This window comes from Fibrobacter sp. UWH9 (genome assembly GCF_900129715.1).
GTDB lineage: Bacteria > Fibrobacterota > Fibrobacteria > Fibrobacterales > Fibrobacteraceae > Fibrobacter.
Window position 1 is genome coordinate 1 of record NZ_FQWP01000023.1, and the last position, 44246, is coordinate 44246.

46 protein-coding genes and 2 tRNA genes are annotated in these 44246 nt (G+C 48.3%); 19 read left to right on the plus strand and 29 right to left on the minus strand.

What is annotated here, in order from left to right:
- Positions 1-204 (plus strand): transposase (locus tag BUB94_RS13805; RefSeq protein ID WP_139258420.1); only part of this gene is annotated, 204 nt, incomplete at its 5' end.
- Here BUB94_RS13805 and BUB94_RS16915 read toward each other — a convergent pair.
- The gene (locus BUB94_RS16915) at positions 184-360 is read right to left on the minus strand and encodes a hypothetical protein (protein ID WP_175549735.1); all 177 of its coding nucleotides are present in this window, start codon (positions 358-360) and stop codon (positions 184-186) included. The genes BUB94_RS13805 and BUB94_RS16915 overlap by 21 nt on opposite strands.
- 101 nt (positions 361-461) lie before the next feature.
- On the opposite strand from BUB94_RS16915, the gene pepT reads away from it, so the two are divergent.
- Positions 462-1766, plus strand: a complete 1305-nt coding sequence (gene pepT, locus BUB94_RS13810) for a peptidase T (RefSeq protein ID WP_073238064.1) — start codon at positions 462-464, stop codon at positions 1764-1766.
- 70 nt (positions 1767-1836) lie between these two features.
- The gene (locus BUB94_RS13815; protein ID WP_139260251.1) at positions 1837-2967 is read left to right on the plus strand and encodes an FISUMP domain-containing protein; all 1131 of its coding nucleotides are present in this window, start codon (positions 1837-1839) and stop codon (positions 2965-2967) included.
- 60 nt (positions 2968-3027) lie between these two features.
- Here the strand turns inward: BUB94_RS13815 and BUB94_RS13820 are convergent, their stop codons facing one another.
- Complete coding sequence (locus tag BUB94_RS13820; RefSeq protein ID WP_073238143.1) at positions 3028-3408, minus strand: GNAT family N-acetyltransferase; 381 nt, start codon at positions 3406-3408, stop codon at positions 3028-3030.
- Here BUB94_RS13820 and BUB94_RS13825 point away from each other — a divergent pair.
- Positions 3407-4060, plus strand: coding sequence for an efflux RND transporter permease subunit (locus BUB94_RS13825; protein WP_175547682.1), 654 nt, complete (start codon positions 3407-3409; stop codon positions 4058-4060). The genes BUB94_RS13820 and BUB94_RS13825 overlap by 2 nt on opposite strands.
- Positions 4057-4803: a hypothetical protein gene (locus BUB94_RS13830; RefSeq protein ID WP_139260253.1), complete on the plus strand. Its 747-nt coding sequence runs from the start codon at positions 4057-4059 to the stop codon at positions 4801-4803. Before BUB94_RS13825 ends, BUB94_RS13830 begins: the two co-directional genes overlap by 4 nt.
- 86 nt (positions 4804-4889) lie before the next feature.
- On the opposite strand, the gene BUB94_RS13835 is transcribed toward BUB94_RS13830, so the two are convergent.
- Together BUB94_RS13835 and BUB94_RS13840 are read right to left on the minus strand one after the other, a co-directional pair.
- Positions 4890-5270, minus strand: coding sequence for a PIN domain-containing protein (locus BUB94_RS13835; RefSeq protein WP_371586006.1), 381 nt, complete (start codon positions 5268-5270; stop codon positions 4890-4892).
- Positions 5271-5310: 40 nt separating this feature from the next.
- Complete coding sequence (locus BUB94_RS13840) at positions 5311-5613, minus strand: type II toxin-antitoxin system RelB/DinJ family antitoxin (RefSeq protein ID WP_073160766.1); 303 nt, start codon at positions 5611-5613, stop codon at positions 5311-5313.
- 251 nt (positions 5614-5864) lie between these two features.
- Here BUB94_RS13840 and BUB94_RS13845 point away from each other — a divergent pair, with 251 nt between their 5' ends.
- The gene (locus tag BUB94_RS13845; protein ID WP_073238146.1) at positions 5865-6473 is read left to right on the plus strand and encodes an alpha/beta fold hydrolase; all 609 of its coding nucleotides are present in this window, start codon (positions 5865-5867) and stop codon (positions 6471-6473) included.
- Positions 6474-6517: 44 nt separating this feature from the next.
- On the opposite strand, the gene BUB94_RS13850 is transcribed toward BUB94_RS13845, so the two are convergent.
- On the minus strand, positions 6518-7564 hold the full coding sequence (locus tag BUB94_RS13850; RefSeq protein ID WP_083538313.1) for a PDDEXK nuclease domain-containing protein: 1047 nt from the start codon (positions 7562-7564) through the stop codon (positions 6518-6520).
- A 282-nt stretch (positions 7565-7846) separates the two neighbouring features.
- Here BUB94_RS13850 and BUB94_RS13855 point away from each other — a divergent pair, with 282 nt between their 5' ends.
- Entirely contained in the window at positions 7847-9343 is a 1497-nt protein-coding gene (locus BUB94_RS13855) for a toxin-antitoxin system YwqK family antitoxin (RefSeq protein ID WP_073238072.1), read from the plus strand.
- A gap of 112 nt (positions 9344-9455) precedes the next feature.
- On the opposite strand, the gene BUB94_RS13860 is transcribed toward BUB94_RS13855, so the two are convergent.
- Entirely contained in the window at positions 9456-10169 is a 714-nt protein-coding gene (locus tag BUB94_RS13860; RefSeq protein ID WP_073238075.1) for a GNAT family N-acetyltransferase, read from the minus strand.
- Positions 10170-10412: 243 nt separating this feature from the next.
- Between BUB94_RS13860 and BUB94_RS13865 the strand changes: the two genes are divergently transcribed.
- Positions 10413-10658 carry a TIGR03905 family TSCPD domain-containing protein gene (locus BUB94_RS13865; RefSeq protein WP_073160774.1) on the plus strand — a complete coding sequence of 82 codons (246 nt, stop codon included), beginning with the start codon at positions 10413-10415 and terminating at the stop codon, positions 10656-10658.
- A gap of 27 nt (positions 10659-10685) precedes the next feature.
- Positions 10686-10765: transfer RNA gene (locus BUB94_RS13870), tRNA-Leu, on the plus strand.
- Between the two features lie 60 nt (positions 10766-10825).
- Here the strand turns inward: BUB94_RS13870 and BUB94_RS13875 are convergent.
- Together BUB94_RS13875 and BUB94_RS13880 are read right to left on the minus strand one after the other, a co-directional pair.
- The gene (locus BUB94_RS13875) at positions 10826-12169 is read right to left on the minus strand and encodes a glycosyl hydrolase family 8 (protein ID WP_254793747.1); all 1344 of its coding nucleotides are present in this window, start codon (positions 12167-12169) and stop codon (positions 10826-10828) included.
- 61 nt (positions 12170-12230) lie between these two features.
- Positions 12231-13886 (minus strand): endo-1,4-beta-xylanase, encoded by a 1656-nt coding sequence (locus tag BUB94_RS13880; RefSeq protein WP_073238078.1) that lies wholly within the window; start codon positions 13884-13886, stop codon positions 12231-12233.
- A 201-nt stretch (positions 13887-14087) separates the two neighbouring features.
- Here BUB94_RS13880 and BUB94_RS13885 point away from each other — a divergent pair, with 201 nt between their 5' ends.
- Entirely contained in the window at positions 14088-15014 is a 927-nt protein-coding gene (locus tag BUB94_RS13885) for a DMT family transporter (protein ID WP_073238081.1), read from the plus strand.
- A 355-nt stretch (positions 15015-15369) separates the two neighbouring features.
- Here the strand turns inward: BUB94_RS13885 and tmk are convergent, their stop codons facing one another.
- The 3 genes from tmk to BUB94_RS13900 form a co-directional block, all read right to left on the minus strand.
- Positions 15370-15999, minus strand: coding sequence for a dTMP kinase (gene tmk, locus BUB94_RS13890; RefSeq protein ID WP_073238084.1), 630 nt, complete (start codon positions 15997-15999; stop codon positions 15370-15372).
- A gap of 155 nt (positions 16000-16154) precedes the next feature.
- Positions 16155-19118, minus strand: coding sequence for a preprotein translocase subunit SecA (gene secA / locus BUB94_RS13895; RefSeq protein ID WP_073160782.1), 2964 nt, complete (start codon positions 19116-19118; stop codon positions 16155-16157).
- Positions 19119-19311: 193 nt separating this feature from the next.
- Positions 19312-20235, minus strand: a complete 924-nt coding sequence (locus BUB94_RS13900) for a DUF4421 family protein (protein ID WP_083538317.1) — start codon at positions 20233-20235, stop codon at positions 19312-19314.
- A gap of 57 nt (positions 20236-20292) precedes the next feature.
- Between BUB94_RS13900 and BUB94_RS13905 the strand changes: the two genes are divergently transcribed.
- Entirely contained in the window at positions 20293-21840 is a 1548-nt protein-coding gene (locus tag BUB94_RS13905; protein WP_254793748.1) for a histidine-type phosphatase, read from the plus strand.
- 63 nt (positions 21841-21903) lie between these two features.
- Here the strand turns inward: BUB94_RS13905 and BUB94_RS13910 are convergent, their stop codons facing one another.
- From BUB94_RS13910 to BUB94_RS13950, 9 genes are all read right to left on the minus strand, one after another.
- Positions 21904-23505 (minus strand): DUF3943 domain-containing protein, encoded by a 1602-nt coding sequence (locus tag BUB94_RS13910; protein WP_073238092.1) that lies wholly within the window; start codon positions 23503-23505, stop codon positions 21904-21906.
- A gap of 29 nt (positions 23506-23534) precedes the next feature.
- Positions 23535-24020: a hypothetical protein gene (locus BUB94_RS13915; protein ID WP_249269405.1), complete on the minus strand. Its 486-nt coding sequence runs from the start codon at positions 24018-24020 to the stop codon at positions 23535-23537.
- Positions 24021-24081: 61 nt separating this feature from the next.
- Positions 24082-24154, minus strand: a tRNA-Met gene (locus BUB94_RS13920).
- 47 nt (positions 24155-24201) lie between these two features.
- Complete coding sequence (locus tag BUB94_RS13925; protein WP_073238095.1) at positions 24202-24945, minus strand: metallophosphoesterase family protein; 744 nt, start codon at positions 24943-24945, stop codon at positions 24202-24204.
- Between the two features lie 355 nt (positions 24946-25300).
- Complete coding sequence (locus tag BUB94_RS13930) at positions 25301-25678, minus strand: bactofilin family protein (RefSeq protein ID WP_073238097.1); 378 nt, start codon at positions 25676-25678, stop codon at positions 25301-25303.
- A 51-nt stretch (positions 25679-25729) separates the two neighbouring features.
- Positions 25730-26524: a M23 family metallopeptidase gene (locus tag BUB94_RS13935; protein ID WP_073160792.1), complete on the minus strand. Its 795-nt coding sequence runs from the start codon at positions 26522-26524 to the stop codon at positions 25730-25732.
- Positions 26525-26552: 28 nt separating this feature from the next.
- Entirely contained in the window at positions 26553-27569 is a 1017-nt protein-coding gene (locus BUB94_RS13940; RefSeq protein ID WP_073238099.1) for a ParB/RepB/Spo0J family partition protein, read from the minus strand.
- A 43-nt stretch (positions 27570-27612) separates the two neighbouring features.
- On the minus strand, positions 27613-28398 hold the full coding sequence (locus BUB94_RS13945) for a ParA family protein (RefSeq protein ID WP_073160796.1): 786 nt from the start codon (positions 28396-28398) through the stop codon (positions 27613-27615).
- Positions 28395-29093 carry a 16S rRNA (guanine(527)-N(7))-methyltransferase RsmG gene (locus BUB94_RS13950; protein WP_073238101.1) on the minus strand — a complete coding sequence of 233 codons (699 nt, stop codon included), beginning with the start codon at positions 29091-29093 and terminating at the stop codon, positions 28395-28397. The genes BUB94_RS13945 and BUB94_RS13950 overlap by 4 nt, the downstream gene beginning before the upstream one ends.
- 496 nt (positions 29094-29589) lie before the next feature.
- Here BUB94_RS13950 and BUB94_RS13955 point away from each other — a divergent pair, with 496 nt between their 5' ends.
- Both BUB94_RS13955 and BUB94_RS13960 read left to right on the plus strand, forming a co-directional pair.
- The gene (locus BUB94_RS13955; protein WP_073238103.1) at positions 29590-30084 is read left to right on the plus strand and encodes an O-acetyl-ADP-ribose deacetylase; all 495 of its coding nucleotides are present in this window, start codon (positions 29590-29592) and stop codon (positions 30082-30084) included.
- Positions 30085-30140: 56 nt separating this feature from the next.
- A complete protein-coding gene (locus BUB94_RS13960; RefSeq protein ID WP_073238105.1) occupies positions 30141-30848 on the plus strand; it encodes a YkgJ family cysteine cluster protein in 708 nt (235 codons plus the stop codon).
- A gap of 44 nt (positions 30849-30892) precedes the next feature.
- Here the strand turns inward: BUB94_RS13960 and BUB94_RS13965 are convergent, their stop codons facing one another.
- The 7 genes from BUB94_RS13965 to BUB94_RS13995 form a co-directional block, all read right to left on the minus strand.
- Positions 30893-31684: a hypothetical protein gene (locus tag BUB94_RS13965; RefSeq protein ID WP_073238107.1), complete on the minus strand. Its 792-nt coding sequence runs from the start codon at positions 31682-31684 to the stop codon at positions 30893-30895.
- 227 nt (positions 31685-31911) lie between these two features.
- The gene (locus BUB94_RS13970) at positions 31912-32700 is read right to left on the minus strand and encodes a PhzF family phenazine biosynthesis protein (protein ID WP_073238110.1); all 789 of its coding nucleotides are present in this window, start codon (positions 32698-32700) and stop codon (positions 31912-31914) included.
- 297 nt (positions 32701-32997) lie between these two features.
- Positions 32998-33378: a VOC family protein gene (locus BUB94_RS13975; protein WP_073238113.1), complete on the minus strand. Its 381-nt coding sequence runs from the start codon at positions 33376-33378 to the stop codon at positions 32998-33000.
- A gap of 37 nt (positions 33379-33415) precedes the next feature.
- Positions 33416-34087: a 7-carboxy-7-deazaguanine synthase QueE gene (locus BUB94_RS13980; protein ID WP_073238116.1), complete on the minus strand. Its 672-nt coding sequence runs from the start codon at positions 34085-34087 to the stop codon at positions 33416-33418.
- Positions 34088-34263: 176 nt separating this feature from the next.
- Positions 34264-34596, minus strand: coding sequence for a 6-carboxytetrahydropterin synthase QueD (gene queD, locus BUB94_RS13985; protein ID WP_073160811.1), 333 nt, complete (start codon positions 34594-34596; stop codon positions 34264-34266).
- A gap of 323 nt (positions 34597-34919) precedes the next feature.
- Complete coding sequence (locus BUB94_RS13990) at positions 34920-35744, minus strand: MerR family transcriptional regulator (protein WP_073238119.1); 825 nt, start codon at positions 35742-35744, stop codon at positions 34920-34922.
- A 127-nt stretch (positions 35745-35871) separates the two neighbouring features.
- Positions 35872-36384, minus strand: a complete 513-nt coding sequence (locus tag BUB94_RS13995; protein ID WP_073238121.1) for a GNAT family N-acetyltransferase — start codon at positions 36382-36384, stop codon at positions 35872-35874.
- Positions 36385-36773: 389 nt separating this feature from the next.
- On the opposite strand from BUB94_RS13995, the gene BUB94_RS14000 reads away from it, so the two are divergent.
- The 3 genes from BUB94_RS14000 to BUB94_RS14010 all read left to right on the plus strand — a co-directional run bounded on the left by BUB94_RS14000 (position 36774) and on the right by BUB94_RS14010 (position 40005).
- Positions 36774-37172 (plus strand): pyridoxamine 5'-phosphate oxidase family protein, encoded by a 399-nt coding sequence (locus BUB94_RS14000; protein WP_073160817.1) that lies wholly within the window; start codon positions 36774-36776, stop codon positions 37170-37172.
- A gap of 504 nt (positions 37173-37676) precedes the next feature.
- A complete protein-coding gene (locus tag BUB94_RS14005; protein WP_073160819.1) occupies positions 37677-38420 on the plus strand; it encodes a hypothetical protein in 744 nt (247 codons plus the stop codon).
- 67 nt (positions 38421-38487) lie between these two features.
- The gene (locus BUB94_RS14010) at positions 38488-40005 is read left to right on the plus strand and encodes a FecR family protein (RefSeq protein ID WP_073238124.1); all 1518 of its coding nucleotides are present in this window, start codon (positions 38488-38490) and stop codon (positions 40003-40005) included.
- A gap of 129 nt (positions 40006-40134) precedes the next feature.
- Here the strand turns inward: BUB94_RS14010 and BUB94_RS14015 are convergent, their stop codons facing one another.
- Complete coding sequence (locus BUB94_RS14015) at positions 40135-41154, minus strand: lysophospholipid acyltransferase family protein (protein WP_073238127.1); 1020 nt, start codon at positions 41152-41154, stop codon at positions 40135-40137.
- Positions 41155-41417: 263 nt separating this feature from the next.
- Positions 41418-42044: a ribonuclease domain-containing protein gene (locus tag BUB94_RS14025; RefSeq protein WP_073238130.1), complete on the minus strand. Its 627-nt coding sequence runs from the start codon at positions 42042-42044 to the stop codon at positions 41418-41420.
- 55 nt (positions 42045-42099) lie between these two features.
- Between BUB94_RS14025 and BUB94_RS14030 the strand changes: the two genes are divergently transcribed.
- From BUB94_RS14030 to BUB94_RS14040, 3 genes are all read left to right on the plus strand, one after another.
- Positions 42100-42465, plus strand: a complete 366-nt coding sequence (locus BUB94_RS14030; protein WP_073238133.1) for a hypothetical protein — start codon at positions 42100-42102, stop codon at positions 42463-42465.
- 67 nt (positions 42466-42532) lie between these two features.
- A complete protein-coding gene (locus BUB94_RS14035) occupies positions 42533-42781 on the plus strand; it encodes a hypothetical protein (RefSeq protein WP_073238136.1) in 249 nt (82 codons plus the stop codon).
- 411 nt (positions 42782-43192) lie between these two features.
- Complete coding sequence (locus BUB94_RS14040; protein WP_073238140.1) at positions 43193-43954, plus strand: hypothetical protein; 762 nt, start codon at positions 43193-43195, stop codon at positions 43952-43954.
- The last annotated feature ends 292 nt before the right edge of the window (positions 43955-44246 follow it).

Consider the following 44246-nt stretch of genomic DNA (forward strand, 5'->3'; position numbering starts at 1 on the left):
CTCAACACAATCAGGCTGGGCGTGTCAAACGCAAGGATCGAGGCGACGAACAACAAGATAAAGCTACTGATACGGACTGCCTATGGCTTCAGGAATATGAACAACATGCTGTCGCTGATAATGTTGAGCTGTTCCTATGTAGATGTAAAGATAGCCTACGAATGGGAATCGGAATCGAGAGAATCATCTAGCAAGGCTGCCTAAATGCTTCCACACATGTTGATGATGCCTCAAAAAGAACTGGGCCACTAACGGCCAGGTCTCGGGATCATCCAGGCGCACGTGAGAAAAACGGCTGCGTTTTACCGTAACCAGTTTCAGCGGAACTTGATCTGTAGACTTTCCCTTTTCTGCTGTCATACCCTAAAGATAAACTTTTAATGACCCGACTCCCCCATTTTATTTACCAAACATTCTAGTTTTTAAGTCAGAAAATCAAGCGCTAACTTTATGGGTTCATTATGAAGGTACAGGAACGTTTTTTAAAGTACGTCAGCTTCCATACCACTTCCGATGAGAACTGCGAAAATTGTCCCAGTTCGGAACGTCAGCTTGCATTGGGCAGGTACTTGGCCCAAGAGCTGAACGACATCGGCTTGCAGCAGGTAAAGATGGACGAACACGGCTATGTGTACGGCTTGCTGCCCGCTACCGCCGGCCACGAAGATGACGACGCCATCGCCTTCATTAGCCACATGGATACCTCGCCGGACTTTAGCGGCGAAAATGTGAAGCCCCAGATTATCGAAAATTACGACGGCGTCGATGTTGTGCTGAAAGGTTCCGGCGCCGTGTTGAAAGTGGCCGACTTCCCCACCCTTAAAACTCTGAAGGGCCGCACCCTGATTACCACCGACGGCACCACATTGCTAGGCGCCGACGACAAGGCGGGCATTGCAGAAATCGTCACCGCCATGGAAGAGCTGGTGGCTACCGACCGCCACGCCGAAAGTCGCGGCTACGAGAATCTCTCTGGTCACGGAGACATCTGGGTTTGCTTTACGCCCGACGAAGAAATCGGTCGCGGTGCGGATCTGGTTGACTTGAATTACATGAAGGCCAAGTACGGCTACACCGTTGACGGCGGCTACGAAGGGGACATCGCCTACGAGAACTTCAATGCGGCTAGCGCAAAGTTCATTGTCCACGGCAAGAGCGTTCATCCCGGTGAAGCAAAGGACATCATGAAGAACGCAAGCCTCATAGCTGCGGAAATCGCCATGGCACTCCCCGCCGACGAAACGCCCGCCATGACCGAAGGCCACCAGGGTTTCTATCACCTGACAGATATGCAAGGCGACGTCAGCGAAGCCACCCTCTGCTACATCGTCCGCGATCATGACAAGAAGCGCTTCGAGGAACGTCAGGAATTTTTACGCCAAGTTGCCGCGAAGTACAATGCAAAATTCGGCGGTACCGAAAGCGCGCCCGTTGTAGAACTGCAGCTGAAACATTCCTACAGCAACATGCTGGAAGTCATCGAGAAATGCCCCGAAGTTCTGGAACGCGCCCGCAAGGCCATTGAATCCGTAGGCGACGAACTAGCCGCGACCAAACCCGAAATTTTCGGCAAGGCAGAAAACTGCCTGCAACCCATCAGCGAACCTGTCCGCGGCGGCACCGACGGCTCCAAGCTCAGCTTTATGGGACTGCCCTGCCCCAACCTTGGAACAGGTGGCTACGGCTATCACGGCCCCTTCGAACATGTGTCTGTAGAAGCCATGGAATCCGTGGTAAAGATCATCAAGAAAATCGCCTGCGGGTAAAAAATAAACTGACGCAAAACGTTGTTGAGAAAATTTTATAAACGTGAAAAATTGTCTAGACATTTGGATTTTGCTGGTTACTTTTTTGATTGCACTGTCCGCTTGTGGTGATGAAAAAAGTACCGCAGTTGAACCTGATGATTTTTTGGAAAGTTCTTCCAGCATTTCCGAAGTATTGTCATCCTCTGAAAAGACTCCGGAAAGTTCATCCTCTCAAATCAAGTCTTCTTCGTCTAGCAGTGAAGTGCGTGAAGAATCGTCATCAAGTGAAAAAGACTTTATTGATGACATTTTGTCATCCTCTAGTGCACTAGTGTGGACCAATGATTCTATTCAAGCAACTTTGACTGAAATGGGTGGCGAGTGCGAGGATTGGGGTATTGCAAAATATCGAAACTGGATGGATAAATACAATAATCTCTACACTTGCTATAGAGGGGTTTGGTATGTGGGAAGTCTTGAAATAGACATGTATCCTTGGAATATACCAAATGAATCGTGGTTTAGCCCTAAGATTGAGTATGGTCAAATGACGGACAGCCGCGATGGTCAGGTTTATAAGACCGTTGTAGTTGGCAATCAGACTTGGATGGCAGAAAACTTACGCTACGCCGATAGTGTTGCAACACCCAGTCTCAAGGGAAATAATTGGTGTTTAAAAGGCGATTGGGAATCCTGCGATATTGTGGGGCGTTTTTATTCCTGGTCCGCAGCTGTAGATTCTGTTAAATTAGCGAATGAAGGCGGAAAAAACTTGGATTGTGGAATGGGAAAAGTTTGCGGTCTTAACGGATATGTCAAGGGAATTTGTGATGAAGGGTGGCACTTACCAACTCTTGAAGAACTGGAGGATTTTTTAGCTAGTGCAAAAGTTATCGGCGGCGGATCCTTTAATGACTTTAAAGCATTGAGGAGCTCTGTTGGTTGGGACTATTGCCGCGGCGATAAAATGAGCGGTACGTCTTTTGGAGATGAAACCAATACGAATACTTCAGGATTCTCTGCACTACCTACGGGTTTTCGATTCAATGACGGTAATTATACAGACACAGGATGTGGTGCATACTTTTGGGCTTCATCCGAAACGAAAGAAAACTACGCCATAAGTCTGTTTATAACCGATACTTTCTTTAGTGCAGGACGTAACCTCGAGTCAACAAAAAGCTGGGGTCTAAATGTTCGATGCGTGAAGGATCATTAAAAAAGGTTACCCCACGTTATGCCGGGGTAACCTGCTTTTTATTAGCGTTATTTCATGCTATCAGAACAGTTGTCCTGGCAGCACCTTCTTTTCCTTGGGCGGGAACTGCTTATCGAATTCCTCCACGTCTTTATCGTCGACGAAGTAGGGCGAAGGATCGCGATAACTTCCGCGGATGCCGTCCAGAAAACCGGGCGTCAATTCCTTGATGAGGAAGTAAGGCGCGTCGCCATCGGGATCGTCGGCGTAACGGATTCCCTTAGAGGTGGCCGTCACGAAACCGCACTTGCCGTAGAACTGGATGTTACCGCACATGGCGATACATCCGGCACCCATTTGGCGGGCGCGTTCCAAGGCATAATCCAGAAGCATCTTGCCAAGGCCCTTGCGTTGCATGTCGGGGCGAACGCTGATAGGCGGCGTCACCGATGATTTCAGCATGGCCTACATTCATGTGGAACTGAAGGAATGGAATTCCAAGCAGCTGGACATCGATATCGATAGCGCACAAACTCTGGTTCGCAAGTATTTCCCCAAGGCAGATGTTGGCGTAGAAGGTTACGCCGTAGAACAATCCTCCATGAACAACAAACTGGTGGAAGGTGAAATCAAATCCGTCTGCATCTCCTTCGTAGTAATTGCGCTGCTTTTGATTGCCTCCTTCATGAGCGTAAAAACTGGTCTTATCGGCATGATCCCCAACGTGGCACCCATCCTTGTGATTGGCGGCGTCATGGGCGCATGCGCCTTCAGCATGGACATGATGACCATGATGGTGATTCCCATGGCCATCGGCATTGCGGTGGACGATACCATCCATTTCGTGAACCATTCCAAGCTCTGCTTTGAACGATGCGGCAACTACCGCGAATCCATTCTCGCCACCTTCAGAGACGTGGGCAAGAGCATGGTCAGCACCACCATCATTCTCTGCATGATGTTCCTCGCCTACATGGTCAGCCCCGTCACCATCTTTTTCAGAGTGGGCCTCATGGCAACCATCGGCCTCGTCACCGCATTAATCGCCGACTTCACCATCACACCAGTGCTGATTATGCTGACGAAGCCCTTCGGGAAGGAAACGGGGAAGTGAGATTGCAATCTTCTCGCGAAGGTCAAGAAAATTATAAATTGCTTTTTAGATTTGCAAATTCTTTTTTATTTTCATTCTTTAAGAGTTGTATGAAGAGAACGTTATACCTCATTCTTATTCTTACGTTTTTGCTAACGGGATGCAGCACTGTTATGCGTCCTCCTTCTGCAGTAGCCTTTATGGAAAGCTATGACAAGAACACAGTCACTGCAAACGCCAACATTTCTTTATATGGTGGCGACTTGAATCGTGGCGGTAAAACAGACAACGACATTGATGATGTCCGTCATCAAGAATGGGTATTTGACTATGCAGCATCCATTTTCAAAAATTTTTCTTTTTTCAGTATCGGCGGAGGAGTTCAGACATTCACCCAGTTTCTTCAAACAGGATTTATCTCGCCTTATTTAGGAATTACAGGATGGTGTTCCTTAATTCCCAGTTCTGCTGGAGGCATGATCATTCAGCAAATTCCCATTGGAGACAACATAAAAATCGGATTCACAGAACATTTCTCAAGAAACGGACGTGAAGAATACAAAATCGAATTTGGTGCAATCCCTGAAAAAATGCCAAGTCCCAAATTCTATCGCGAAGCTGGCGCAGGGTTTTACGTTTCCATCATCAAACGCTTTGCTCTGGAATTTCGTTACGGCAGAGACTTAGATAATGAACAAAATAGATTTGCATTAACCGTAGACATTTTTGCAAATCTCAACGAAAAGAACGATGGTAACGAATAATATTTTGGCTCCGTCAAGCCATTCCACACCATTTCGCCCGCATGGCAACCATCGGCCTCGTCACCGCCATGGTCGCCGACTTCACTTCAGCTTAAATTCACAATCTCCACCATTTCTGCCGGAGTTACAATATTTGACTGTTCGGGGAAATGCTTGATGTTCCCGGTTATCAAATAGGCATCTTCGTCAGCCTTGCCCATCGTAATTTCGTAAAATACGAGATCATCCATATCGGGCAGCACCATTCCGGTCTCAAGACGATCCACATTCATTCCGAAGGTCTTGATAGACTCCAAAAGGAACTGAATGCGTGGCTCTGGAAAACGGAACTTTGAGCGCCTTAGAACCTCGCCATATTCTTCAAGAATTTCTTCGTTGTACAGCGGAACTATCTTGCCTTCAAGCATCATACGTACAACGACAACTGTCGCGGAATCATCACGACGTGCCATCAAAGCAGAAACCAGGACATTTGTATCAGGACATTTGTATCAAACGTCGCAAGAATCACTTATACGCCTTGGCCTTGCTTCTTTCCCTGACGCACTGAATTTCAGCATTGATTTCATCCAAGGACATTTCCTGCAAGTTCCTTGCACCAGCACGCATCGCATAAAAATTTTCCAATGCCTGTGCTCTCGAGATCGACTCCTTGGATTCAATCTCAAACGGGATTTTTTTCTGGATCAAGACCTGATTCAAAAAAAGCCTAATCGCAGTGGTCATATCAAGACCAACAGACTGAAAAAATTCTTCAGCTTCCTTTTTCAAGGAAGTTTCTACACGCGTTTGAATGACTGTCGTTTCCATCGTTTACCTCAGTATAAATATAATACTTTAGTAATACAAAAGCAATAGTTTAACACTTATTAAAATTTCACGCTTTCCAATCTACTCCATTATTACAAAAAGACGAACAAACAATTGCGTTTTCAAAAAAAAGATTTGACCTTTATTTAATTTGACTATTGCTTGAACTTCTAATAAATTACACTTATAAAAGCAAAATATCGACTTTTTAACTGTTTACAGCTAAATTTATCCTTATGAACGGAAAGGCTATGAAATCTCTCGTAATCTACATTCACGGGAAAGGCGGCAATGCTGCAGAAGCTGAACATTACAAGCCTCTTTTTCCTGATTGTGAAGTCATGGGTTTTGACTACAAGGCAGAAAATCCCTGGGACGCCAAGGACGAATTTATCAAATACCTTGAATCTGTTTCCGCAGGCTATGATCAGGTCTATCTTGTCGCCAACAGCATCGGTGCATACTTTTCGATGATTTCCCTTAGTTCATCCCGAATCACAAAAGCTTATTTCATTTCGCCCATGGTGGATATGGAAAAGCTGATTTGCGATATGATGATGTGGGCAGGTGTCTCCGAAGATGAACTTTGCGAAAAGAAAACCATCGCCACGGGCTTCGGCGAAACCCTTTCCTGGGAATACCTAAGTTACGTCCGCAATCATCCTATCCAGTGGAATGTTCCCACCAAGATTCTTTATGGCTCCAAGGACAATCTCGTTTCCCTAGAAACGATTACCGAATTCGCAGGCAAGATTCACGCACCACTCACCATTATGGAAGGCGGTGAGCATTGGTTCCACACCGACGAGCAAATGAAATTTCTAGACGAATGGTTAAAGAACGGCAAATCATTTGCTTAGGATCATCCATCATTATTTCAAATGTTGTTTTAGTTTTTTGCATTTCACCCTCTATTCTCAAATTTCTCCTGGATTTGCTTGACTTCGGCAATCAACTGTTCCTTTGAAGGGATGTAGAGTTTGTATTCACTGGCGAGGATTGTGGAGTTGTCTTCGGGCAGAGTCATTTTCACGGCGGTATCGTTCTTGCCCGCGCAAAGAAGAATTCCGATGGTCCTGTTCTCGTCGGGAAGTTTTTCGATACGATCAAAGTAGTTCACATACATCTGCAACTGACCAAGATCCTGATGCGTCGCCTTTTCCGTCTTGATTTCAACAATCACAAAGCAACGAAGAAGACGATTATAAAGCACGAGATCCACAAAAAATTCGTCATCTTCCAGAAGAATCCTCTTCTGTCTTGCGATAAAGGCAAAGCCGTTGCCCAGCTCCAGCAAAAAACGCTGTAGGTGATTAATAATGGCCGATTCCAGGTCCCGTTCGTAGTATTCGGGCTGCCTATCCAAACCGAGGAATTCAAGAACCATAGGGTCCTTGATAACCTCCTGGGGCGTTTCAGGAATCCGCTGCTTACGGGCTACCGCCAGGACCTTCTCCTTGTCGGAGCTGAGGAGTAGACGCTCGTAAAGCTGCGAGTGAATCTGGCGTTCGAGTTCACGGCTAGTCCACGCATTGTTGATGGCCTCCAGCTCATAATACTCGCGCTTGTCTGGATCTTCTATCTGAATTAGATCGCGATATTGAGTCCAGTTCAATTGTGAACGCACTGCGTTCACAATTGGATAAAGGGTGTAAAACTTGCGACAAAAAGCCAATTGACGATACGAAAATCCACTTCCGTACTCAGGTTCAAGCCTTTTTGACAGATTTTTCAGCAGAAAAGACCCGTAATCAGCACGCTTCTTACCCTTCTGCTCCTCAACCTGGATACGCTTACCGATATTCCAGTACATCTGCACTCGGCAAAAATCCACGCTGCGAACAGCGTTCTGACGGGACTGCTCAATAATTCCTCGAATTTCCTGGACAAACTTTTCGTTGACACGCGAAAACACGGCATCGCTGCCGGATACTCCATTCCTTATTTTCATGAGAGATGTTGAGGGAACCCCTTTGTTCCCAGCTCTACGTGCACAGTCAAGAGGCTTGCCTCCTCTCTCAGGTTCTGCGGAGATGCCTAATGTGGCACGCTCCCACGACTCGCGGCAGAGAATTTATGATGCCCTACGTATAGGGATTAGCAATGTGCAAAATATAATCTATGCGTAAATCATTTGCAAGACACTGTCGTTATGCAGTCAACGATGCAATTGCGAACACACTGTATTCGCAATCAGGGAATTTGTTATATTCCTAAAAAACTGTAGGCTTAAATGAAATTCATTCTTTTTCTTATTGCACTAGCCTTGATTGCTTGTTCAAATTCAGGTATTCGAAAATACCCGAATGGTCAATTAGTACAGCAGGGTTTCAAAGAAAATGGTGTGGAAGGCGTTGATAAATTTTACCCCTCCGGCGCCCTTATGGAGCACAATGAATTTCATGGGGCAGACCGTAGCAACTCAACTATCACTACCTACTACGAAAATGGTTCTATGGAATGCAAGGGTTCTTTCGCGAAGGGAATCCAACAAGGCGACTTTCTCTGCTATTTCCCATCGGGAGCATTGCACGTTTCTGTTAGTGAAGACGGTCATGTAAAGCAATTCTACGAATCAGGCATTCTACTTCAAGAATACTTTATAGAAAATGGCAAAGTGGAAGGAGACTTCATCAGCAATTATCCGGATGGTAGGTTACAATACAGATGCAAGTACAAAAATGACCACGAAATTTCCCGTGAGATTTTTTTCAAAGATGGTCAGATAAAAACTGAGTCAAAAGAAAGTAACGGCAGCAATTCGAATAATCAAAAGACAAGGCCAAATATTCATGTAAGCTACTCATTTCATTCTAATGGGATGCTGGCTCGAAAGGCAATTTTTATTGCAGGACGTTCCGTAGGAAAAGAATTCAGTTATTCACTCAATGGTAAAATAAGTGCCGAAAGGATTTTTGCCTTTAGTGTCCAACAAGGGTTTCAACGAGAATACTATCGCAATGGAAATCTTAGAAATGATTTTGTCATTTACCTTTCGGAATCAGGCAACCACTATGATACCTACTACCATAAATTATTTGACGAAGATGGAAATCTTAAATACTACAAGGATTCCTTGACCGAAAAATTTTTCTATGAAAACGGAAACCTAAAATCGCTAAAAGATTCCACAGGAGAATATTCATATAACGAGGATGGATCGCTAAAAAAAGAAATCGTAAATGGAATTGTACATTGGATAGACAGGGATTGGAACGATTCCTCCAAAATATGCGAATCCTGGAAAGACTCCCTGAACAACGAATACAAAGGCAAATGCACCAATGCAAAAGGCGCTATCATAAGCGAATTCTTTGAAAAAGGAAGAATCGATAACGCGACGGTACACATTCAGAAAAAAAGAATCTATTCCGATAATGGCATCCTAATTTTTAGTTCTGAAAAACAAGATAGTCTGGTAAAGGAAACAGACTTTTACGAAAGCGGTAAACTTTGGATTCAAAAGGAATACTACCTAGAAGGATACAGGCGCAAACTGATTTACTTCAAGGAATATTCCGAAGATGAAATCACAATTCGCGATTACCAGGTTATCGAGGTAGACGGGGTGCGCAAGGCCATTTGTCACTTCAAGGACTTTGAGGGAAATGATGTTGAAGTTCCTCCACGTCGTCGTAACAGACCTTTTAGTATGCAGGACGAAGTGAATGGCTGCATTCGCAAGGAAAGACCGAAGTACGAATACGTGGACAAGTGCGAAGTTTATTAGGAAACATTAAAATGCAATGAAGCTACCGAGAATTCCTCGGTAGCTTTTTTACATCCGATGCTAGATCCTCGCCTACGCGAGGATGACACAACGGGCAAGGACTTTGCGAGTACTACCCTAGTTGTCCAGGCAACACCTTCTTTTCCTTGGGCGGGAACTGCTTATCGAATTCCTCCACGTCTTTATCGTCGACGAAGTAGGGCGAAGGATCGCGATAACTTCCGCGGATGCCGTCCAGAAAACCAGGCGTCAACTCCCGAATCAGGAAGTAGGGCGCGTCGCCATCAGGATCGTCCGCATAGCGGATACCCTTGGACGTTGCAACTGCAAAACCGCACTTGCCGTAGAACTGGATGTTACCGCACATGGCGATACATCCGGCGCCCATTTCGCGGGCACGTTCCAGGGCATAGTCCAGCAGCATCTTGCCAAGGCCCTTGCGTTGCATGTCGGGGCGAACGCTGATAGGCCCGAAGGTCATCATGCGCAGGCGCTGCGGTTCCTGCGCGGTCTCCCCAGCCTGAGCGGAACCGGCCTGCGGGTCCACCAGAATTTCACTCCAGGCGAACATCACATGGGCGAGGATTTCGCGACCCACTGCCTCGCGACAGTTTTCGCCTGCGGAAAGCCCGCAGTTCCCAGGGCCTTCCAGCACCAGGCTCAATTCGGGAATAAAGTCCGGATGGTTCCTGTAGCAATGAAGCACGTAATGTTCCGAGCATCCGGGACGATAGACGTTCCAGAAAGCTTCACGGGTCAAGTTTTCAACAGCAGAGAAATCGGCAGGCTGTTCCTGTCGGATAGTGTATTCAGAATTATTAGACATTGTTTATTTCCTTTTTTAGTGTGAAAGGATACGAGTCACGCCACCCGGCGCAACCCGCATTAAACAATGTCCCAGTTTTGGGTTCGACCGAAGTCGAAATTATGGATTAAGAACATCCAACTCCGTAATAAAGGTTCGGTTATAATATACTCATTTTTCAAGGGAGTGGTCACAATCCTGCCGTAATTTCTACATTGTCCATAAACACAATCGGCGACTTCCAAGGCGCCACGAGAGGCTTTTATGCAGACTAAGGAATTCAAGACCAGCGGCACCTGCGCCCAGCTCATCACTTTCGACTACGAAAACGGCAAGATGTACAACCTCAACTTCATGGGTGGCTGCAACGGCAACCTGAAAGCCATCGGCAAGCTCTGCGAAGGCAAGGACATGAAGGAAATCGCCGACATCCTGGAAGGCAACACCTGCAACGGAAAATCCACTTCCTGCGCCGACCAGCTGGCCAAGGCCATCCGGGAAGTTCTGTAATTTATTATATTTGACACTCCTAAAATTGCGAGAGTGGCGGAATTGGCAGACGCGCCAGACTTAGGATCTGGTACCTCGGTGTGTGGGTTCGACTCCCACCCCTCGCATAAAAAAGACCTCGTAGCTCGCGCTGCGGGGTCTTTTTTTGGGGGTTAGGAGGAATCCGTCTATACGTAGAACTTTCCACTGCAGGCCAGCAGACCCAACATGTAGAGAAGTCCGTCGTAGTAACGCCAGGTACCCGTAGGAACTTCCAGGTTCCACAGGTCTTCGGCAAAAGGCTTGATCAGCGGATCGCCTTCGGGCAGCGCAATAGTTGCAGCACCGTTCATACCGATAAGGCCACCGGTAGCCAGACGTGCTTCACGGAAGAATCCGGAGCCGTCGATGTAGGAGTCGGCCACATAGGGGCGGTGGTCATTAAAGTAATTCAGCAGGTGGCGGATTTCCGCGATTTCCCATTCACGGACTGCGGCTACGTTGTCGGGCTGGGTTCCCGCGACGCCGACTGCGGCGCCATTCCCGGCAGCGGCCAGCTGGGCACGTTCCAGGTTCTTTGCATCCAGCGCAATGTTCCAGGCTACGCGCCAGGCGTCACCGCAGAAGCAGTGGCTTGCATCGTGCCAGGGAGTCTTGCGGGGAGTGCCGTCAAATTCGCTGTAGTCTGCAGCCATACCCGTTACCGGGTGGCAAGCCTTCTTCAGGTACTCAAAACTGTTGGCGGCAATCTTCTTCCAGAAATCCACATCCTGGTCAGCGGTCACTGCGCCGTCACTTCCAGCGGAGCCAGCGACAGAACTAGAAGCGGCCCCCGCGACAGAACAAGCGACACCGGCGATACCCTTGGCTTCAGCAACCTTGCAGGCTTCACCGTACATGCGGTAGAATGCCAGCGTGTTGTAGCTGGGGTCCGTGTAGTCATTCCCCTTCATAGGAGAGAATCGCACAAGACCAGCCTTCCGGTCCATCATGGTGAACACTTCTTCCGTTTCCGGCTTGTAGGCCATATCGTGAAGCAGCTTCACCGCTTCCTTCAGGTATTCATCACATCCAAAAACCTTGGCGCCATAAATCAGCGCGATCGCAAAATATTCCTCGCCATCGGGAGCGGGGCCCGGATCCATCATGGAAAAATCCTTGGTGGAAACCTGCCAGGAATAATAACCTTCCAGGGCGCCTTCCTTGTTGCGCATGTAGCGCCTGGAGAAATTCCAGAGTCTGTCGAACAAGTCGCGCTTGCCCATGAGGGCGGCAATAGTCATGCCATAGCTCATGCCCTCGGAACGGATGTCCGTGTGGCCGATATCTACGATGTAGGCCAGGTCATCGCCGTGGTTAAAGCACACGCGCTCATTTTCGGGATCGCCCTCGAAGAGCTGCCCAAAGGCGGTCTGAAGCTTGGCTTCAATTTCTGCGGGAGTCTTCCCGATCTGTTCAAAAACGCTCTTCATAACACAACTTCCCTGAACGTCACGACGAACCTGTCCGACATCCACGACTTTTTCGTTCACCTTTTTTTTTAAAAGTTTGCTTTGTAAAACCCGGCCGAGGCCGGGTTCCTGCGAACCCAAATTATTTCAGTTCCACTACAGCGGACTTGCCGTTTGCGGTCACCTTATACTTACCCGGATAGCCGCGGAACTTAACCACGTCACCTTCAGCCTTGAAAGTTCCGTTGGTGGTCCACACCTTGTGCCACAAGTCATAAATCAGCTTGGCTGCCGGCTTTTCGCGACCGTCAGAAGCGATGATACCGCCGTTCTGGACCCAGTGACGATTGTCCCAGAAGCCCCACAGCAAAATACCTTCGATGGCGGGGTGGCTGAAGAAGGAGCGGAGCACGATTTCGTAGCGGCGTGCCTGTTCTTCTTCGCCAAAATAAAGACCCTTCTGCCAGTCGCCAAAGTCAAGTTCGGTCACCTTGATGGGCAGGCCAAGTTCGGCAAGGCGGTCGAGACGGGCACGGATAAAGGCAGGGTTGATGGCACGGTCACCGAAGTGGCACTGCACACCGATACCATGAACAGGAATCTTGCGGTCAAGCATCCCCTTCACAAGGTCATAGAGGCGTTCGGTTTCGCCGGCAGAGACAACCTGATATTCGTTGACGAACAGACGGGCGTCGGGATCAGCGCGATGAGCCCACACATGGGCGCTATCCAGAAGGTCCCAACCGCACTTGTTAAAGAGGAACGGTTCATGGAAGGCTTCGTTCCATACGTCATATTCCTTGATGCGGCCCTTGTATTCCTTAAGGTCGCGATCGATACGGGCCTTCAGCTTCTGGCCGATTTCCTTGCAGCTGCCCTTCATGCTGAAGTGCTTGTCGTAACCGTAACCCTGGATACCCCACATAAGGGTGTGGGCGCGGAATCCCCACTTGTAGGCGTCTACATAATCCAGATACTGCTTGAATTCGTCGCGGCGGATCTTGCCCTTCTTGGGTTCGTATTCCGGCCACTTGAACTGGTTTTCGGGAACGCCATACCAGAAGTACTTATTGGCAGTCTTGCGGTACCAGGTTTCGATACTGTCCTTGGAGGGATACAGCGCAAGTGCAGTTCCGAAGGGGAATGCATGGCGGACCAGTTCCACCTTCACGTCGGAAGCACCCTTCATGGAATCCGGCAAGGTCAAGGTAAAGTCCTTCTTGCGCAGGCTATCGATACGGGCGGCATTGTTGGCATACCAGGTGGTATCATTCATGCCTTCGGCCTTGGTGATTTCCACGTCATCCATCTGGAGCCAGCCCTTGGCCAAGCCCACATGGAAGGTAATGTTGTTCACGCCGTAGCCCTTCTGGTCGGCAAGGAAGGTCATGGAATATTCCTTCCATTCGTTGGTCAGCATAAAGGAAGCGCTTTCCTTCTGACGCCAGTCGGGAGCACCGCCCTGGACGATGGCGTTGATAGGCACATTGCCCTTGGCCTTGAAGGTCAGGGTATAGTAGGCGGAATCGGCCAGCCACTTGGGCGGCTGCAGCTGCAGACCCCAGGACGGGTTCGGCAAGTCGGTCACTTCCATACGGACGCCTTCGCTGGCCACACCGTCACCGGCGTCGGTACCGAAACCAGCTTCGCACAGCTTGCTGGTATATTTTGCAGGACCATCGGGATTGTTCCAAACATACCAGCCACCGTCACCGTAGCTACAGTCACCATTGGTAAGCAGGCCCGCAAAAGAGGATGCGGCTGCGACAGTGGAAATTGCGATAATCTTTTTCAGCATTTTTATTCCAGAAGGTTGATGTGAGGGCATAGCCCATTCCGTTTTACAAATACAAAGATAACTTGTTTTACCAATATACAATATGGCGCCGGGAATAAAAACGCAAACAGTGTAATAAGTGTTTTCCAATGGAAACAAGGAAACATCTTTTCTAAATTTGGTCCGCACAAAACCAGGCGCATACTTTAAAAAATCCGTCTTATGAAAAACAGCACGAACCTAAAAGCACACCTTTGCATATTCGGTGCCGCTGCCATCTGGGGCCTGATGGCACCTATCGGCAAGGAAGCCATGACCCACGGCATTACCGGCCTGGATATGGCGTTCTTCAGGGTGGCGGGAGCTGCCATCAGTTTCTGGATCGCCTCCCTGGTTCAAAAGGTGTTCTTCCCCGCGCTGGAAGCCGCACAACCCAAGCCGCCTAAAAAGGACATCCTCAAGTTTGCAGGCGCCGGGCTTTTCGCCATTGTCTGCAACCAGTGCTGCTTTACGGTGGGCCTTTCCATCACATCGCCCATCAACGCTTCCATCGTGGCCACAAGCCTCCCCATCTTCGCGCTGATCTCGTCGGCGGTTTTTCTGCGGGAACGGATCACCCTCATGAAAGTCCTTGGAATTGGGCTAGGCCTATCTGGCGCCCTGATGCTCGTTCTCGGAAGTGCCACCGCAAATAACGCCAAGGCCGGAAACATCCTGGGAGACCTTCTCTGTATGACATCCCAGTGCAGCTTCGCCATTTACCTGGGACTCTTCAAGAATCTCATCAGTAAGTACAACGTAATCACCTGCATGAAGTGGATGTTTACCTTCTCCGCCTTCATGGTAGCACCCCTCACCCTTGGCGGCGTCGCGGAAATCCCCTTCCCAGAAATCTCCGCCATTACCTGGGCCGAATCCGCCTTCGTAGTTTTCGGCGGCACCTTCATCGCCTACCTGCTCATGGCAAGAGCGCAAAAAATATTGCAGCCCACCGTGGTGGCCATGTATAATTACGTACAACCTACTACGTCCACTGTCGTTTCAGTCCTCATGGGAATCGGAATCTTTGGACTGAGCCAGGCCGCTGCCATCGCCCTCATTATCGCAGGCGTCTATACCGTAAACAGGGCAAAAGCAAGCAACAGCTAGGACACCTTCGCGAAAAAAATGCAAAATGTGGCCAAGATGGACTCCATTTTTCCTGTAAGCTTAACTTTGGAGTCCATAATTTTAGTTTATACGAAATACGCTTGCTATTATGGTAAATAATTTGGGCTCCAAAAGTATAAAAAGCCACATAAGGAGTCCAAACATCTTAACGAGAAGGCGAAAAGAAAACATTTTACGATTAATTTATATGTATAAATAGGCTCCAAATTGCTTTAAAAAAAAATTTTGGAGTCCATTTTTAAGAAAAAGTAGCGGGAAAGTCGCCCATGGCACAAAAAAAGCCCGCGGATTCTAAACCGCGAGCCTAAAAATTCTTGCTGCAAATTTGAACAAACTAAAGTCTTGCCTTCACCAGCTTCAGCAAGTCCGCAAAGACTTCATCAGGTGTACGGGCCGCATCAATCGCTGAAACGCAATCGCTGTAATCACGGGCCGCGGCCAGGTAACCCTGACGTACACGTTCAAAGAAGTCAGCCTTTTCACTTTCAAGACGATCAGGTGCCTCGCCACGTTTTGCAGTGCGGGCACGGCTGGCTTCAACAGTCAAGTCCAGCACCACCGTCAATTCCGGGAAGCATCCGCCGCAGGTCAGTTCCGTCAGACGCTGCACCTTGTCGGCACCAAGCCCGCGGGCATAACCCTGGTAAGCAAAAGTGCTCCACGCAAAGCGATCCGCAATCACCACCTTGCCTGCATCCAGAGCAGGCTTGATAATTTCTGCGATCACCTGGGCGCGGGCGGCATTATACAGCAACAGCTCGGTATCGTCTGCCATGATTCCCTTGAAGGCAGGGTCCAGCAGAAGTTCGCGAATGCGTTCTGAAATCTTGGCGCCACCAGGTTCACGCAGGCGCACCACCTGATAGCCTTCAGATTCGAGGGCGGCCACCAGCAAGTCAATCTGGGTAGACTTGCCAGAACCATCAATACCTTCCAGAGAAAAGAATCGCTTTGCTGTCTTCATTAGAAGTCGCTCACTTCGTTCGCTTCGAGCAATGAGGCCGTTCTTGCCTTCGGCAATCACTTTGAGGTGTGAGCAAAACAAATTATGCATCGTAGCTCAGAGGCCGAAAGCCGACCTCACACCTCAAAGCACCAAAGGTGCGACCTCACACCTGATTATTCTTCGCCAAGATCCTTACCGTGGCACTTCTTGTACTTGAGGCCACTACCGCACCAGCACATGTCATTGCGGCCAATCTTCGGAGCCTGAGCGGCAGCGCGACGGGCAGCAAGAACGCGGGGGTCAGTATAGGTGCGACGGACACGGGGCTGTTCAGCAGCGGCTTCCGGAGCGGCGCCAGACTGTTCAGTTGCAGCAGACTGTGCCTGCTGTTCTTCAGAAATGGCGTTGGTTTCAGAAGAGGCAGCTTCGCCGGCAAGGCCTGCAGCCTTTGCACCTTCAGCGCTCACCTGTTCACCAGATTCCGCTGCGGCACCATTGGCTTCTTCCATAGCCTTACGTTCGGCTTCCACCTGTTCCGGAGACTTAAGCTGCAGCTGGTCCGGGGACACGGTAATCTGCTGGCCATTGGGGCCCGGAATAGTAATGCGGATATTCAAGATACGGAGGGCGGTGAGGGTTGCAATCTTTTCCATGCAGCCTTCGAACATCTTGAAGCCTTCGTTCTTGTAAACCATCAGAGGATCCTTCTGTGCGTATCCGTGGAAACGGATGGAATCCTTCAGCTGGTCCATGGCATACAAGTGTTCCTTCCAGACCTGGTCGATGGTCATGAGGAGGAAGCGGCGTTCGATCTGACGGAAATCCTGTTCCGGAATGATCCTGGTCAGCTTGTCGTAACGGGCCATGCACAGGTCAATAATTTCCTGGAGCACGACTTCGGGAGTCTTGGTGGTAGCTTCTTCCAAGGTCAGGTTGTATTCCATAGAAAGGGAGCGCTGCAGATCCACATGCAGATCTTCAAGCTTCCAGTCTTCCGGATAGCTCTTGGCGGCAATGTACTGAGAAACCTTGATATCGCAAGCGTCTTCGATGCGGTTCTTGATTTCGGAACGGACATCTTCACCGTTCAGGATACGACGGCGCAGACCGTAAATCACCTTACGCTGTTCGTTCATCACATTATCGTAATCCAGCAAGTGCTTACGGATATCGAAGCTCTGGCCTTCCACGCGACGCTGAGCACCGCGAATAGAACGGGAAACGATGGGATGGGTAATCACTTCGTCTTCACCCACGCCAAAACGGCTCATGAGGTTCTTGACGTTATCGCCACCGAAAATACGCATCAGGTTGTCATCCAAAGACAGGAAGTACTGGCTGGAACCCGGGTCACCCTGACGGCCGGAACGACCGCGGAGCTGGTTGTCGATACGGCGGGATTCATGACGTTCAGTACCCAGCACATGCAAGCCGCCCAGTTCGGTAACACCTTCGCCCAGGGCAATGTCGGTACCACGACCAGCCATGTTGGTAGCGATAGTCACCTTGCCCTTATGACCGGCATACTGAATGATTTCAGCTTCACGGCCATGGTTCTTTGCGTTAAGCACTTCATGGGGAACGCCTTCCTTTTCCAGCAAGCCATGGAGGTGTTCAGACTTTTCGATGGATGCGGTACCAACGAGAAGAGGCTGACCCTTGGCGTGACGTTCCTTGATTTCTGCCACGATGGCGCGCCACTTGGCATCTTCAGACTTATACACCAGGTCCTGTTCGTCCTTACGGATGCAAGGATTGTTGGTGGGAATCACCCAGGTGTTCATGTTATAGATCTTGATGAATTCCGTTGCTTCCGTTTCGGCGGTACCGGTCATGCCGGACAGCTTGTTATACATGCGGAAGTAGTTCTGGAAGGTGATGGTAGCGAGAGTCTGGTTCTCGCGACGGATCTGCACATTTTCCTTGGCTTCGATAGCCTGGTGCATACCGTTGCTGTAACGGCGGCCTTCCATCAGACGGCCAGTGTTTTCGTCGACGATGATGATTTCGCCATCGCGTACGATGTAGTCCACATCGCGTTCGTAAAGGTGCCATGCCTTAAGAGCCTGGTCAATGAAGTGAACCCAGTCTGCGTGTTCACCATAAAGGTTGGTAATCTGGAGGATAGATTCGATGTTTGCAACACCCTTGGAGGTAAGCTGCACGACCTTATCCTTTTCATCCACACCAAAGTCCTTGTTCTTCACAAGCTTCTTTGCAATTTCATTTGCCTTGGCATACTTATCAGTAGCATCTTCGGCAGGGCCAGAAATGATCAGCGGAGTACGGGCTTCATCAATAAGGATGGAGTCCACTTCGTCAACGATACAGTAGTTCAGTTCGCGCTGCACCAGCTGACTAGGATCCACAGCCATGTTGTCGCGGAGGTAGTCAAAGCCGAATTCGTTGTTGGTACCGTAAGTCACGTCGGAGTTGTAGCTGGTACGACGCTGTTCCGGATCCAGACCATTTACAATCAGACCCACAGTAAGGCCCAGGAACTTATAGACCATACCCATCTGCTTGGCGTCACGGCCAGCCAGGTAGTCGTTCACGGTCACCACGTGGACACCCTTACCAGAAAGGGCATTCAAGTAAACCGGGAGAGCTGCAGCCAGAGTCTTACCTTCACCGGTAGCCATTTCTGCAATGGCACCTTCGTGGAGCACAAGACCACCGATCATCTGCACGTCGAAGGGCATCATGCGGAAGGGCTTCACGGACTTGGGGTAAAGTTCGCGGACCTTGGCATAGAGGGCGGCGGGCAGGTAAATTTCCCATTCATTCTTGCCGGAAGCCAGCTGAGCCTTGGCATCGTTCACGCAATCCTGGAGCTCGGGGCCCAGCTTGCTGAAATCAAAATTGTTTTCGGGCTTGAAGATATTGAAGATACCCAGACGGCGGTCGCAAGCTTCCTTACAGACAGCAAAGGCATCGACACGGATATCGTCCAGAGTGGCACCATTGTTCAGCTTTTCGCGGAATTCGGCGCTCTTTGCAGCAAGGGCTGCATCATCCAGAGCTTCCAGGGCCTCGCGGGCGGCGTTGATTTCTGCAATCACCGGACGGAGCTGCTTCACTTTACGTTCATGGGGTGTACCGAAAATCTTGTGTAGGACGGTATCTACAATGCTCATTTTGTTTCCTTTTTACGGCCGAGGGCGCAGCCCGCGGTCACTGATTAAAATTATACGAGCGTAAAATAGCAACTTTCATGCCACGGCCGAAAAGTTACAATGTGAAACAAAGGTTAAAATTACCGATAAAAAATAAATGTACAAATGTGCATTATTTTATAAAAAGCAAGGGCCCACTTTTTGGGAGGAAAATTTAAAAGCGACGAACAATGAGAATCTTGTAGGCGCACACCAATTTCTGTTCCCAGTGGCTGTCGAATATCACGGGCATATATTCCGTTTCCAGAACATTATTCCAGGACCAAATCTCACCAATATAGCCAAAGGCAAGCTTGCCAATGATTTCCGGAAGCAGCATATAGTCATCCTCCTCCGTATCGCCTCCCACGGCAACGCCCGCCACGCCCCACAAGTTCAAAAAAGCTTTGTTGTCAAAGACCCAGGTATAGGTATAGCCCATATCCACCCAGCTGCTAAAAATTTCCTTTGGCTCCTGATAATACGGAAAAAATTCATCCTTGTCCTTTGTCTTCGTTCCTTGAATACGGCCGCCAAGAATTAGGCTTCCGGCAGAATGACGCTGCCTGCGATCCAAGAAGAAAGCCGCCCTCGGGGAAAATTCCCCATTGGATGTCCCTAGCCATAGAGCTGAAACATAGACATCCCTCTCCCAGAGATCTACATATAAACTGCTATCTCCCACATCAGCAGAAAATCCGCTATAACTGCGGTACACTCCCTTGACCCACCAGTTTCCAGGAAAAAAATCGAACCCTGTCTCGAAGGAAATCGATTTCGAACTCTTGTTATTTGACGTAAATGGAAGTGCGTAGATAAAATCCCAATAAAAGTCTCCGTAGCCGAGACCGAGACCCACATCTACCGGGCGATTGGATTTCAGCGCCCCACCATCAAACTCGCTACTCCAGAAACTGACGAAGTTGTAATTGCACAGAAAACGGATTAAAATTTTTCTCCTGAACTCGACAATTCCATCTTCATGTTCCGTTTCAACAATAGCCGCCCTATCACCATCCCCTATTTTCAGGGAATCCTGCCCCAACGCCATTCCGCAAGCGCATATAAGGGATAGTACAAATACAAGGCGACAAAGCATGGGGCAAATATAAAAATGCACAAGAATAAAATCTATCTTTATGGAAAAGGTTATGATATGAACAGCTTAGTTAGTAGAACACCCAAGTCCATTTTTTCTGTTACCCTCCTTGCAATTTTCGCCATGGCAGGTTTTACTGTCGCCCAAACGACAGACGACGAACTTAAAGATCATCCGGAATATACCGCTAGCGGTTACCTGGTCTACCCGGAACCGGACAAGAGCGTCAAATACACCAAGGCGCCTGCCGGCTATAAGCCGTTCTATATCAGCCATTACGGCCGCCACGGAAGCCGCTACCATTACAGCGCAGACGATTATAACTACCTCTTCGAGACTCTGGCCAAGGCCGATTCCGCAAAGGCTCTTTCCGTCACGGGCAAGTACATTATGTTATCTTCAAAACTGCTGGCAGACAAGGCCGCAAGCCGCGCAGGAGACCTGACCCAGAAGGGTGTCAAGCAGCACGAGGGAATCGCCATGCGAATGGCCAAGAACTTCCCCGATGTGTTCAAGAGCAAGAACGCCAAAATTGCCGAAGTCAACGCCAAGGGCAAGCAAGTCAAGAAGAACGTCAAGTTGCCGCCCCAGGTGGACGCCTTCGCCAGCACTTCGGGCCGTTGCATCGTCAGCATGTCCGCATTCGTAGGCGGCCTCAAGTCCCAGGTGCCCACCGCCCAAATCCGCATGGAATCAGGCAAGAGCCTCATGGGCCATATCAACACCTTCAATTTCGACATCACAAAGAACTACGCCGAAACCCCGGAATTCAAGGCCGAAAACGACAAGCTGTGGAAGGACATCTCCACCGACAATTTCGTACGGACGATCTTCGCCGACACCGCCTACGTTTCCAAGAACGTGGACGTTTCCAATCTCTATAACAAGATGTTCGAAATCGCAGGCAGCATCCAGGGCATGGAAGACGACAACGACCTGATTATCTTCGACCGACTCTTCCCCAAAGAAGAAAAAATCAAGCGCTGGAAGGCACAGAACGCCTGGTGGTACAGCATCCTGGGCACATGCCCCCTTACCGGTAATGACGGCATCAACACCGCAAAGCCCATCCTGAAGCACATCATGAGCGAAACCGAAAACGCCATCGCAGGCGCCACCGATGCAGACGCCGCCACCAACACCGTAGCCACCCTCCGTTTCGGTCACGACACAGGGCTCCTCCCCCTGGCAGGTCTCATGCAGCTTTCCGTCGCAAATGCAAAGGTCACCGACCTGAGCAAGCTTCACGAACAGTGGACTGATTTCCGCATCATCCCCATGGCAGCAAACCTGCAGATGATCTTCTACAAGAAGCCAGGCGCCAAGCCGGCAAAGGGCGCAGCCCCCGAAATCCTGGTCAAGTTCCTGTACAATGAACGTGAAGTTACCGCACCCATCCCCTGCGGCGATGAACCCGCCCAAGAACCCGCCCAGGTCAAGGCCGACATCAAGCCCGGCATGGTGGCAGCCCAACCCGCTGCCCAGCCTGCGGCCTCCGGCGTAATGCTTCCGCCGCCCCCCGCCAAAAAGGTAAAGTGCCCCGCCGCCCCCTACTACCGCTGGGAAGACGTAAAGAACTTCTACGGAAAAATCCTGGCCGAATAATCCGCGCTCGCAGACACTACCTGACGCTCCGTTACCTGCCAGCCATCGTTATCAGCCGCTCCGTTACCTGCCGCCCATCAAGTGGAAATTCAGGTACGTCGAAAAACAGAAAATTCGGCGGCTCATGGGCTCGAACAAGTCCGTTGAATAGGCCGCCAATTTTAGGTAAGTGTCCAGTCGGCTACCCAGATCAAGCCAATCCAGAATCCTGTATTCCATGGCAGACTGGTTCACCACCAGGAAGTCCCAACCCTCCGCGCCATAGTGGGGTGTGGAGCCTGGAATGGTATGCAGCACATCTGCGACGACTTTATTATAGACCCTGAATTTTTTCTTGTACAGAACTTCTGTCATCAGGCTGTATTTCACGCCGGTATTGTACTGGTAATTGTCCTTGTCCGAAACGTACTCCGGATGCACTTCCTGGATCAAGTCGTCATATCCCATGTCAGCTGTACCCAACATGATATAATAAATCTGGTTCATAATGCGGAACCGTAAATCCGGCGTAAGCCACAGGGCAATATCCAGGGCGGCTCCCAATGACAAGGTGCTCACCGTAGCCAAGTCCCCGTAGAAAGTATCGAAGTCCAGGTTCAGAGAAAAATCCAACCAGTGGCCGCGACCATGCAGGCCCGCATTTTTCAGCTTTCCCATAATGTCAAGCTGCAATACGTTCCCCTCGAAACCTGTCTCGTTGAACATCTCCACCTTGAAATAGTCGAAAGGTTCCTTCACCCTCGTATAGGGCTTTCCGTATTCCAGGAACAATGAGGTCATGCCGTGATGATCGTTCCACTGCTGGTCCAGATTATCGGCCCCCTGGTTACCAATACGGTAATCACTACCGAATCGGGAGCCGCCACCTGCAGCAATCACAAGTTCAACAGGCACCCAGCCCGTCCTGAAATCCCGACTACCGAACATCTTCCTCTGGCTATAAGCCATAGGGTGGAAAATGAAGGCCGCCAATTCCCTGTACCAAGGCACATCGGAGTTGCTATAAGCCAATCGTGAAAGCCTGTACAGAACTTCGCCGTACATGGAGCCGCCAATAGAAGTCGTCATCAAGTCGTTGGGCGCCGGGTATTCCGTCTCGCAGAACATTTCCCAGATGCTGCTTCCGAGAGCCGCCCAAACTACACTCTGGTAAAAACCGTAACCGCCGGCGCGGGCGGCACTATAATAGTAGGAACCCTGATACGGGTGCCCGTAAAAATTGATGGCCCAGTGATTATGATCCCACTTCCAGCCTTCCCTAAAATTCCGCTTCCAATAGCTGGGACCTGTGTGGGCGTAATTCTTGTCCAGCACATAATAATCCCAGGCCCACACAAAAACATTCTGGCCCAGAATCTGGCCGGCAACCACCGGGGCAAAAACCGGTTCAACCTTGGCCGTATCCCTAGAAAAAAATTCGTCCAATTCGGCGCCATAACCGGCAGTCCGCAAGGAATCCACGATACGTGCAGAGTCTGCGGCTCTAATCTCCAACTTCCACAGCGCCACATCCTTCACGCTGATAACAGGTTCCCTTTCTATGGAATCCTGGATAGACTTGGCAGCTTCTACAAGATTTTTCTTTTCTTTATGAGTGACCGCTTGCGACCAAGCGCAAACCTGAAAAAAGAACAGAACAAAAAAAACAGTCACGAACTTCTTCATGACTGCATATTTAGAATTATCCAATTCGACTAGTTATTGGGACGCAGGCCAACAGACTCAAAAACAGCCTTGTTCTTGGGATCCGGGAGAGCCACGGAGGTAATCCAGTTGAATTCTGCCACACCAGCCAGACCCACGCGGGCGCAAAGCTGGTCACGGGCCACATTGTAGGCGTTCAGGATCAAAATCTTTTCGGAATCGTTAGCCTTGTCGATTCGTTCAGACCAGCGATAGCCCAGTTCTACCAAGCCGGCACTTGCCTTGGCGTAGAACTTTGCCTTTTCGGCACTGATCACAGAAGAAGAAGGAACGTTAAAAGTCTCCACCGGAACAATGGGCTGTGTCTTGGGAGAACTTACGTGCATCTGAGCAATTTCAGGCACACTCTGCTGCTCTTCGCCGCAGGCGGTAAAGTTCACGGCCATAAATGCAGCCAGAACTGCAAAAACAAAAAAAGAGGCAGCCGTCTTAAACGTCGCCAGGTTAAAGTTAATTCCTTTTATACGTCCAGACATAACTGCCTCTTTTTGAAAGTCTCAAGAACTCACGGGTTTGATTTCTTGGACCTTCCTTTACTAGCGGCTTGTGGGCTCGAACCACAGACCTGCGGATTATGATTCCGACGCTCTACCAACTGAGCTAAGCCGCCGAAGGTTGAACCAAATTTAGTCAATTACTGAAATATTTTCAAGGGGTTTAGTGAAAATAAACTTCAGTTTCTACAAAATTTTCGCCCCATTTGATCACTTGCCACCCAGGAGCCGAACTTTTCAGGTTAAAATAGGGGCAATTGGGGTCAATCTGCATCTGTGTCGCCGGTGAAACATGAACCGTCTGACGTCCAAGCTTGACCTCGAACTGGCTGTGATAGTGTCCAGTAAAGATATGAGTCAGGTTGGGAATGTCAGCCAGGACCTTCTGCACATCAAGCATGTTGCGCATATGATAACGCAAGTCCATGAAGCGGTGACCGCAGAAACAGGGAGGGTGATGTACAAAAAGCAAGATCTCACCAGAAACCTTGGCCGTCTCTTCCTTCAGCCAAACCAGCTGTTCAGGAGAAACGTCGCCGCAGGCACTATCCAAAAAGAAAATGCTTCTACCGGCGATATCGTATCGGTAGTAGCACTTGCCATTGTGGACCTTGCCCTTCAGGTCATAGAACTGCTCCATGACTTCGATGCGGTCGTGATTTCCGGGAATAACGCAGTATGGAACCGGGTAATCCTTGAGCAGGTCTGCCAGATACTTGTAGGCGCCGGGCTCTGCATCCTCATTAGCCAAATCACCGGACAGGACCAGCAGGTCCAAATCCTTCATAGATTCGGAATTCAAGGCCTTAAGAAAGTTGGCGCGAACATCGATGCCCTGCACCAAGTTCTCGTCTTCACCGATATGGATATCGGTTATCTGGCCTATTTTGAGAATTTTAGTTTCCATACAAATTGCTAGTACAATATAAATTTTTGTTTAGCCACCCAAGGATATATTTTTTCAAAATTTTTCCCTTTGTGAGCCAAATCAACAAAGATAATGTGCTTTTTTCCCAATCTTCAACATCGTTTTGTGAAAGTTTTGTGAATTCACATTGAAAACTAAGCTTCAACACTTATCAACGTTGAAAATTGTGAATAGATTTGAAGTTTTCAACATTTGTGCACATCAGAATTATCTTCGTATCTTATTGAGCATCAATGAGTTATAAATTAAACTTTACAAATCTATCCACTATTCACGAAACCAATATTCAATACTATATATATATATACATAGTATTTATTAGTATGTGTGTTGATTAGAGCTTGACTTCCTTAGGAGCGGAAGCAGGCTGCTGAGACTGCTGGAGATTGCCCATCTGGCAGTTGCCCTGGAACACTGCACCTTCCTGGATGATCAGGAGCTTGGTCTTGATGTTACCGACAAACTGGGAGCTGTTTTCGAGAATGAGCTTTTCGGAGCAATCGATGTTGCCCTTGACGGAACCTGCAACTACTGCAGAGGTAGTCTTGATTTCGCCTTCGATGAAACCCTGCTTTTCGATAATCAGTTCGCCTTCAATTGCAACACTACCGTTGATGGTACCGGCTACGCGAACGTCGCTCTTGCCGCTAATGTCGCCCTTGATGGTTACGCTATGACCGATTTGGGTAATTTCCTGTTCCTTAACTGCCATTGTTTCCTCTTTGGTTAGTGAAATTTTTTATAAATCTAATTCTATAAGATACTAATAGTTGAAGAATGTTTCGGGATCCAGTTCCTTTCCATCCTTCGTTATAGTATAGTGCAAGTGGGGTCCACTGGCATTGCCAGTTGCACCGATGGTACCGATGATATCACCCTTGCCGACATTGCGACCCTTGCGGGTGCGGATTTCCTTCATATGGGAATAACTCGAAACGTAACCGTTCTGATGGTTGATGATGACGGTGTTTCCAAGTTCTTCTTTCTGCCCGGCAAATTCCACGGTGCCACTGCCCGATGCAAATACAGGATTTCCGGGCTGGGCCGAGAAATCTGTTCCCATGTGTCCGTTCTCTTCAGAGAACTTCTTGCTGATGATGCCGACCACGGGAATCACGTTGGGAATTTTTTCGAGGCGCAGTTTTTCTTCCATGGGAATCCAGCCGCCTTCATAGTCCACATCGATCTTCTCAGAAGGAGTGTGGGCGAACTTATTCTTGTCGATAAGGCTGTTGACCTTGTTGGAATCATTTTCTACGAAGGTGCCTAGCAGGTTCTGGATTCTTTCTTCCAGAACCCAGAGGGAGTCCATGCGGTTGAACAGTTCTTCGTAGTTCTGATTCTGCTTGATCAGCTGGGCGTTGGTGACGCGCATCTTCTCGTAACGGATGAGTGTCTTGGTGACATGGCCCATCTTATAGATGAAGGCGCCGGTAACGGCAATCAGGACTACCAGGAAAATCTTGAGGAACGTGAACCATTTGGTGGAAACACGGAACTTCTTGATTTCCTTGGAATCTTCCGGGATAATCTGTATGGTGTAATACTTACCTTTCACAGTTTCCTCTGTCTAACGGAATCGCCTATTAGCGGTCCATCAATTCCTGGATACGAGTCAGGTCGTCCATGCTATAGTAGTTGATGACGATGGTACCCTGGGACTGGGTGGGATTGGTGGGTTTCAACTGAACCTTGGTTCCAAAGTAGGTTTCGAGACGATTTTCGAAATTCTTCAGGTCGGCGGAAAGTTCGATCTTGGGCTTGGGTTCTGCTGCCGGTGCGTCGACAGGTTCTTTGCCGGAAACTTCTTCGCCAGTGTGAACTTCGGGAACTTCTTCAGAAGATTCGGCAGGAGCCTGTGCTGGCTGAACTTCGTCACCGCGGATAATGGCTTCGATCTGACGGACGTTCAGACCTTCCTCGATGATGCGCTTTGCCAGTTCTTCGGCATTGTCCACCTTGTCAGAGCAAAGTGCGCGGGCTGCACCAGAGGCAATCTTGCCTTCCTGAATCCAATCCAGAACCTGGGTCGGGAGCTTCAGCAGGCGGAGTGCGTTGGTGATAGCAGAGCGGGACTTACCAACAGTCTTGGCCAAATCATCGTGGGTATAGTTGTGAAGATCGATCAACTGTTGATAAGATTGTGCAACTTCAACAGGATTCAGGTCCACACGCTGGATATTTTCGATGAGGGCCCATTCGCCCATGATCTTGTCATCCAGACTTTCGTAGACCTGGGCCTTGATAGTAGCGAGACCGGCCAGCTTGGTTGCGCGGGTACGACGTTCACCGCTGATGATCTGGTAGCGGTCGCCCACCTTGCGAACGGCGATAGGCTGGATCAGACCATGCTTCTCGATGGTTTCGGCAAGTTCAACCAGTTCGTCATCGTCAAAAGTCTTACGGGGCTGGAACGGGTTGGGGTCGATGAGATTTACGTCAATTTCGATAATTTTCTGGGAGTTATCAACAGTTTCGGCGTTTTCGACAGCATTAGCTTCAGATTGTTGATTAGTTTCCTGGGGATTGCTAGGCTGTTCAACAGAATGATCCCTCAAAATATCAGCGAGACTACGACCCAGAGAAAAAGACTTCTTACCCATAAAAATAATTTCCTTATATATATAGTTAGCTTGACTGACCTGACTATTTATCCTTGTTCAGGATTTCTTCAGCCAGCTTTACATATGCCTGGGAACCGGTGCTCTGCACATCGTACAGGATAACCGGCTTGCCGTGAGACGGAGCTTCGCTCAAACGGACGTTGCGGGGAATCATGGTCTTGAAGACGGTGTCGCTCAAGTTTTCGCGGACTTCGTCAGCCACCTGCTTGCAGAGACCCAGACGGGAATCGTACATTGTCAACAGGGCACCTTCGATCTTCAAGTTGCTGTTGAGATTTTTCTGAACTTCGCGGATGGTCTTGAAAAGTTCAGTCATACCCTGCAGTGCATAATATTCACACTGCACGGGAATCAGCACGCTAGTAGCGGCTGTCAACACGTTCAATGTTAATAAGTTCAGACTGGGGGGAGCGTCGATAATGATAAATTCGAATTCCTGGGACAGGATCTTCATGATGCGTTCGAGACGGCGTTCGCGACTCATGGCGTTCACCAGTTCGATTTCCATGACAGCCAGGTCCGGTCCGGAAGTGATCATCTTCAGGTAGTCCAGGTTGGTATCCAGAATTGCTTCCTTGATTGTTTCATAGGTAACATTATCCGGATTTTCGGCCATGTTCAGAACTTCGTGGATATCCACGTCCTGCATTTCATTGAAACCCAGACCCTGGGATGCATTACCCTGGGGGTCCATGTCAATAAGAAGAGTCTTCTTTTCGAGGGCGGCAAAACTGGCAGCCAGGTTCACGGCGGTAGTAGTCTTGCCTACCCCACCCTTCTGGTTGCATATAGCGATCACTTTACTCATTCGTTACCTCTTGTAACTAGGGCATATTCCTGTTCTTCCTGGGGCAATGCATATTTATATATGTGTATTGCCGGATCGTTTTCCAGGTGAACGATGTTATTAAAACTCTTAAGGGTCACAAATTTGCCACCACGGGCCAGACCCGGCTGGGCGCGTTCCCAGTCATTTTCAAAAGTGGAAAGGGCGCGGCAACTGACAAAATCCAAATAAGCCAGGCCGGAAGTTTCAAAGCGCTTGCCTACGACGGTCATGTTGTCCAGGTGCAGTTTTTCCTTGACGAAGTTCATGAACTGTACGCGCTTGTTGCGAGGTTCCACAGCGTAGAATTGGACTTCGGGCATGACAATGGCTAACGGAAAACTGGGACATCCTGCACCGGCACCCATATCAGCCCAACGCTTACCCTTCAGCTTGCTGAGGGCCTCTGCGCGAAAAGCTGCGGTGTCATCCTGAGGCGCAGCCGAAGGATCCACCAACTTACCTATATATATATAAGGCACCAGGGAGTCTGCGATGTGTCTGGATAAAAACTTCTGGGAATCCTTTTCAGAAATCAGGTTGCCGTATTCCTTGGTATCAACAACCAGGTCGGCAAAAGCATAAAGCTTTTCCAAAGTTGCAGCAGACAGTTCCACCCCGTTTGAGGAAAGAAACTGATTTAGAAGATTCTTCTGTTCTTCGTTATTTTTATACATAATGGTTCGTACGTTGGTGTGCTACGCACACTACATTCTCATGCTCGGTCATCCCCGTTAAGCGAGGATAGGTGCCAGAATGCAATCATTCTGTCGCGACACTCGCTATCGAATGTTGGGCTCCTACGGAGTCATTCGCTGCACCCAGGATATGTCAAAGAATAAATTCTATGCCGCATCCTAGATTTGCAAATGTTTACTCCTTTGGAGTTTACACCCATCGAGTGTCAAATGAAAATAAACAAGTTTATTTTCGCTTTCCACCCTCGGTTGTGTTTCACGTGGAACATAATTTAGATATCCCAAAAAATAAAATCAACAAAAGACGAGTTTAGCCTTTCATTTAATTAAAATATCTGTGGATATTATTTTAATTTATGTTGGGTTTTTGTTGATAAATTTTGTGGTGATTTCGTAACTTGTTTTATAAAAAAGATTTATGTTTTGAAATGTATGTTGATGATTCGTGGATTTTTCATTTTTGAGGGGGTGTAAAATGGTAGAAATCGAGGTGCTTCAGGGTGACATCACCAAGCTTAAAGTGGATGCCATTGTGAATGCCGCCAACTGTTCCCTGCTGGGAGGTGGCGGTGTGGACGGCGCCATCCATCGTGCTGCCGGTCGGGAACTGCTGATGGCTTGCATGAAGTTCGGAGGCTGCCAGACGGGAGAAGCCCGGATCACTCCCGGGTTCAAGCTGCCGGCAAAGTTCGTCATCCATACCCCCGGCCCAATCTATAAAGATGGACTTCACGGGGAGCCGGAACAGCTTAGGTCTTGCTACGAAAACTCTATGAAATTGGCTGAAGAAAACGGTTGTGAGACTGTGGCGTTCTCCGCCATTTCTACCGGGGTGTATGGCTACCCGAAAAAGGCTGCTACCGAAATTGCCGTGAAGACAGTTCGGGAATACCCAACGCAGATTGTGAAGAAGGTAATCTTCTGCTGCTTCGGTGAAGAGATGTTGAAGATTTATCAGAAAGTTTTATAAAAATCCGTACCAATGGAGCCTTCCTTTGCTAGATTTTTAGCAACAGGAAGGCGTTTATGATTTCTGAAATTGCCCCTATTCTTGAAAAGTTGAGGGGTACCGAAGAATACGACATCCTAGTTGAAATGGATGCAGTTTATTCCCGAATTGAAGAAAAGCAACGGGAATGGTTTGAAAAGTCCAAGTTCACCTGTCCTCATGGCTGTGGCAAATGCTGTGAACATTTTGAGCCTGACTTGCTGGAAAGTGAAGCTCTTTACATGGCCGCCTGGCTATTGTGCAATCAGCCTGACGTAGCCCAGAATGTTGCCGAAGGGAAGTTTCCTTTGATAAATGTTTCACGTGAAACTTTTGCAACATTCCAACATTGCCCCTTCTTTCGGGAGGATATTTCGGGGACGAATCTTCCAGGGCATTGTACTATTTATGGTGGCCGGGCATCCATTTGCCGTCTCTTCGGAGCTGCCGGATCTCGGGATAAGCATGGCAATGAAGTCTGGAAACCCTGCAAGTTTTACCCCGCAGAAGAACTTGCCGCCGTCAAGACTCTATCTGGCGAACCGATCCTTCATCAGCAATACACTGCAGAAGAAGTAAAGAATCTCTTTGGCGCCCTCCCTCCTGTCATGAGCGACATGATGGAGCAAGAGGAAACCTTCACCCCCGACGATGATTCTTCAACATTAATCCACGATATCCTGCCTAAGTACATCCAGCGGTTAATGTGGATTGTGGATTTAAATTCTGGGAAAGATTCCATATAAGAAAAAAGCCCAAGGCATTGCCCTGGGGATGTTTGCAAATTGAGTTATTTCCCAACCTTGATGATATGCTGTTTTTGCTTGGCTGGGCGACCAATCAGATCGAATAGCTGGAACTTCTTATTTACGATTGCAGGATGAATCTTGTGTTTAAAGCCAGTTGTGCTTTCACTACCAATTTTTGAAAAATAATACTTTCCAACAAGTTCATCTTCATATATTCTTGAATAGAAAAAAGTCATTGAACTGTCAGTTGTTTCAATCCAGTATTTGGACATTGGTTCATTCTTTGGGCTGTATTGGTAGCACCTGCTGTTGTCAATAGAATCTAAGGCTATGTAATATCTGTTCATTAATTCAAATTCACCTTTATATACATCATAAAAGTATTGCAGTCCATAGATGGTATCGTTAACTGTATAATAAGTGAACATGGCTTCCATATTATCATCCGTTTTGGAGTATTGGATTGTTACTGTGGAATCCTTTTCAGTGAAATATGTCTCAGACGCAGTTAAATAGTTGTCTATGTACGTATTTGTGGTGATGGAATTATCGGCATCGTTTTGTGTGATGACTTCTTTGTATGAGAGAGTATTGCATTCATCAGTGCATCTTGTTGCGCTTTCTATAGCGCCATTTTTATCACGATTAAATGTGGTATGAGCATAGTAGAAACCACTTAGATCGCTGCCATTTATGGACTGAGTGCTGTCTAAGGTATATGTATTATCAAATTTTTTTGATCCACCATAATTAGAAATTGAAAATGCTTCTATGCAGTTAATGGCATGTGCAGAAAAAACAAAAGATGCGACTAAAAGAAAGATCTTCTTCATATAACCTCCTATGTTGATGTCATTCTGCTTTTGCAAGTGCCAATATAGAAAAAGTCCCCCGCAAGATTTGTACCCAAAAAAATGAATTTTCTTTTTGACAATTCCTTTAGAGGTGCCGATATAACAAGTGAGGGCTGGTTACCCTCCCGTACTAGTCATACGGTTCTCCTATGGTTGGAAAATCCCCGGGGCGCTTGCCTCGGGGATTTTTTGTCCAAATGTTAGTATTAGCAGCTCAATTCGCTAACGGAATAGAGGGTGGCTTTTCCTGCCAGGGTCATTCTTTCGCCCTTGATTTTGCAGTAAAGAGTGCCTCCCCTTCGGGATGCCTGCCTTGCGATAATCTCAGGTTTTCCCATCTTGCCACTCCAATAAGGAGCAATGTGGCAATGCCCGGAACCGCAGACCGGGTCTTCGCTGATGGCAATTTTCGGACCGAAGCTTCTGGAGACGCAGTCTTCCTTGGTGCCTTTAGCGGTAACATGAACAAGAAGACCTGGCAATTCCTTCACCTTGTCAAAGTCCGGCTTCATGTTTTCGATGGTGTCCTCGAAGTCAAAGACGCAGAGCATGTCGCGACCCATGTAGGCTTCCGCGGGTCTTGCACCCAGGGCGGCTTCCATTTCATCTGTAACGGGGATGGGCTTCAGGTCATAAATCGGGAAATTCATTTCATAAAGATCCCCGTTCTTGTTGACTGTTAACTGGCCACTCATTGTCTCGAATATGATTTTTTGAGTCGTCTGTTCATAAAAGTTGAAAAGTACGAATGCGGTGGCTAGAGTAGCATGGCCGCAAAGATCAACCTCATCGCTAGGGGTAAACCAGCGAAGATGATACTTGGGGATGCTTTCGTCATTCCCGGTTTTTACCACAAAGGCTGTCTCGGAGAAATTGTTTTCGAATGCAATGTTATGCATTAGTGAAACTTCCGGCCATTTGTCCAGAATACAAATTGCTGCCTGGTTACCATGGAATAAGGTATCGGAAAATGCATCGACGATATACTGTTTCATACCAAAGAATATATAAAATGTTTCACGTGGAACACAACCGAGGGTGGAAAGCGAAAATATGCTTGCATATTTTCATTTGACACCCGATGGGTGTAGGACTAATGTCGAAGACATTAGTCCCAACATGCAGGGTGTAGCATGCGAAGTACGCCAACCTGCGATGACGAGTGTCGCGGCGGGGAGCTTGCTCCCGATGTAATAATTCTGATTATGCAAGCGCCAACATGCAGGGTGTAGCATGCGAAGTACGCCAACGTCGGGGTGAGTTATCCACTTTGCAGAGAAGCAGAAAATTATTTATACGGTCAGTTCTACTAGATTGCCTTCGGGATCTTGAACCACACTTTCGTAGTATCCATCCCCCGTCGTTCGAGGCTGCCCTATAATGGTAATGCCATCGGCTTCCATCTGGGCGGTCAACTTGTCTACCATATCCTTGGACCCTAGGGATATTGCCACATGACACCATCCTAAATGTGGATTGGGTATTGAAGATTCGATGTCGTTCCGGTGCATTACCTCAATGCGGGCGCCTCCATCAAAAGTAAGGAACCTGCTGGTGAAACCCTTGGCAGGATTATGGTATTCTGGATGAATCGTAGCTTCCAGATACTTTTCATAGAAGGCGCAAACTTTCTCGATGTCTTTGACCCAAATGGCAACGTGATCTATTTTCATAGGGATAATATATAAATAACAGGGTATTTCGAATCGGTTAAACTCCCCTAGCGTCGGGGTCCCAGATAATCTTATGGAGCTGCACCTGGAAGCGGACGTTATTCCGTCGCATAACCTCATTCCCTAAAATCCAGTTCACCATATCCTCGTACTTCATTGTCCCGAAGATAGGGGAAACATAGAATGTGGGGAGTCTTTTTCCGAGAGCGCTGAATCTTCCCTCCATGGCCTCGATGACCCGGGCGGCATCCAGAAGATCTTCCTCTGTGCCCACCACAAACTTCAGGACATCCTTCTCCCCCAAGGTCATCATGTTCTCCATTTTCATTCGGGGCTGCATTCCGCTGGAGATACTTTTCCAGTCCATGGTGCAGAACATGTTCTTTAGGCTAGTAGGTTTGGGTTGGGTTCCGTTGGTCTCGATATTCACTTCGAAGCCGTAATCGTCCAACATTTTCAATAAAACTTCCACATCTTTGTGGATAAGTGGCTCCCCTCCCGTCAGGGTGACGAACTGAGTGTTGAAGGACTTGACCTTTTCCAACACTTCCACTGGGGTCATTTCCTGGAAGTCGCCCCCTTCCACCGCATACATGGAGTCGCAATAGGAGCAGCGGAGGTTGCATCCGAACAGACGGATAAAGACGGCGGGGGCGCCTGTGCGGATACCCTCACCCTCTATGCTGAGGAATATTTCAGAGATTTTCATGAGTTAGTAGATAGTAGGAAGTTGACAGTAGTCAGGTATGGGGGACGCACCTTCGGTGCTCGAGGCATGAGGTCGGCGCTATGCGCCTAGAGGCAATTGTAATTACAATACCTCATACCTCTAGATGCGAAGCATCGACCTCAAAGCGAAGCGACCTCAATGCACTGAAGTACATCTTAGTCAACTTCATATTCGGCGATGTTGCCTTCGCTTTCCTGGACGATCACTTTATAGCAATGGGGAATCTGGTCGCAGATCCACTTGGCGATGTTTTCGGCGGTAGGATTGAAGTCAACCACATCGTTTATGTACTTGTGGTCCAGCTGTCGGGAGATGGTCTCCTTGGCAGTCTTGAAATCGATGACCATACCGTCAGAGTTTAAAGTCTTGGACTGGCAATGAACGGTAATGATCCAGTTATGTCCGTGAAGATTTTGACACTTGCTTTCGTAGGAGAGTGCCAGCTTATGTGCTCCGGAAATTTCGAAGCGCTTCGAGATTCTATACATGAGGTACCTAGTTTTGTTTATAGACAGGATGGTTTTCGAACTGTCCTGCGGTCAAATATTAATGCCGCTGTGAATTGATGTTGAGGATTAATATAGAAAAGGGTTCTATGGTTCCCAAGGCGGAGATGCATAAAAACAATGTTGGCGAAGAATGTTCAACCTGCGGATGTTGGTGTGCTACGCACACTAGTCAGAGAATAAATTCTCTGCCGCATCCTAGGTTTGCAAACGTTTCACGTGAAACGTTCGTAGAGTATAAAAAAGTCCTTGACATTTTTGTGCCAAGGGCTTGTTTAGATTCTTCGACTTCGCTCAGAATGACACTAACGTTCCACCGGGACCTGGATAATGGTTAGCCACTTTTCGGGGTCGTCCTGATTCCAGGCACCGTCCACATTAACGCAGCGGAGGTCACCCACAATCTTGTACCCGTTCTCTTCGATGTACTTGAACATCTCGGTGTAGGACTGGTAGAACCGATCGTAGGGTCCAAGGTGCTTCATGCAGAGGGTGGTTTTCACGGCAGGCATCTTCTTGAACTGGACAATGTCGGAGTCTTCAAGCATTTCCTCCACCTGTTCGCAGTACTCAATATCCACGTTCTCGTGTTTGTATTCCTTGTCGTGTTCGATGGTAAAGCAATATCCAGAGGGGGAACATTTGCAACCTAGACGTTGCATCTCGGGGCCGATGACGTTACAGCACATTTCACCGATGGCCTGGTAGTTCTTGATGACTTCACGGTGGCTGGCCACGATGATTTCGGGGAGGGATTGCACGCTGAACTTTTCCATAGAGTTGATTTTCCTTTGAGAGTCCACCATCTGGTGCAGTTGTTCCCTGCGCTTCAGCAGCCGCTCCATTTCCGCTTCACATGCCATGATTTTTTCTTCCAGCTGGTCGATTCCGGGTGTGCGGGACGTTTCCCCGTACAGGTCCTTGATTTCTTCCAGGGAGAATCCTACATCCTTCAGCCGACGGATGTCGTTCAGCCTTTGCATTTGATCCAGTTTATAGTAACGGTTTCCGGTCCAGTTGTCCACCTCGCAAGGCAGCAGCAGTCCCATCTGCTCGTAGTGCCGCAGGGTCTTTACAGTCACCTGCATCATCTTGGAGAACTCGCCTATCTTTAATTTCAGATTTTCCATATTGTTTTGCGGTTCGCGACCCGCTCCTCTGTGATCACTTTTCTGCCACCTCGTCAGGCGACATAATAAATATAGACCCGGCCCTAAGGGACGAGTCAATGGGAAAACTGGAGATTTTTGGAAAAAATTAAAGTTCCATAAAGAAGATCACCGCATCCACGAAACCCAGCTTCTTGTGGTTGAAGGCTCCGGGCAGTCGGCAAAGTTCCTTGAAGCCTAGGCTCTTCCACAGGTGCATGGCCGGTTCGTTGGTGCTGATGACGAAGTTGAACTGGATTGCCTTGAATCCCATTTCGCGAGCCATTCGGATACAGTCCTCCCCCATCTTGCGGCCGATGCCTTTTCCGCGGGCGGCGCTGGAAACCATGAAGGAAGCGTTGGCCACATGGCTGCCTCGGCCACGGTGGTTCTGGATGATCTTGTAGTAGCCGAGGATCTTGGTGCCTGCACTATCCTTGCCTGCGTCCGAAGCGGATTCTTCCATGACCCAGCTGTTTACGCCCTTGCCGAACCAGTAGTCAAATGCGTCCTGGTCGCTGGCGGTTTCCTCGAAATCGTAGGTGTCGCCCCCTTCAATCACTTCGCGGAAAATGGGCAGCATCTGGGGAAAATCATCTGGAGTAGCTTTACGGATTTGCATATTAGGTGCGAGGTCGCGGCTTTGCCGCTTTGAGGTATGAGGTCGGTTGCTTGCGCTCCCTTTGAGCTATATAATGGCGCCTTGCGCTTTCAATACTATATAATATAGTAAGAGGAGTTTTTGTGGTAATTGTACCTAGAAAAATAATGTTGTTTTTCAAATTTAATAGCGGAAATTTCACAACATATATATATTAGTATGGTAATTATATCAGTTTAGATTCTGCTCCTACGAACCTAATTCAAGTAAGGAACTAAAGTTCTTAGTTTCGTATAGCTCAGAATGACGCTAGGGGCAAAACGCCAAGTATTTCAAACCTCAATGCATCCGTAGGATGCGACCTAATAACCTCAAACCTCAAAGGCCATGAAATGGCCGACCTAATCGTTATGGAAGAAGTAGTAAAGTTTCTCAAGGAATGTGGCGCCTATTTTCTGGCAACTGTAGATGGCGATCAGCCCAAGGTTCGTCCCTTCGGTACCGCCGAAATTTTTGAAGGTAAGCTGTACATTCAGACTGGCAAGTCCAAGAATGTTTCCAAGCAGATTGCCGCCAACCCCAAGGTTCAGCTCTGTGCCATGAACAAGGCTGGAAACCAGTGGCTCCGTCTTAGCGGTACCCTGGTAGAAGACGATCGCCTGGAACCCAAGGTCCATATGCTGGACGCCTATCCAGAACTGAAGGCCATGTACAAGGCCGAAGATCCCAACACTCAGGTGCTTTACTTCAAGGACGCCGAGGCTGTGTTCTGCAGTTTCACTGCGGCTCCCAAGGTGGTAAAGTTCTAGTTTGATTGCCTTTTAGGCTGCTTAAATTGTGAAAATCGGTCGGCGAAAGCCGGCCTTTTTCGTTTTATCCTGTTGATAGAATGTAAACAATTAATTAACACCCTGCGATGAATAAGTCCTGTTATGGGTAAATTGTGGATAAAACTGTCAACATTTAAAAAAATTATGTTGGAAGTTGCGTTGGACAATTTTTAATCTATTCACACCTGTTTCACGTGAAACATCGTTATTTGGCAATAAGTTGCGGTTTTTTCATTTTACAAACGGATAAAAAGCTTCGATTTATCAACAGGTACAATGACGATATTTTTGTGAATATCTTGTTGGATTTGGAAATATCCTAAAAACGGGATGAACTTTCTATTCACATTATTTAAACATTTATCCTCCATTTATCAACAGTATAGTAAAACTTCTTGTTTGAAAGTATGCGCTTCGGATTGCGTAAAAAATAAAACCCTCAAAAATTGTATTTTTTGGGGAAAGGTAAGCCAAAGGAATTTTATGGAAAGCAACAAGTCTCGTGGAACTCGAAGCCTCTTCTGGATGAAGGTCAATCTGGTAGCGGTTGTCCTGATTTGTATACTGGGACTGATTGTTACGCACCAGTTGACGGCCAGCGGTTATTCGATGCAGCAGTTCTCCTCCGAAAGTCCTGACATTGGCGCGGCCATGAATTTCATGTACTATATCATCGCCATGGCTTTTTCCGGATTTGTCATGCTCCTGGTCTGGAGTATCTTTCAGTTTTTCTGGTTGCTCTGGTTGTTTCGCGCCGAAAAGAATTTGCGCCTGGTGGCCATGAGCAAGTTTTCTCCATGGGGTGCCGTCATTTGTAGTTGCATCCCGTACGTCGGATTTCTGATCCATTATTTCATCTTCAAGGATCTGGTAAAGCAGACTGAATCCGCGCTGGAAAGTCGCCGGCAGTCTTCTTCCAAGACAGTGGCCGAAATTCTTTCCAAGGTCAGTCCGGTTGACAAGAACTTCGTAAACGGTTTTGCGATCATGACCGTTTTGGCTGCCGCTATCGGTTTCATTCGCGATACCAGCATCTCGGGATTTTTGGCGGTGGCCTTCTCGGTGGCGTCGCTGCTTTGCTATATGAAATCTTTTGCTGCCTTCATTAAAGAGGAGCAGGCCCTGTTTGACATTTATCAAGAAGAAAAATTGATGGCCAAGGTGGACCAGGTGCTCTGGCAACGCAAGCTGGAGTCGGAATCCGCTGACGAAAAAACAAAAGTGTGATTTTATACATTTGCTAATTCCACATATATATTATATGTTTGATGAAGTTTCTAAAAAGAGGCTTGGAATGAAGAGTTTAAAGTTTTCTGCAGTTTTCGCATTGACCTGCGCCATGGTGGCCATGGCTGCTACCCAGGGTGGCAAGGTCCGTTCTGTTCTTGGCGATGTGTCTTACCAGAAGCAGGGTAAGAACAACTGGGCCGCCCTCCGAGTGGGTGCCAAGGTTCTGGACGGTTACATGATCCGGACCTACACCGAGTCCGGGGCGCAGATTTCCCTTTTAGATGGAAGTATGATCGCTATCGGCGAAAATGCGCTGGTGGAATTCAACGAACTTCTGTTCGACAAGGATTCACGAGTTTCTGACATCAGCATCAAGAAGGGTATGATCCGCTTCGATGCCCAGAAGCAGAAAGGCAACAGTGTCTTCAAGTTTAGGACCGGAACGGCAACCGCATCGATCCGCGGTACCGACGGTACCCTCGGCATGACCGAGGCAGGTCAGCCCTATGGCGCCTTGAACTCCGGCGAAATGGTCATGGAAAATAATGGCCAGGAAATTCCTGTCAAGGCAAATCAGTTTGTGGCCTTCCGTAAGGATAAGCCTGCTGTCGTGGTAGAAGCAAAAAATGCAAGCGATCCCGAATTTGTGAAAAAGCTGGGCGAAGTCCTTGATGACACCACGAAGTCTGACGAAGCCATTCAGGCCCAGGCCCAGGAGCTGGACCAGAAGATCGAAGTCCGTAACGAGGATCTGAAATCCAAGTATAATTGTATCATCGATTCGCTGCCCGCTCTTGTCAGCGCAGACAGTATCGATATCGGCGTCACCTGTACTGCCGGCGTCCGAGTGTCTCTCGGTTCCGAAAGTTTTGAGTCCAAGGGTCACAAGTTGCATTTCACCCCCAGCTGGATTAGAGGTTCCTTCGGCGATAAGAAGTACCTGCTGAACTGCAGTGTGGACGGTGCCGATTTTGAATGCGGTCGAATTGCGTTCACCTATCGCGTGGACCGCACCGTTCGACTTCTGGAATCCGACGAAGGCAAGTGCTTTGCCGTTTTTGCCACTAGCGGATTTAATGACAACTCCGGTTCCGTTTCTGTCTTCCTGGGTGACAGCCTCATTCAGAAGACCAACATGGAAAAGGACGGTTCCAGCACCTTCACTCTTGTGCCGGGTGATCATGTGTACAAGGTGGTTGCCGAAAATGTGGATTCCGCCACGACGGCTGCCGGGACTGTGGAGCAGATGCTGAAGTGCTACCCGGTGACCAACGTGCAGATCGACATCCGCGGCGGCAATCGCGAAATTGTCAAGCGCAAGGTTTCCCAGGGCGCAGCCATCTATCCGGAACTGGAATTCGACTTGCTGGATGTGGCCGGTAACGACGTCGCCCAGGTGGAAGAAGTTATCGTCTCTGTAGACGGCGAAAATTTCGAGGCCGAGCAGGTGGCTTCTACCGTGGGCATTGGCTACAAGGTCAAGATGAGAATTCCCCGCGGCAAGTCCAAGATTGTCAAGGTGGCCGTGTTGATGCGCAGCGGTGAAACGGCTTACGCTTCCAAGATTTACGAATTCAAGTAATAAAAAAATTGGTGACTGAAAAATCCCCGGAACTTAACAAAGCTCCGGGGATTTCTTATATGACGATCAAACAGGTTTTTGAAAAAAGAAAATAATTTAAAGGAGAACGTCTTTTTTCCGCAAAAAAGTTCAGCGGTAAATTTCGGGACGGGTACTGCGGAAACGCCGGTGGGTCCAGCCATACCACAGGGCGGGATTTTCACGGATCCGTTCTTCGAGCCAGGCGCGGTACGCTCCGTCTACGATGGAAATTTTTTCATCACGCTGTTTTGAGCCGTGTTGGTCCAAGCCGCGTTGGTCCATGTTGTGCTGATTCACGTCATGCTGATTCACGTTATGCTGAACTTGTTTCAGCATCTCTTTCTGCATGTCCCTCTGCGTCTCATTCGGTTCTTGTGCTTCCACCGCATGCAGAATTTTTCTGTTTCCTTGCTCCTGGATCCAGCAGAAAAATACGGGAGTGTTCGGGCGGTGCCTCAGCAGAAAATCAGGAAGTGGATTTATTTTGGCGGGCCGCCCCAAGAAGGTTCCGTCCATGGCGCTGCCGATTCGGCTATCCTGATCCGCCAGCAGACAGAACAGTTGTTTTTTCCCGCCGCAGTCTGGCGCCTTTCCGTCCAGCTGGTCTAAAAATTCCCGCGGATTTTTGGCGTCGATGGAATAGGGCCGCCCGCGGACGCACCGCACTTTTTCGTACACGAAACGGTTCAGCCATTTCGGTTTCAGCGGAATAAAGCTGGCCTTCAGCGGAACGCCCAGCGCACAGAGCCATGCCCCGCTAGCTTCGTAGTTTCCGTAGTGTGCCGTCAGAAAAATTCCGCCCCGCCGCATCTTTTCGATGGTGCCCGCCGCCCCTTCTGCCAGCTCGAAAATTTTTCCGCCTGCAGAAAACGGATACGCCCCGCAGTCCTCGGGCAGTTTCTTGTAGACGTCAAAACAGAACAGCAACTCCCCTACGTGCCAGGTCAAGTTCCGCAGCATTTTCTTGTAGAGATTTTCCGCTTCCAGCTTTTCGCCGGACATCCACGTTCCCTGTGAAACGTATTCCAAGTTCCTTTTTATAGTCTGCTTTTTCCAGCCCGCAAAACCCAGTACCTTGAAGGCGGCACCTGCAAAAATTCGAACTGAAATCTGACCTATGGAAAACATCGATTCAAAATATAAAAAAGTGTTTGAAATTCCCATATTGGATGAGGGGCCCGTGGAAAAATTCCTGCACAGGTGCATGCGTTCAGGCATCGTCGCTAAAATTGCTAATAAAACCGACGATGCTTTTGGGTTGGGGAATTTTGTACCGCTAATATTGTTGTTATACTTGATTTATAGACCGAACGCCTGGAAGCTAGTTTTAGGTATAGTCCTGTTGAGTTCGACCCTATTTCCTTACATAGCATACAACATATTACAGCGGATTATCTGAATTCCAGGAGCTTGTAACTTTCGTAGTGGTCGGCCGTGTAATAGATGATGCAACCGGTTTGATAGACAAGTCGTTTTGTGCCGCGGCTCTGGACATTGCCGTAATCCACGTCGGCTTCGCGGTAGGTTCCGTCGGGTAGCAATTTTTCCCTGTTGCCGAAACTGTCGCCGCCGATCATGACACCCAGGGTTTTCCAGGGGTTGAAATTCCATTTGCTGAAAGTGTTTCCTGTGGAACTTTCGTAAAGTTTTTGCCCCTCGTTCTTGCCCACATAATTTTTAGGCAGCTTGTCGAACTTGCAGATGTAGGCCCCCACGGAATCCCTGCTGGTGTAAACGCCGGACTCCTTGACGGCCTCGTAAATGGTGAGCTTTTTTTCTGAGTTGCCTGATGAAAACTGCGACGAACTTGACTGAGTCGGTGACGAACTTGACGCGGCCTCTGCGGAACTTGAAACGTCTTCCGGAGAACTGGAAAAGGCGCGTGACGAACTGAATCGGATTTCTGATGAACTGTAATCTTCATCATCGTCGGAGCTGCTGACGGTAGGGGTGCTGCAACCGAAAAATGCGTTGACGAAAATGGTTAAAAGTACGAAATGTCCAAGGGCGAATTTCATACAGTTGAATATAGTTTTTTAACTTTAAGTTCTAAAATTTCGATAGGCGAAAAAAATGAAAAAGGCTATTTTACTCGGAACTCTTCTGGCTTCTTCGATGTTTGTCGCCTGCGGTGACGATTCCTCTTCCGGTACATCTGCCGGTGGCAACTGCTTTACCGTAGAAAAATCTGTAAATGCTTGCGAATCCATTTCCAAGGATGATTTCGGTACATGGAAGTTTATTCGTAAGGATTCCTTTGGCGATGATATGCAGTATGTATATACCGTCGAAGGTGAAAAACTGGTGCTGACCACCACGGATTCTGGCTGCAATGTCAAGCGCGATGAAAAGTCCTACTCTTTCTACAATATGACTAAAGAAGCAAGCATCGAGATGTCTTACATGGCGGTTGTCTCTACTTGCGAAGATGGCCAGTAATGTAGCTCCCCGGCTGCACTTGAATTTTGCCTTTCGAAATTCTAGATTGTAGACCAAGGAGATCATTATGGCAAAGAAAGAAAAGCTGACGATCGTCGGCAACGCCAGGGGATCCGCCTCCGAGTCCGCAATGGAATCCGCGGCGATGCGGTCCCTTCGAATCGATGGCTCCTGCAACGGGGCGACGCTCCGCACCAGAGTCATCAAGAACAAGAAACTCTACAATCGAAACTTTAAGCACAAGAAGTCCTTCGCTGATGCGGGGGACTTTCCTGTTTCACAGGCAAGTCTCATCGGCTCGGAAGTGCAAACATAAATGTTTGCGTTTCGCTCGCCTCGGTTGACTTTCCCATTTTATGGGCAAGTCTCATCGGCGTTTTTTTTTAAGGGATGAATTGAGTCAAAAAAAAACGTCAAATTTTTTTTGAAAAAATGTTTGACAATTTTTTTTCAGCTGACGATATAATGCTTGCACGACTAAATTGGGAGCATCCAACATGTTAAATAAAAATTTCAGGGGAATGGCAAAATGTCATATTATGACAGCCGTCTTTTGCTATATTTTAACGTGATGAGAGATAGAACCACATAACAAGCAAGACATTTTTTTAGAGGGGTGCCCGGCAGGGTGCGGCGCAGTGTATGCGTTAAATCTCGGCTTTTGCGATTGCGTTCGCAATGGTCTTTTGCAATGGTTTTCGCTACAACCAAATAAGAGGGAATCGGCATGGCAAATAATGTTTCTAGGAAGGGAGTCAACATGAAAAACAATCAGGTCTACACTTGGACCGCAAAGCAGCAGGACTGGCTTGAACAGGCTCAGTCCGGTAACGATGGCGCATGCAGCAGTCTTTTCTGCTCCATGAAGGATACGCTGGAAACGGTTCACCGTTACAGCCAGGATGGTCTGTATCCGGCAAAGTTCGGTTACGACTTTAACTACAATGGCCGCTCTTTTGAAGATGCATCCAGCGACATCTACACTGCATTCAGGGATGCTGTACGCCGTTTCGATGCTACTCAGGGAGTACCCTTTGGCGCCTATGCCGTAAACGACTTGCGTCATCGAGCCATGGACTGGACTCGCGACCGCCAGAACGATCGCCTTGTCATGGTCGGACAGCGTCTGAACGATGGTGTGGACGGCAATGGCGATTACTGTGTTCTGTTGCAGTCTGACTACGATTCCTTCGTAGATGATTACTACGCCAGTAAGTCCGACTCCATGTGCGATGCAGAAGCTCATCCGGTAGAATCCTGCGAAATCATGGACCTGGTCGAAAAGATTCGCCAGGAAGTCATCAAGAGCGGCGATGTCCGTCTGCTGGAATTCATGAATCTTTACCTTGAATGCTGCTGCGAAAAGAAGGCAATGGAACAGATTGCCGAGCGTATGCAGGTTACCCGAGCCATGGCCTACGTCTACATGGATAGGTTAAGGGCTTTGATTGCGCCTAAGTTTGGCCCGGATTATGGTGCCGCTGCGTAGGCTGTCAAAAGATTTCTGTTGACAGAATGTTGATTTAATGAGGAAAATCTAGTGTTTATGCGAAAAATGCGAAAAAATGTGATTTTTTTTAGATTTTTCCCTTGACATTCATCCAGAAAATTCTATAATTGGCCTCACCTCCGAACGAGACAGCCGAAACGCTGAAACGGACGGAAGCGAGAACCCGAGAGGCTCTCGAGAAGATTGAAGGAATCGGAGATGTGCTTAGTGACGGCCCAAGAAATTTCTTGGAATTAGTCAAATACGAACGTGATTACGGGACCAAGACTTT

Excerpts from the sequence above, each read along its gene's own strand:
- BUB94_RS16915 (WP_175549735.1), bottom strand. The coding sequence starts at position 360 with ATGACAGCAGAAAAGGGAAAGTCTACAGATCAAGTTCCGCTGAAACTG.
- pepT (WP_073238064.1), top strand. The coding sequence starts at position 462 with ATGAAGGTACAGGAACGTTTTTTAAAGTACGTCAGCTTCCATACCACT.
- BUB94_RS13825 (WP_175547682.1), top strand. The coding sequence starts at position 3,407 with ATGGCCTACATTCATGTGGAACTGAAGGAATGGAATTCCAAGCAGCTG.
- BUB94_RS13820 (WP_073238143.1), bottom strand. The coding sequence starts at position 3,408 with ATGCTGAAATCATCGGTGACGCCGCCTATCAGCGTTCGCCCCGACATG.
- BUB94_RS13840 (WP_073160766.1), bottom strand. The coding sequence starts at position 5,613 with ATGGAAACGACAGTCATTCAAACGCGTGTAGAAACTTCCTTGAAAAAG.
- BUB94_RS13845 (WP_073238146.1), top strand. The coding sequence starts at position 5,865 with ATGAAATCTCTCGTAATCTACATTCACGGGAAAGGCGGCAATGCTGCA.
- BUB94_RS13850 (WP_083538313.1), bottom strand. The coding sequence starts at position 7,564 with ATGAAAATAAGGAATGGAGTATCCGGCAGCGATGCCGTGTTTTCGCGT.
- BUB94_RS13855 (WP_073238072.1), top strand. The coding sequence starts at position 7,847 with ATGAAATTCATTCTTTTTCTTATTGCACTAGCCTTGATTGCTTGTTCA.
- BUB94_RS13860 (WP_073238075.1), bottom strand. The coding sequence starts at position 10,169 with ATGTCTAATAATTCTGAATACACTATCCGACAGGAACAGCCTGCCGAT.
- BUB94_RS13865 (WP_073160774.1), top strand. The coding sequence starts at position 10,413 with ATGCAGACTAAGGAATTCAAGACCAGCGGCACCTGCGCCCAGCTCATC.
- BUB94_RS13880 (WP_073238078.1), bottom strand. The coding sequence starts at position 13,886 with ATGCTGAAAAAGATTATCGCAATTTCCACTGTCGCAGCCGCATCCTCT.
- BUB94_RS13885 (WP_073238081.1), top strand. The coding sequence starts at position 14,088 with ATGAAAAACAGCACGAACCTAAAAGCACACCTTTGCATATTCGGTGCC.
- tmk (WP_073238084.1), bottom strand. The coding sequence starts at position 15,999 with ATGAAGACAGCAAAGCGATTCTTTTCTCTGGAAGGTATTGATGGTTCT.
- secA (WP_073160782.1), bottom strand. The coding sequence starts at position 19,118 with ATGAGCATTGTAGATACCGTCCTACACAAGATTTTCGGTACACCCCAT.
- BUB94_RS13900 (WP_083538317.1), bottom strand. The coding sequence starts at position 20,235 with ATGCTTTGTCGCCTTGTATTTGTACTATCCCTTATATGCGCTTGCGGA.
- BUB94_RS13905 (WP_254793748.1), top strand. The coding sequence starts at position 20,293 with ATGAACAGCTTAGTTAGTAGAACACCCAAGTCCATTTTTTCTGTTACC.
- BUB94_RS13910 (WP_073238092.1), bottom strand. The coding sequence starts at position 23,505 with ATGAAGAAGTTCGTGACTGTTTTTTTTGTTCTGTTCTTTTTTCAGGTT.
- BUB94_RS13915 (WP_249269405.1), bottom strand. The coding sequence starts at position 24,020 with ATGTCTGGACGTATAAAAGGAATTAACTTTAACCTGGCGACGTTTAAG.
- BUB94_RS13925 (WP_073238095.1), bottom strand. The coding sequence starts at position 24,945 with ATGGAAACTAAAATTCTCAAAATAGGCCAGATAACCGATATCCATATC.
- BUB94_RS13930 (WP_073238097.1), bottom strand. The coding sequence starts at position 25,678 with ATGGCAGTTAAGGAACAGGAAATTACCCAAATCGGTCATAGCGTAACC.
- BUB94_RS13940 (WP_073238099.1), bottom strand. The coding sequence starts at position 27,569 with ATGGGTAAGAAGTCTTTTTCTCTGGGTCGTAGTCTCGCTGATATTTTG.
- BUB94_RS13945 (WP_073160796.1), bottom strand. The coding sequence starts at position 28,398 with ATGAGTAAAGTGATCGCTATATGCAACCAGAAGGGTGGGGTAGGCAAG.
- BUB94_RS13950 (WP_073238101.1), bottom strand. The coding sequence starts at position 29,093 with ATGTATAAAAATAACGAAGAACAGAAGAATCTTCTAAATCAGTTTCTT.
- BUB94_RS13955 (WP_073238103.1), top strand. The coding sequence starts at position 29,590 with ATGGTAGAAATCGAGGTGCTTCAGGGTGACATCACCAAGCTTAAAGTG.
- BUB94_RS13960 (WP_073238105.1), top strand. The coding sequence starts at position 30,141 with ATGATTTCTGAAATTGCCCCTATTCTTGAAAAGTTGAGGGGTACCGAA.
- BUB94_RS13965 (WP_073238107.1), bottom strand. The coding sequence starts at position 31,684 with ATGAAGAAGATCTTTCTTTTAGTCGCATCTTTTGTTTTTTCTGCACAT.
- BUB94_RS13970 (WP_073238110.1), bottom strand. The coding sequence starts at position 32,700 with ATGAAACAGTATATCGTCGATGCATTTTCCGATACCTTATTCCATGGT.
- BUB94_RS13975 (WP_073238113.1), bottom strand. The coding sequence starts at position 33,378 with ATGAAAATAGATCACGTTGCCATTTGGGTCAAAGACATCGAGAAAGTT.
- BUB94_RS13980 (WP_073238116.1), bottom strand. The coding sequence starts at position 34,087 with ATGAAAATCTCTGAAATATTCCTCAGCATAGAGGGTGAGGGTATCCGC.
- queD (WP_073160811.1), bottom strand. The coding sequence starts at position 34,596 with ATGTATAGAATCTCGAAGCGCTTCGAAATTTCCGGAGCACATAAGCTG.
- BUB94_RS13990 (WP_073238119.1), bottom strand. The coding sequence starts at position 35,744 with ATGGAAAATCTGAAATTAAAGATAGGCGAGTTCTCCAAGATGATGCAG.
- BUB94_RS13995 (WP_073238121.1), bottom strand. The coding sequence starts at position 36,384 with ATGCAAATCCGTAAAGCTACTCCAGATGATTTTCCCCAGATGCTGCCC.
- BUB94_RS14000 (WP_073160817.1), top strand. The coding sequence starts at position 36,774 with ATGGAAGAAGTAGTAAAGTTTCTCAAGGAATGTGGCGCCTATTTTCTG.
- BUB94_RS14005 (WP_073160819.1), top strand. The coding sequence starts at position 37,677 with ATGGAAAGCAACAAGTCTCGTGGAACTCGAAGCCTCTTCTGGATGAAG.
- BUB94_RS14010 (WP_073238124.1), top strand. The coding sequence starts at position 38,488 with ATGAAGAGTTTAAAGTTTTCTGCAGTTTTCGCATTGACCTGCGCCATG.
- BUB94_RS14015 (WP_073238127.1), bottom strand. The coding sequence starts at position 41,154 with ATGTTTTCCATAGGTCAGATTTCAGTTCGAATTTTTGCAGGTGCCGCC.
- BUB94_RS14025 (WP_073238130.1), bottom strand. The coding sequence starts at position 42,044 with ATGAAATTCGCCCTTGGACATTTCGTACTTTTAACCATTTTCGTCAAC.
- BUB94_RS14030 (WP_073238133.1), top strand. The coding sequence starts at position 42,100 with ATGAAAAAGGCTATTTTACTCGGAACTCTTCTGGCTTCTTCGATGTTT.
- BUB94_RS14035 (WP_073238136.1), top strand. The coding sequence starts at position 42,533 with ATGGCAAAGAAAGAAAAGCTGACGATCGTCGGCAACGCCAGGGGATCC.
- BUB94_RS14040 (WP_073238140.1), top strand. The coding sequence starts at position 43,193 with ATGGCAAATAATGTTTCTAGGAAGGGAGTCAACATGAAAAACAATCAG.